Raw genomic sequence first — 55,404 nt, 5'->3', positions numbered from 1 at the left:
ATCGAGACCAGCAGCCCCACGAGCAGCACCAGCCACCCGATCACCTCAGCCATGTCTCCTACCTTCTCACTTCCGCGATCGCGTCCCTCGCCCGGGCGCGCGCCCACGCCTCCGCGCGGTCGACCTGCTCGAGGCTGACCTCCGCGGGGGCGCTGTACTCCTCGACAACGCGCCGGACCGTGTCCACGATCCCGAGGAACGGCAGCACGCCGTCGACGAACGCCTGCACGCACTCCTCGTTCGCGGCGTTGAACACGGCGGGGTGGAGCGCGGACGCCGCCACCGCGTCGCGCATGAGGCGGATCGCGGGGAACGCGTCCTCGTCGAGCGGCTCGAACGTCCAAGACTGCGCGTGGGTCCAGTCGAGCCGCGGCGCCACGTCCGCGAGGCGGTCGGGCCAGCTCAGCCCCAGCGCGATGGGCAGGCGCATGTCGGGCGGCGAGGCCTGGGCGATGGTCGCGCCATCGACGAACTCGACCATCGAGTGCACGATCGACTGCGGGTGGACCACCACGTCGATCCGGTCCATCGCGATCCCGAACAGCAGGTGCGCCTCCGCGACCTCGAGCGCCTTGTTCACCATCGACGCCGAGTTGATGGTGACCACCGGGCCCATGTCCCAGTTCGGGTGCGCGAGGGCGTCCGCAGGGGTGACCCGCGCGAGCGACGCGCGCGAGCGTCCCCGGAAGGCGCCGCCCGACGCGGTCACCACCAGCCGCCGCACCTCGCCGTGCGCGCCGGAACGCAGCGACTGCGCGAGCGCGGAATGCTCGGAGTCGACGGGCACGATCTGGTCCTCGCGCTGCTTCGCCGCCAGCACCAGGGCGCCGCCGGCGACCAGCGACTCCTTGTTGGCGAGCGCGAGCGTCGAGCCGGACTCGAGAGCCGCGAGCGTGGGACGCAGGCCCACCGAGCCGGTCATCCCGTTGAGCACCACGTCGGCGCCCATCCGCGCGGCCTCGACCACCGCATCGTCCCCTCCCCTGACCTCGACGCCCGGAAGGGCGTCGGCGATCTCGGCGGCGACGGACTCGCGTGCCACGGCCACGTAGCGGGGACGATGCGCGCGCGCCTGGGCGACGATCGCACCCGGGTCGGAGCCGCCGGCGGCGAGCGCGACCACCTCGAGGCGGTCGGGGTGGCGCGCGACCACGTCGAGGGCCTGGGTGCCGATCGAACCGGTCGACCCCAGCAGGGAGACGGTGCGGGTCATCCCTCGGAGACGCCGAGCAAGATGTCGACCATGCGCGCGAGGAACGCGTCCACGGTGGCCTCGTCGTAGGCGCGGCTGCCGAGAGCGGAGCGGAACGTCGCGCCGCGCACCTCGTCGGCGGTCAGCGGGGCGCCGCGGTCGAAGAACGCGGTGATGCGCGTGAGCAGGTCGTCGACGTCGCTCGCGCGGTAGCCGGTGCCCACGGCGGACGGGTGGCCGAAGCGCTCGCCGGCGGGGCGGCGCAGGCGCGGGTACAGGGTCTGCGCGCGCTGCGCGAGGTCCTGCATCCACGCGTCCTGGCCGTTGGTGCGCACGAAGGACTCGCGCTGGCGGCCGATGAACGCGGCCTCGAGGCGGTCGAGCGCCGAGTCGACGGCGCCCGTGTCGTAGCCGCCGTGCTTGAGGTCGAACGCGGTGCGGCGCACGTCCAGCGAGACGAGCGAGGAGTCGGGCTGGCCGGGGCGCTCGTACGCGGAGCGGGCCTTGTCGAAGAACTCGTCGACCTGGGTCGGGTGGTAGCCGAGCTTGAGCGAGCCCACCTTCGGGAACAGGGCAGTCATCACCTCTCCTTGATGGCCAGCTGGCCGCACGCGCCGTCGATATCGCTGCCACGAGTATCCCTGATGGTGGTGGGAATCCCGTGCATGCGGAGGATGCGGACGAACTCCTGCTCGACCTTGGGGTCGGACGCGGTCCACTTCGAGCCCGGCGTGGGGTTGAGCGGGATGGGGTTGACGTGGACCCAGCCGTCGCCGCGCGCGTTGAGCTTCTTCGCGAGCAGCTCGGCGCGGTGCGCGTGGTCGTTGATGTCGCGGATCAGCGCGTACTCGATGGACACGCGGCGGCCGGTGGCGTCGAAGTAGCGGCGCGCGGCGTCGAGCGCCTCGTCGACCTTCCAGCGGGCGTTGATGGGCACCAGCGAGTCGCGCAGCTCGTCGTCCGGGGCGTGCAGGCTCAGCGCGAGCGTGACAGGGATGCCCTCCCCCGCGAGGCGGTCGATGCCGGTGACCAGGCCCACCGTGGAGACGGTGACGTGGCGGGCGGACAGCCCGAAGCCCTCGGGCGGCGGGCTGGTGAGCGCGCGCACCGCCGTCATCACGGCCGCGTAGTTGGCGAGCGGCTCGCCCATGCCCATGAACACCACGTTCGACAGGCGCACCGGGTCGCCGCCGAGCTCGCCGTCGCGCGCCTGCTTGGCCGCGAGGCGCACCTGCTCGATGATCTCGCCGGCGGACAGGTTGCGGGTGAGGCCCATCTGGCCCGTCGCGCAGAACGGGCACGCCATGCCGCAGCCGGCCTGGCTGGTGACGCACAGCGTCGCGCGCTCGGGGTACTTCATCAGCACCGACTCGACCTTGGCGTTGTCGATGAGGTTCCACAGCGTCTTGACGGTCGCGCCCTCGTCGGCGGACAGCTGGGTGACGTGGGTGAGCAGGGGCGGGAACAGCTCGGTGGTGAGCGTGTCGCGCGCGCCCGCGGGCAGGTCCGTCATGTCCTCGGGGTCGACCGTGAGGTGGTCGTAGTAGTGCGTGGCGAGCTGCTTGGCGCGGAACGCGGGCTGGCCCAGCTGCTTGAGCGCGTCCACGCGCTCCGCGGGGTCGAGGTCCGCGAAGTGGCGCGGCGGCTTGCCCCGACGGGGCGCGAGCATGGGCAGGGTCGGAAGCGTCATGAGGTCCCCAGGAGCAGAGCGAAGACGATGTAGGCGACCGCGGCCGCCGGGAGCATCGAGTCGAGGCGGTCGAGCACGCCGCCATGACCCGGGATGGCGCTGGACATGTCCTTGACGGACAGGTCGCGCTTGAGGACGGACTCGGCGAGGTCGCCGAGCACCGCCGCGACCACCGCGGCGGCACCCACCGCGGCGCCGACCCACCACTGGCCGTCGAGCAGCACGAGGGCGAAGATGGCCGCGCCCGCGATGCCGAACACGGCGCCGCCGATCGCGCCCTCCCACGTCTTCTTGGGGCTCACACGCGGCGCGAGCGGGCGCCGGCCGATGAGCATGCCGGTGAAGAGGGCGAACGTGTCGTTGAGCACCACCGCCGCGATGACGATGAGGATCCGCTTCCAGCCGTCGTCCGCCATCTCCATGAGGAGCATGAAGGATGCGAGGAACGGGATCCAGGTGAGCGTGAGGATGCCGACGAGCGAGTCGGACAGGGTGTTCTCGACGCGGTCGTCGACGATGCGCCACGCGGTCACGCCCGCGCTGGCGACCAGCAGCGCGACCACGAGCCCCTCGCGGCCGCCGAACCACGTCGCGACGCCCATGCCGACGGTCGCCATCAGCACCGGCGCGAGCGAGATGTGCATGCCGTGGCGGGCGAGCGCGTTGCGCCACTCGATCACGGCGGCCGTGCAGAAGCCGTAGATCGCGACCGCGAACGCGAGCGGGTGCCACCACGCGGCGACGAGCGCGCCCACCGCGAGCACCACGCCCACCGCGGTCGCGAGACCCAGGTTGCGACCGGCCCGCGACGCGGGGGCCGGGACCACCTCCCCCAGCGGGACGGTCACGTCCACCGGGTCCACCGCATCGTCCTCCCCCGCGGTGTGGGGGACGGCGAGCGACTCCGCCGGCGCGACCGCGCGGGCGATCTGCTCGGCGGCGTGCGGCTCCGGGGCGGTCTCGGGGACGTGCTCGACCGCGGCGTCGGCCGGGCCGGGCAGCTCGACCTCGCCGTCGGGCAGGCCGGGGGGCCACACGGTGGGCTCCGCCGGCGCGGCGGTGTCCGCGGGGTGCACGGGCGCGAAGACCGTGGGGCCGGGCGTCGCGGCGCGCTCCGAGGTGTCGGGGTCCGCCTGCTGGCGGCGCCCCCACCTCATGAGACGCCCTGTCGCGCGGTCGCGTCAGGCATCAGACCGCGAGCAGCTCGCTCTCCTTGTGCGAGAGGAGAGCATCGATGGCGTCGACGTGCTTCTTGGTGAGCGCGTCGAGCTCCTTCTCGGCCCGCTGGCCCTCGTCCTCGCCGAACTCGCCGTCCTTGACGCCGGAGTCGATCGCGTCCTTGGCCTTGCGGCGCATGTTGCGGATGGTGACGCGGGACTCCTCGGCCTTGGTCTTGGCGAGCTTGACGTAGTCGCGACGGCGCTCCTCCGTGAGCTGCGGGAGCACCACCCGCAGCACGGTGCCGTCGTCCGACGGGTTGACGCCGAGGTCCGAGTTCCGCAGCGCGGTCTCGATCTCCTTCTTGGCGCTCGCGTCGTAGGGGGCGATCACCACGGTGCGCGCCTCGGTCACGTTGATCGACGCGAGCTGCTGCAGCGGCGTGGGTGCGCCGTAGTAGTCCACGGCGATGCTCGCGAACATCGCGGAGCTCGCCTGGCCGGTGCGGATCTTCGCGAAGTTGTCCTTCGCGACGGCCACCGCGTTGTCCATGTTCTCCTCGGCCTCGAGGAGGATCATCTCAGTCACGCTTGTCTCCTTACGGTGCGACGTCAGGCCGTCACCAGGGTTCCGATTCTCTCACCGAGCAGGGCACGAGTCACATTTCCAGGCGTGTCGAGTCCGAACACCTGCATGGGCATGCGGTTGTCCATCGCGAGGGAGAACGCGGCGGCGTCCATCACCGCGAGGCGCTTCTGCAGCGCCTCCGCGTAGGTGACGGTCTCCAGGCGCTCGGCGTCGGGGTCCTTGCGCGGGTCCGCGGTGTAGACCGCGTCGACGCCGTTCTTGCCCATGAGCACCTCGGAGCAGCGGGTCTCGAGCGCACGCTGGAGCGACACGGTGTCCGTGGAGAAGTACGGCATGCCGGCGCCCGCGCCGAAGATGACGACGCGGCCCTTCTCCATGTGGCGGATGGCACGCAGCGGCAGGTAGGACTCGGCGACCTGGCCCATGGTGATGGCGGTCTGGACGCGCGTGGTGACGCCGGCCTGCTCCAGGAAGTCCTGCAGCGCGAGGGCGTTCATCACGGTGCCGAGCATGCCCATGTAGTCGGCGCGCGAGCGCTCCATGCCGCGCTCGGACAGCTCCGCGCCGCGGAAGAAGTTGCCTCCACCGACGACGACGGCGACCTGGACGCCCTGGCGGACCGCGTCGGCGATCTCGCGGGCGACGCGGCTCACCACGTCGGGGTCGAGGCCCAGCTGGCCTCCGCCGAACATCTCGCCGGAGAGCTTGAGAAGCACGCGGCGCGCCGCCGGGGCTTCCTTGCCTTTGATCAGATCGCTGGTCTCGGACAAGGAAGAACCTCCTGACGGCGCGCCGCGCCTTGCTCGTTTATGGGGTGGTGCTGATGCCTCGAGGCTTAGGCTCCCACACGGAAGCGGGCGAAGGCGACCACGTCGCCACCCGTCTCCGCGACGACCTTGCCGACCGTGGTCTTCGGGTCCTTGGCGAACGCCTGCTCGAGCAGCACGTTCTCCTTGAACCAGCCGTTGAGGCGGCCCTCGATGATCTTCGGCAGCGCGGCCTCGGGCTTGCCCTCGGCGCGCGACACCTCCTCGGCGACGCGACGCTCGTTGGCGACGGTCTCCTCCGGCGCGTCCTCACGGGTGAGGTACGCGGGCGAGTACGCCGCGGTGTGCATCGCGACGTCCTTGGCCACCGGGGCGGCCGCGGCGTCGGTGCCCACGAGGACGCCGACCTGGGCCGGGAGGTCCTTGTTGGTGCGGTGGAGGTACTCGGTCACGACCGGGGCCTCGACACGCGCCACGCGACGCAGCACGATCTTCTCGCCGAGCACGCCCGCGTTGGCGTCGATGACGTCCTTGACGGTCTCGCCGTCGAGGTCGGCCGCGAGGGCCTCCTCGGCGTTCGACGCGCCGGCCGCGACCACGGCGTCCAGGACCTTCTCCGCGAGCGCGATGAACTTCTCGTTCTTCGCAACGAAGTCGGTCTCGGAGTTGAGCTCGAGCAGCGTGCCGACCTGGCCGCCGTCGGCGTCCGTGATCGACGCGAGGACGAGGCCCTCGGAGGCCGAGCGGCCCTCACGCTTGGTGACGCCCTTGAGGCCCTTCACGCGAAGGATCTCGACGGCCTTGTCGACGTTGCCGTCCGCCTCGTCGAGCGCCTTCTTCACGTCGAGCATGCCGGCACCCGTGCGCTCGCGGAGCGCCTGGATGTCCGCAACGGTGTAGTTCGCCATGTGATGCGTCCTTACTTCTCGTCCGCCGCGGCCTCGGGGGCCTCGGCGGCGGGGGTGGTCTCAGCGGCGGGGGTGGTCTCAGCGGCGGGGGCCTCCTCGGCCTTCTCCTCCGCCTTCGCGCCGTCGAGGAGCTCCTGCTCCCACTCGGCGAGGGGCTCGGCGTCGGCCTCGGCACCGGCGCCGGCGTTGCCGCCGCCCGCACGGAGGCGCAGGCCCTCGGCGACCGCGTCCGCGATCACGCGGGTGAGCAGGCCCACCGAGCGGATGGCGTCGTCGTTGCCGGGGATGCCGTAGGCGACCGAGTCGGGGTCGCAGTTGGAGTCGAGGATGCCGACGACGGGGACGCCGAGCTTCTTCGCCTCGTCGACCGCGAGGTGCTCCTTGTTGGTGTCGACGATCCACACGACCGAGGGGACCTTGCCCATGTCGCGGATGCCGCCGAGGGTCTTGTCGAGCTTCTCCTTCTCGCGACGGAGGTTGAGCAGCTCCTTCTTGGTGCGGCCCGAACCGGCGACGTCGTCGAAGTCGATCTCCTCAAGCTCCTTGAGGCGCGCGACGCGCTTGCTCACCGTCTGGAAGTTGGTGAGCATGCCGCCCAGCCAGCGCTCGTTGACGAAGGGCATGCCCACGCGCTTGGCCTGCTCGGCGATCTGCTCCTGCGCCTGGCGCTTGGTGCCGACGAAGAGCACGGTGCCGCCGTGCTGGACGGTGTCACGCACGAACGAGTAGGCGTCATCGATCTTCGACAGCGACTGCTGGAGGTCGATGATGTAGATACCGTTGCGCTCGGTGAAGATGAAGCGCTTCATCTTGGGGTTCCAACGGCTGGTCTGGTGACCGAAGTGGACACCCGAGTCGAGCAGCTGGCGCATGGTCACGACGGCCATGGCACTTCCTTTCGCACGCGCGCGGCGCGTGCCTTCATTCGTGGCACCCTGGCGGGTGCCGGTTTCGGTTGACGATGCGGGCCGGACGGCTCACATCCCTGGCGCCACCGCGGTCGGGCACCGATTGCTCGGACCTCGCCCTTCCGGCGTCTCCCTCGCGGGAGCCGTGTGACGCGCGACGTCATCCGGGCATGCCGGATGCGGGGTCAATCGTACCGGAGGGAGGGGCCCGGCGCGAACCATCGTGATGTCCCCAGCCCCACACGTCGAGCCGGCCGTCCACAGGAGGCCCGGCGGGGCTCGCGCGGGGACGCGTGCGGGACCAGGATCGACCGCATGACACGGTACCTGCGGGCCCTCGCGACGCTCGCGGCGGCGTGCGCGTTGATGGGCGCCGCGGGAGCCTCCGCGGCCACGCCTGACGGTCAGGCGCCGGTGCTTACGGCGCCCGTCGCGCCCCTGCGCGCGGACGCGCTGTTCGTGGCCCCGGCGGCGCCGTGGGCGTCGGGGCATCGCGGCGTCGACCTGCTCGCGGCCGTGGGCCAGGTGGTGGTCGCGCCCGGCGACGGGGTGGTGGCGTTCTCGGGGCGCGTGGTGGATCGCGGCGTGGTCACCGTGGACCACGGCGGCGGGGTGGTGACGTCCCTGGAGCCGGTCTCCGACGCTCCCCCGGCGGGCACGGCGGTGGCGCGCGGCGAGGCGTTCGCGGTGGTGGGCGAGGATCCGGGCCACTGCGCACCCGCGACGTGCCTGCACTGGGGCGTGCGCGTCGACGGTGTCTACGTGGACCCGCTCGACCTACTCGAGGGCTTCGGGCCGGTGGTGCTGCTGCCGCTGGCGGAGGCCGTCAGTTGAATGCGCCGGTCCGGATCAGCGACTCGCGGAGCTTCTTCACCGCCGCCGAGTGGATCTGCGAGACCCGGGACTCGGTGACGCCCAGGATCTCGCCGATCTGCGCGAGGGTGAGGTTCTCGTAGTAGTACAGGCGCAGGACCTCCTGTTCGCGGTCGCGCACCCCCTGCACCGCGGCCGCGAGCAGGGCTGAGGTCTCGCGCGCCTCGAGGCGCGTGGAGGCCTGCATCATGGCGGGCGAGCCGAGCGTCGGGATGGGCTGCGTGTCGGGCTCGGCGGGCATGCCGTCGAGGGCCGCGACGTGCGACAGCGCGACCTGGGCGCGCACCGTGCGCACCTCCGCGGTGTCCCAGCCGAGGTGAGCGGCGACGCGCTCGTCGCTCACGGGTCCCAGGAGCTCCTGCTCGAGCTGGCGGGTCGCGTGCTCGAGCGTGCGCGCCTTCGAGCGCACGGAGCGGGGTACCCAGTCGGCGGCGCGGAGCTCGTCGATGATGGCTCCGCGGATGCGGGTCGACGCGTAGGTCTCGAACTTGAAGCCGCGCGCGGGCTCGAAGCGCTCCACCGCGTCGATGAGGCCGAACATGCCGTACGAGACGAGGTCGGCGAGCTCGACGGTGTCGGGCAGCTTTGCGATGACGCGGGTCGCGACCTGGGTCACGAGCGGCGCGTAATGCGTGATGAGCGCGTCGCGGGCGGCGGCGCGGTCGGGGCCGTCGGCGGCGTACATCTCCCACCACACGGCGGTCGCGCCGGCGGGCCCCCGCACGGCGACGGGTGCCTCGGGTTCGGTCTCGGAGAGCAGGGCGTTGAGCTCGGACATGATGGCGTCTCCCTCTAGGCGCGCGGATGTGCGAGGTGGTAGGCGGCGCGAAGCCGTTCTGCGGATACGTGGGTGTAGCGCTGGGTGGTGGCGAGGCTCGCGTGACCCAGGACCTCCTGGACGCTGCGCAGGTCGGACCCGCCCGTGAGCAGGTGCGTGGCGGCGGTGTGGCGTAGCGCGTGCGGCGCGACCTCGTCGACCCCGGCGAGCCGGCACAGCTCGTGGACGGCCTCGCGCACCTGGCGCTGGTCGACGCGCTGGCCGCGGCGCCCGAGCAGGAGCGCGGCGTCGGTCTGCGGGGCCACGAGCGTGGGCCGGCCGCGCTCGAGCCACTCGATGACGGCGCGCTGCGCGGGGATGCCGAACGGCACCACCCGCTCCTTGTCGCCCTTGCCGACCACGCGGACGAGCCGCTCGTCGAGGTCGACGTCGCGCAGGTCCACCCCCGCGAGCTCGCCCACGCGCATGCCGGTCGCGTAGAGCAGCTCGACGGCGGCCCAGTCGCGCAGGTGGATGGGGTCGCCGTCGTCGGCGCGGGTGCGCGCCACGTCGAGGAGCGTCTCGACGTCGCCCGCGGAGAGCACGGTGGGCAGCACCGACGCCGGCCGCGCGGATGCGAGGCGCAGCGCGGGGTTCGGGAGGATCCGGTCCGCATCCGCGGCCCACGCGTAGAACGCGCGCGCCGCCGCGCCGCGACGCGCGAGCGTGGTGCGGCTCAGCCCGTCGCCGTCCATCGCGGCGAGCCAGGCGCGCAGGTCGGCGAGGGTGACGGCGGTCAGCGCCGCGTCGAGGTCCCCGCCCTGATCGACCCCCAGGTGGGTGCCGAGGTTGACCAGGTCGCCCAGGTAGGCGCGCACCGTGTTGCCCGAGAGGCCGCGCTCATGGCGCAGGTGCCCCTCGAAGGCGGCGAGCAGCTCGCTCGCGGCGGCGTCCGTGCTGGTCATGGCGACACCATGGCACCGTCTCACACGTCAAATCAATACCTTCAGTCACATTTGTCACATCACCCACTTGCATCACGCCAGGTATGTACGGGAATGTCCGATTGATCAGGCCGCTCCGGCCTCCGCGGTCCTGGTCCACACCCCGCGCACGGCGCGGACGAGCCCACGGCCCGCCAACCCGGCGAGCGCCTCCTTCGCCTCCTTGTCGGTGAGTCCCGCGGCGATCGCGAGCACGGGCACGGGCGCGCCACGTCGCGGGATCGCGCCGTACGCCTGACGCTCGGCGCGCGAGGCGAACTCGGGCCCGCCGGCCGCGGGCACCTCCTCCTCGACCTCCTCGCCGATGGGCACCGCGAGGTCGAGCGCGTCCACGGGAGAGACCACGATCTCCGCCTCGTGGCTCTTGATGAGCCTCAGGCACCCGGCGGACGAGGCGGACGTCACCGGCCCGGGGACCGCACCCACGGTCCGGACCATCGCGCCCGCATGCCGTGCGGTGCTGAGCGCCCCCGAGCGGTGCGCGGCCTCCACCACGATGGTCGCCCGCGCGGCCGCGATCAGGCGGTTGCGGCTGAGGAAGCGCTGGCGGTGCGGCGCGAAGCCCGGCGGCTGCTCACTGATCACCGCGCCCGTCGCGATCACGCGCTCGAGCAGCGCGGCGTTGCCCGCCGGGTAGAGCCGGTCGACGCCGCCGGCGAGCACCGCGAGCGTGGTGCCGCCGGCCGCGAGCGCGCCCCGATGGGCGGCCACGTCGATGCCGTACGCGCCGCCGCTGATCACCGTGACCCCCCGGTCCGCGGCGACGGCGGCGATCTCCGCGGCCACATGCTCGCCGTAGGCCGTCGCGGCCCGTGCGCCCACCACCGCGACAGACCGCCGCCACGCGGCGTCGAGGTCCGCCTCGCCCCTCACCCAGAGCGCGTGCGGGGCGTCGCCGGCGAGGTCGTCCATGGCGGCGGGCCAACCAGGGTCCTCGGCGGTGAGGATCCGCGCGCCCGTGCGTGCGGCGAGCTCGCGCAGGCGCTCGGGGGTCGCGGCGGCGAGCCGGGGTGTCCACCGGCCCAGCGCCGCGATGACGCGGTCGACGTCGCTCGGGACTGCGGCCAGCGCGACGGTGGCGCTCACGGCGTCCTCCGCCGCGGCCTGCACCCACGCGAGCGCCTCCTCGTGGCCGAGCAGCGCGACCAGCCACCGTGCCTGGGCGTCGTCGGGCTCCGCGATGGCGCTCCACACGAGCGCGGCGTCGGATGTCATGCCTCGAACCCCTGGCGGAGAGCGAGCGCCTCGGCGACGTGCCCGGCGTTCGGAGAGGTGACGCCCTCGAGGTCGGCGAGGGTCCACGCGAGGCGTAGCGCGCGGTCGAAGCCGCGCGCGGACAGCGCTCCCCTGTCCACCGCCGCCCAGAGCCCGGCGCACGCGGATCGCGACGTGACGGCGCGCAGCCACGCCCCGGAGGCCTCCGAGGAGACGGACCATCCATGGGGCGCGAGCCGCTCCCGCGCCGCGGCGCGCGCCTGCGCGACCCGCGCGGCGACGGTAGCGCTCGGCTCCCCGGGGCGGTCCGACCGCGCTGCCGCCCCCACGTGCACGCGGATGTCGATGCGGTCCAGCAGCGGCCCGGACAGCCTGCCGAGGTACCGTCGCCGCGCGATCGACGTGCAGGAGCACGCCTCCCCCGACCCGGCGAACCTCCCGCACGGGCATGGGTTGGCGGCGAGGATGAGCTGGAAGCGCGCCGGGTAGCGGGCCGCGCCGTGCGCGCGATGGAGCACGATCTCCCCGCGCTCGAGCGGCTGGCGGAGGGTGTCGAGCACGCGCGTGGGGAACTCCGGCGCCTCGTCGAGCAGCAGGACCCCCGCGTGCGCGAGCGACACCGCGCCGGGCCGAGCGATCCCCGAGCCGCCTCCGACGATCGCGGCGGAGGACGCGGTGTGGTGCGGCGCCTCGAAGGGCGGCCGCCTGATGAGGCCCTCGGATGCGTCGAACGTGCCCGCGAGCGAGTGGACCGCCGTGACCCGCACGGCCTCCCGGTCCTCGAGGTCGGGCAGGATCCCCGGCAGCCGCTCCGCGAGCATGGTCTTCCCCGCCCCTGGCGGGCCGACCATGAGCAGGTGATGCCCGCCCGCCGCGGCCACCTCGACCGCCACCCGGGCGGCCGCCTGCCCGCGCACGTCGGCGAGGTCGGGCGGATCGCCGCGCGTGACCCGCGTGAGCGGCGCCCGCACGGGCTGGAGCGAGGTGGGACGCGCGTCCGCGCCCAGCCGCTGCAGCACCGTCGCCAGCGCGATCGCGCCGTCGATGCGGGCGCCCTTGACCAGCCGCGCCTCCGCGGCGTTCCCCGCCGGCACCACCACCTCGGTGCTGCCCGCCTCGACCGCGGCGGCGACCGCGGGCAGCACTCCCCGCACGGGCCGCACCCGGCCGTCGAGCCCCAGCTCGCCCAGGAACACCGCCTCGCGCACGCGGCCCGGCTCGACGGTCCGCGCCGCCGCCAGCACCGCGATCGCGATGGCTAGATCGGTGGCCGGACCCGACTTGGGCAGCGACGCGGGCGACAGGTTCACCGTGATGCGCCGGCGCGGCCACTCCACGCCGGACGAGGCGACGGCGGCGCGCACCCGGTCCTTCGCCTCCGCGAGCGACGCGTCGGGCAGCCCCACGATGGTGAACGCGGGCAGCCCCTGCGCCACGTGCGCCTCGACGTCGATCACGTGCCCGGCGAGGCCCGTGAGGACCACGGACCGGCACCGCCCGATCACCCGATCCCCCTCACGTGCTCGAGCACCGCCGCTCCCGCACGCGGCAGCGTCACCGCCACCACGTCGATGCGCGCCCCCGCCCACCCGCGCGACTGCTCCGCGAGCCACTCCCCCGCGAGCAGCCGCAGCCGGCGCACCTTGCGCACGGTCACGGCCGCGAGCGCGCCCCCGAACGCGTCGGACCGGCGCGTCTTCACCTCGACGAACACCACCTCGTCGCCGTCGCGCGCCACGATGTCGACCTCGCCGTGCGCGCACCGCCAGTTCCGCGCCAGCACCTCCCAGCCGTCCGCGACCAGCCGCCGCGCGACCAGCTCCTCGCCGTACCGGCCCACCTCGTCCTTGACCGCCATCGCCCACCTCCGCGATCCACGGTGGACGATGCGCGGGTCGGCCGCCCCTGCCGGGCCGGGATCTGTGGAGGGAGGCCAGGTACGGAGGTCCTGTGCGCATCGTCCCCGGGGACGACGAAGGGCGGGGAGGATCTGTCCTCCCCGCCCCTGAAGTCGCGATGCGTGCCGTCAGGCGCGCGCCGTGTCCTCTGCGCCCGCATCACGCCGGGGCTCGAGGTAGTCACGGGTCTCGCCGTCGATCTCGAGCGACTCCGCGACCGCATCCCGCGCGACGGTGGTGCGCAGCGGCACCTCCTTCACGAACGCGAGCAGGATCACGCCGACCGCGGCGAGCGGCGCCATCAGCAGGAACGCGGGTGTGAGCGCGTCGTTGTACGCGCTCACCACGATGTCGTGGATCTGCGGCGGCAGCTCCGCGATGACCGCGGGCGACAGCGAGTTCGTGCCGCCCCCGGCGGCGAGCGCCTCCGCCGGCATCCGCTCGGCGAGGAGGCTGATCAGGTGCGTGGTGAAGATCGAGCCCACGATCGCGGTGCCGAGCGACGCCCCCACCTGACGGAAGTAGTTGTTGCCTGCGGTCGCGGTGCCGACCATGGTCAACGGGAACGCGTTCTGCACCATCAGCACGATGGTCTGCATCGACATGCCCAGACCCAGACCGAGCACGCCGAGGTACGCGCACGTCACCCACACGGCGGTGTCCGAGGTCAGCGTCGACAGCAGGTAGAGCGACGCGCTGAGCACGGCCGCGCCGATCACCGGATACCACTTGTAGCGGCCGGTCCTCGACACGATGAAGCCGGTCGCGGTCGACGCCACGAGCATCACCATCATCATCGGAGCGAGCAGCAGGCCCGCCTCGGTGGCGCTGACGGACGCGACCATCTGGAGGTAGGTGGGCATGTAGCCCAGCACGCCGAACATGCCGACGCCGATGAACATGCCGGCGACCGTGGTGAGGTTGAACGTGCGGGACCGGAACAGGTGGAGCGGCATCACGGGCTCGGCGGCGCGGCGCTCGACGAGCACGAACGCGACGGCGGAGACCACCGCGACGGCGATCAGACCGACGATCTGGGGCGACGCCCAGTCGTACGTGCGTCCGCCGAGCGAGGTCACCAGCACGATGCCCGAGGTCGCGAGCGCCAGCAGCGCCATGCCGGCGACGTCGAGGCGCGGCTTGACGCGCTCCGCGGGCGCCGGGTGGAGGAAGATCGCCGCCATCGCGATCGCCGCGATGCCCAGCGGGACGTTGATCCACAGGCCCCATCGCCAGCTGAGGCTCTCCGTGAACCACCCTCCGAGCAGCGGTCCCGCGACCGACGACACGGCGAACGCCGAGCCCATGATCCCCATGTACTTGCCACGCTCGCGCGCGGGGACGATGTCCGCGATGATCGCCTGCGACAGGATCATGAGGCCGCCGGCGCCGAGGCCCTGGATCGCGCGCGCCGCGATCAGCACGCCCATCGTTCCGGCGAGGCCGCCGACGATCGAGCCGGCGACGAAGATCGAGATCGCCGCGATGAAGAGCCCCTTGCGGCCGATGAGGTCGCCGAGCTTGCCGTACACGGGGATGACGACCGTCGACGCGAGGATGAACGCCGTGGTCACCCACAGCATGTGGTCCACGCCGTCGAGCTCGCCCACGATGGTCGGCAGCGCGGTCGAGAAGATGGTCTGGCTGAGCGACGACAACAGCATCGCGGTCATCAGCCCGATGAACACGGGCAGGACGGTGCGGGTCGCGGGCGTGGTCGCCGCGGGCCGGTCCAGGGTGGCGGTCATGAGTTCCTTCCGCAGGGGGGACGGGACGCGCGTAGGGCATCCGAGGGAGTGGCGCACCGCCGGCGCGAGTCGCGCGGCCGCATGGTGCATCGTCCGCATTCTTGCAGACTCTGCATTTTTGCGTCAAGTGCACGCGCAAGGGCCGAAGGTCATGGGGACGATGCGGTGGCTCGGGCGCGCGACGACGTCGCCCGGGCGCGCGGCAACAGGCGACGCGGTCGCCCACGGGACCGGCGCATCGTCTCCTGACGCGTCAGGCCCGCGTCGGCTCCCGTCCGTCGCCGGCGTCCTGGTCGGCATGCCGCTCGAGGTAGGCGCTCGACCCGCCGTCGACCTCGTACGACTCGGGCACCGCGTCCTCGCTCACCGAGCCACGCAGCGGCACCTCCCGCACGAACAGCAGCAGCACCAGTGCGAGCAGCGACAGCGGGACCAGGTACAGGAACACCGGGGTCAGGGCGTCGTTGTAGGACCCGATGATGATGTCCTGGGCCTCCTGCGGGAGCGTGCCCACGAGCTCCGGCGTGAGGCTGTTCGCCCCGTCGATCCCGCCCGCGGCGACGTCGGGCGGGATGCGCTCGGTGAGCATCGCGATGAGGTTGCTCGTGAAGATCGAGCCGACCACCGCCGCCCCGAGCGACGCGCCGATCTGGCGGAAGAAGTTGTTGCCCGCCGTCGCCGTGCCGACCATGGTGATCGGGAAGGTGTTCTGCACGATCAGCACCAGGGTCTGCATCTGCATGCCGAGGCCCAAGCCGAAGACCGCGAGGTACAGGCAGACATGCCACAGGGTCTGGTCGGGCGTCAGCGTGGACAGCAGGAACAGCCCGAGCGCCACCACCGCCGCGCCCACGATGGGGTAGATCTTGTACCGCCCGGTGCGCGACACCGCGTTGCCGACAAGGATCGACGTGGGCAGCATCGCTCCCATCATCGGGATCATGAGGAGCCCCGCCTCGGTCGCGCCGACCTGCTCGACCATCTGCAGGTAGGTCGGCATGTACGCGAGCGTGCCGAACATCGCCACCCCGGTGAGCAGGCCCGCCGCGGTGGTGAGGTTGAAGTTCGCCTGGCCGAACAGCGTGAGCGGCATCACCGGCTCCGCCGCGCGCCGCTCGACGAGAACGAACACGACCGCGGCCACCACGGTGAGCGCGATGAGCCCGATGATGATCGGGTCCGACCACTCGTACTGGCCGCCACCCCACGACGTGAAGAGCACGAGCGCCGATGCCCCGATCGCGAGCAGCACCATGCCGGCGACGTCGAGCGTGGGTCGGCCCCGGTCACGCGGGTTCGGGTGAAGGAAGAAGATGGCCGAGAGGATCGCGACGGCGCCCAGCGGCACGTTGATCCACAGGCACCATTCCCACCCGATCGAGTCCGTGAACCAGCCGCCCAGCAACGGCCCGATCACCGAGGCGACGGCGAACGAGGCGCCCATGAGCCCCATGTACTTCGCCCGCTCACGCGCGGGCACGATGTCCGCGATGATCGCCTGCGCGAGGATCATGAGGCCGCCGCCGCCGAGACCCTGGATCGCGCGGCCCACGATCAGCTCGGTCATGCCGGTGGCGAGCGCGCCGACGACCGATCCCGCGATGAAGATCGCGATCGCGCCGATGAAGATCGACTTGCGGCCGATGAGGTCGCCGATCTTCCCGTAGACGGGCATCATGATCGTCGCCGCCAGGATGTAGGCGGTGGTGACCCACAGCATGTGGTCGACGCCGTCGAGCTCGCCGACGATGGTCGGCAGCGCCGTCGAGAAGATCGTCTGGTCGAGCGCGGAGAGGAGCATGGCGGTCATGAGACCGACCATGACGAGCAGGATCTCCCTGCGGCTGGCCGGTGCGGCCGTGGCGTGATCGGACGTCATGACTGCCATCGTGCCTGGATCGGGCGAGAAGCGCGCGCCGAGCCGGCCGCGCGACCGACCGGCGGCTACGGGGACGCGATCCGGCGGACCCGCGCCATCACCTCGGAGATGGCCGCGTCGATCTCCGCCCCGGGATCCTCGAGCTCGAGCCACACCCGACCCGCGATGGGGAACGCGCCGGTGACGACCGCGACCACCAGCTGGGCCTCGTCGCCGCGTTCGACCTCGGTCAGCTCGGGACGCTCCACGGCAAGCCTCTCCTCGACGATGCGTGTCATGGCCTGGCGCCGGCCCGCGATGCGCGCGAGCTGCAGGCCCTGGAGCTCCGGCTCCTTCGCGAACAGGCGCCTGCGCATGACGTAGACCTCGCGATCGGGGTCGCTGGCGAGGAAGCTGCGCGCGACCATGTGCAGGAGGTCCTCGACGATGTGCCCGCGTGCGGCGACGAACGTGTCGACGTCCGCCTGCGCGTGAGGCGCGTTGCCCATGCCGAGCAGAGCGCCCTCCTTGCTGCCGAAGTAGTTGAAGTAGGTGCGCGGCGAGATGTCGCTCGCCTCGCAGATCATGTCCACGGTCACGTGGTCGACGCCGCGGTCGAGAGCGAGCTCGAGCGCGGCGCGCTCGACGCGGCGCATGCGGCGCACCCGGTTGCGCTCGCGCAGGCCGGGTGCGGGATCGGTGGAGGACACGGCCGCATTCTTGCAGTATCTGCAAGTTCTCGCCAGGCGTCGCCGCACGGACGATGCCGGGGTCACCCGACCCGGGCATCGTCCCGTCGCGCGGGCGGTCGGGACGCGACGTGGCTGCCGGCCCGCGCGCGCGGGCCGGCTGGGGTACGGGCGGCTCAGCGGCCGCGGAGCTGGCGGACGTCGGGGAGGTCGTCGTCGCGGGCGAGCTCCTCGATGTTGACGTCCTTGAACGTCACGACGCGCACGTTCTTCACCAGGCGTGCACTGCGGTAGACGTCCCAGACCCAGGCGTCGGCCATGGTGACCTCGAAGTAGATGTCGCCGCCGGACGCCTTGACCTGGAGGTCCACCTTGTTGCAGAGATAGAAGCGGCGCTCGGTCTCCACGACGTACTGGAACAGCCCCACGACGTCGCGGTACTCGCGGTAGAGCGCGAGCTCGGCTTCGGTCTCGTAGTTCTCGAGGTCTTCGTGGCTCACCCGTCAATGATGGACCGGACGGGGGGTCGAGCGCGAATGCCGCGCCGGATCGCCGGATCGCCGGCCCGGCGGGCCCGCAGTCACACGGCGCGGAAGGGCAGCTTCCAGGACACCCGGTGCAGCGGCGACGGCCCGTGCACGCGCAGCGCCTCGAGGTGGGAGTTCGCGCCGTAGCCCTTGTTGGAGTCCCAGCTGTACTCGGGGTGCTCGAGATGGGCGGCGGCCATGAGGGCGTCGCGCTCGACCTTCGCGAGCACGGACGCGGCTGCGATCGACGCGCACGCGCGGTCGCCCTTGACCACCATGGTGACGGGCGGCGCCTGCCAGTCCTCGCCGGGGCCCTCCAGCGAGAACAGGTCCGCGGGGGGCGGGGTGAGCCAGTCGTGGGTGCCGTCGAGCAGCACCGCGTCCACGGGCGCGTCGACGGCGTCGAGCGCGCGGCGCGCGGCCAGGCGCAGCGCGGCGACGATCCCGACCGCGTCGATCTCCGCGGAGGACGCGTGTCCCACCGCGCGAGCGATGCCGAAGGTCGTGAGCGGCTCGATCATCGCCTCGCGGCGCGCGGCGCTCAGCAGCTTGGAGTCGGTGAGGCCCTCGGGCCAGGTGTCGCAGCGGGTCACCACGGACACGCCCACGGAGACGGGGCCGGCGAGCGCGCCGCGGCCCACCTCGTCGATGCCCGCGACGGCGGCGAAGCCTGCGTCCCAGAGCGCGGCCTCATGAACGAGCGAGACCGTCACATCACTCCTGCGCGGCCGCGGCCTGGTCCTCGAACGGGTTGCCGACGCCGCCGAGGCGGTCGAGCGGCCACACCACGGCGAAGGTGGTGCCCACCACGTTGTCGACGGGGACGGTGCCGCCGCCGGGGTCGCCCATGTGGGCGCGGGAGTCCGCGGAGTCGTCGCGGTTGTCGCCCATGACCCAGAGGTAGCCCTCGGGGACCTCGACGCGGAACTCGGTGCCGCACGGGCGTGCGCCCTCGGCGATGAAGTCCTCGTCGAGCGCCTCGCCGTTGACCATGACCTCCGCGTCGGGGTCGGTGCACTCGACCACGTCGCCGGGCAGGCCGATGACGCGCTTGACCAGGTGCTCGCCCGCGTCCTCGGGGAGCAGTCCGGTCCAGGTGAGGACGTCCTTGACGACGAGCCTCAGCCCGCTCTCCTCCTCATCCGAGTGCCCGAGCCAGTTGGCCGGGTCCTTGAAGACCACCACGTCGCCGCGGCGCAGGGGCAGCGGGTCCGGGCGCCACTTGGTGACGAGGATGCGGTCGCCCTCGAGGAGCGTGGGCTCCATCGAGGGCGAGGGGATGTAGAACGACTGGAAGAAGAAGGTCTTGATGAGCAGCGAGAGCAGCAGCGCGCTCACCACGACGAGGACGAGCTCCTTCGCCCAGCCCCATGCCCGACGGCCGGCGGACGGTTTCCCGCCCGCCGGCACGTCGGCATCGGTCGCGATGGTCAGTTCTCGCGCTTCTCGCGGATGCGCGCCGCCTTGCCGCGGAGGCCGCGCAGGTAGTACAGCTTCGCGCGGCGCACGTCGCCGCGACGCTCCAGCTCGATCTTCTCGATCGTGGGGGCGTGCAGCGGGAACACGCGCTCGACACCCACGCCGAACGAGATCTTGCGGACCGTGAAGGTCTCGCCCACACCCTGGCCCTGACGCGCGATGACGACGCCCTGGAACACCTGGACACGCGAGCGGTTGCCCTCGATGACCTTGACGTGGACCTTCACGGTGTCGCCGGCGCGGAACGCCGGGATGTCGTCACGGAGCTGGTCCGCAACCACGTTGTCAAGCTTCTGCATGACTCTCTCTCCTCGCACATGCCACAGGTCACGCACGGTATCCGCCCGAGGGCGATCGGTGTTGATCAGCTGCGTCGCGGATGGAGCCGGATCCCCTGTGGCGGATCCCGGCGCCGCGCGCACCGAGGATCTATTCTGCCACACCGTGTCCGGACGATGCGAGGGCCGGGTGGTCGCGGCGCGTCACCAGGCGCCGGCGTCCTCGGGAGGCAGCAGGTCGGGGCGTCGCTCGCGGGTGCGCGACAGCTGCTGCTCGTGCCGCCACTCCGCGATGCGCGCGTGGTGGCCGCTGAGCAGCACGTCGGGCACGTCGAGGCCGCGCCAGGACGCGGGCCGCGTGTACGACGGGTACTCGAGCAGCCCGTCGGAGTGCGACTCCTCGACTATCGAGTGGGCGTTGCCCATGAACCCGGGGATGAGCCGCGTGACGGCCTCGATCATCGCGAAGGTCGCGACCTCTCCCCCGTTGAGCACGTAGTCGCCCAGGCTGACCTCGAGGACCCGATACCCGGCGTCCGCGTAGTGCTGCGCGACGCGCGCGTCGATGCCCTCGTAGCGTCCACACGCGAACACCAGCTGCGGCGCGGTCGACAGCTCCTGCGCGAGCGCCTGCGTGAAGGGCATGCCGGCCGGCGAGGGGATGACCAGCACGCCGGTGGGCTTCAGGACGTCGTCGAGCGCCTTGCCCCACACGTCGGGCTTCATCACCATGCCGGCGCCGCCGCCGAAGGGCGCGTCGTCGACCGTGCGGTGCACGTCGGGCGTGCCGTCGGCCTTGAACGCGGCGTAGTCGCGGAGGTCGTGGACGTGCGTCTCGACCAGCTCCGCCTCGCGGGCCTTGCCCAGCAGGGACACGTCGAGCACCCCGAAGAACTCCGGGAAGATCGTGACCACGTCGATGCGCATCCTCATGCGGACGTCTCCCCCGTCGCCTCGGGCTGCTCGCCGGCGAGCAGCCCGTACGGCGGCGTGAGCACCACGCGCCCCGCGTCGATGTCCACCTCGGGCACGAACTCCTCGACGAACGGGATCATCGCGCGGTGCCCGCCCGGCTGCCTCACCACCAGCAGGTCCTGCGCGGGCATGGTCACCAGGTCCACCACCTCGCCCAGCGCGGACCCGTCGGGCCGCACGGCCGCGAGCCCGACCAGCTGGTGGACGAACCAGGCGTCGTCCTCGTCCGACTCGGCGCCGTCGATGGTGAGCTCGACGCCGCGCGCGGCCTCGGCCGCCTCGCGGGAGCGGAGCTCCTCGAACTGGACGTACCAGCGCCCCGCCTGGACGCGCACGCGCCCGACGGTGAGCGGGCCGGCGGACGCGGGCTCGGTGTCGAACACCTCGCCAGGGACCAGGCGGTCCTCGGGGATGTCGGTGCGCAGCTCGACCGACACCTCCCCCTTGAGCCCGTGGGCACGGCCGATGCGGGCGACGGTCAATCTCATGACACCAGGGTACTTTCCGCTGGATCGGGTCCCGCCCGCGCTAGCGTGGAGCCGACGTCGGCAGGTTGCCGACAGGGGGAGGGTCGATGGCCGCGACCGCAGGGCGTCCGCCGGGCGTGACGTTCGGCGTGATCCTCACGTGGGCGGCCGCGCTCGGCGACCTGGTGACCGGAGCGGCGTTGCTGTGGCTGAGCCTCAACATGGCCGGAGTCGACCTCGCGCTCACCGAGAGCGAGCTGCGCGCCTACGCGTTCATCCTGCTCGCGGTCGGGCTGGTGACCGCCGCCCTCGCGCTCGGCCTGTCCGCCGGCTCCCAGCTGTCCCGCATCCTGGTGATGCTGGTCATGGCGGGACGCATCGCGGGCGGCGTCTACTCGTTCGCCGTGCTGGGCGAGCTGGTGAAGTGGCAGGCATTCGGGCAGGTGATCGGCTCGACGCTGATCATCCTCGCGCTCGCCACGCCGCGCGCTTTCGCGTACTTCCGAGCATCCTGAGAGGGAGCGCACCCGCGCCCCTACCGAGGAGGCCCTCATGGCCAGCGACCGGCCCGGCTCCGTCACGCTCGTCTCCGCGCTCACGTGGATCGTCGCGATCCTCGACCTCATCGGCGGAGCGGCGATGCTGTGGCTCTACTACAACCCCGACTCCGTGGGCGGCGACATCGACTCGGGCGACCTGCTCTGGTACGGCCTCACCACGCTGGTGGTCGGCGCGCTGACCGCGGCCGTCGCCGCGGGCCTCGCGATGGGGTCCCAGGGCGCGCGCGTGCTCGTGATCATCGTGATGGTGGTGCGGATCGCCGCAGCCGCGTACGCGCTCGGGCAGGTCGGCGGCGCTGTGGTGTGGCAGGCGGCCTTCGAGATCGTCCTGGCGATCCTCGTGATCGCGCTGCTGTCCACCCGGCGGGCCTCCGCCTGGTTCCGCGGCACGCGCGTCTGAACCCCCGCATCGTCCCCACGCCGCCCCCACGCCCGTGCCAAGGCCCGGACACGCGGCAGGCCCCCGCCCTCCCGAGGGAGTGCGGGGGCCTGCCGTTCGCTGAGCCTGAGGCTAGGCGACGTCCACGATGTTGACGCGGACGTCGTCACGCGCGATGGCCTCGACGACCGTCCGGATCGCCGTCGCGGTGCGACCGCGGCGGCCGATGACCCGGGGGAGGTCGTCGGGGTGCACCACCACGTTGAGGGTGGTGCCGCGACGCCCGGAGCGCTCGGTCACGCGCACGTCGTCCGGGTTGCGGACGATGCTGCGGACCAGGAACTCGAGAGCGTCGACGACCATCGTCAGTTCTCCTCGGCGGGGGCCTCGACGGCCTCGTCGGCGACCTCGGCGTCGGCGGCCGGGGCCTCCTCAGCCTTCGCGGCCTCCTTCTTGGCGGCGGCGTCGGCCTTCGCCTTCTCGGCGGCGTCCGCGTGCGCCTTGATGGCGTCGGCGGCGTCGGCCTTGGCGGAGGCACCCTTGACGGTGCTCACGCCCTTCTCACCCTTGAAGGTGGCCCAGTCGCCGGTCAGCTTGAGCAGCGCGGTGACCTGCTCCGAGGGCTGCGCGCCCACGGACAGCCAGTACTGCGCGCGGTCCGAGTCGATCTCGATGACCGAGGGCTCCTCGGTGGGGTGGTACTTGCCGATCTCCTCGATCGCACGGCCGTCGCGCTTGGTGCGCGAGTCCATGACGACGACGCGGTAGAACGGGGCGCGCTTCTTGCCGAAGCGCTTGAGGCGGATCTTCACAGCCATGGCTGTCTCCTTCTGAATTCGGTGTGAGCCGGATCGCGTCCGCCGGGGAATCACGGCGGGGCAACCTGGCAAGACGAATCGGCGTGCCCGGGTAGAGGGCCGGACGCGCCAGCGACCCATTGTGCCAGACGGGACGATGCGCGACCAACCAGGCGCCCCGCGTCACCTCACGCTGGGCCACCCGGGTGACGTCTGGGCATCGTACGCGCCGTCGAAGCGGCCGCCGGAGACCAGCAGCACCTCGAGCCCGCGCTCGAGCGCGCCGGCCACCACGCGCGGCCCTCCGCCGCAGATCGCGGTGGCCCACGCGTCGCACTCGGTGAGGTCGCGGCCCGCCACGGACACCTGCATGTAGTGGCGCGCCACCTCGCCGGTGAGCGGGTCCCAGATGTGGTCCACCACCTGCGCCCCGCCGGAGGTCGCGAGGGCCGTGAACGCGCCGCCGAGCTCCACCACGTCGATCACGGGCGTGCCCGTCGGGTCGCCCGTCACGCGCGGGTCCGCGATGCCGACGCGACGCGCGCGCCCGCCGCCCACGAGCACGTCGCCCGACGCGCCGACCATCCAATCCGAGGCCCGGGCAGCGCGCAGGTGGCGGCTCGCGCGCGCCACCGCCCAGCCCTTGACCAGGCCGGTGGGGTCGAGCACGCCGTCCTTGCGGCGCGCGTCGAAGCCGCCGAGCGTCGCCTCGCGGTACCACTCGCACGCCTCGAGCACCTCGCGCAGCTCGCGCGGCGACTCGTCGAGCGTGAGGTCGCCGCGCAGGTAGCCGCTGAGGTAGGAGTCGTCGCGCCACAGCGAGAACACCTCGTCCGCCCACACCAGCTCGGAGTGGAACGCCGCGACCGCGCCGTCCGTCTCGAGCGGGTCGGGCGCGTCGAGCTCGACCGTGAAGGGCATCGCCATGGCGTGCACCGTGGTGCGGAACGGCTCCGTCACAGGCCGGCGTCCTCGAACGCGCCGCGCAGCGACTCGGTGAACGCGGGCGACGTGAAGGACGCGCCGCTCACGGCCTCGACGTCCCACGTCTGCGCGGCGAGGACCTTGTCGCGCAGCTCGGGGATCGCACGCGCGTTGATGGTGATGGACTCCGCGTCCTGCGTCCCGGCGACGATCGCCTGGACGTCCGTGACCTCGCCGTCGACCACGGTGATGCGGGCCTGGTAGTCGCCGCGGGCGTTCGTCACGACGGGGCCGTCGTGGGTGGACGATGCGGGCGCCGGGTCGGGCGCGGCGGTCGCCGTGGCGCTCGGGGCCGGGTCCGCCGCGGTCTCGGATGCCGCAGGCTCGGGGGTGGAGATCGCGCAGTCGTCGTCCTCGGAGAGGTCCTTGTCGTCGTCCTCGTCGTCGCCGCTGTCGTCGGGCTCGCACGTGATCGACGGGGTGGGCTCCGGCTCCGCGGTGGCGGACGGAGCCGCGCTCCCGCTCGCGGTGACGCTCGGCTCGGGGCTCGAGGGGGCGACCAGGTCGAGCGTGGGCAGCTCCTTGGGCGCGACGGACCAGCCCGCGCCGAGGATCGCGGCGCAGCCGCCGGCGACCACCACGGCCCGGGAGGTGCGCATGGCCTACTCCGCCGCCGCGGCCGCGTCGTCGAGCGCGCCCTGGATGGACTCGGTGAACGCCGGAGACGTGTACGAGGAACCGGAGACGGCCTCGACGTCCGCGCTCTGCGCCTCGATGACCTTGTCCCGCAGCTCGGGGATCGCGCGGGCGTTGATCGACACGGACTCCGCATCCTGCGTGCCCGCCTCGATGGCCTGGACGTCCGTGATGGTGCCGTCCTCGATGGTGACCTGCGCCTGGTAGCCGCCGCGGATGTTGGTGACCCGCGGGCCGTCGTAGACGCCGTCCGCGTACACGGGGTCCACGGTGGTGGCCGCCGCCTCGGGCTCGGCCGCCTCCGCTCCGCCGCACGCGCTCAGCGCGGTCGCGGCGGCGCCGGCGAACGCGAGCGCCCCGGCCGTCCTGGTCATGGTCCTCATCCGCTCTCCCTCTACCAGCCGAATCGTTCGCGATGGATGGCGGCCGCCGGCACGCCCGCGGCGCGGGCGTCCAGGACCACCGCATCGGCCCACGGGACGGGGCCGCACACGTAGATGTCGCGCGTCGCGACGTCGGGCACCAGCGCGCCGAGGCTCTCGCCCGCGGCGGTGCCCCAGCCGGAGCCGCGCGGGCCGGCGACCACGATCACGTCGGCGCCGCGCTGCACGGCCAGCTCCTCGACCTCGTCGATGAGGGGCGCCTCCTCGCGGGACCGGACCCGCAGCACCACGGTGCACGGCGCCTGCGCCTCGTCGAGCAGCGCGCGGATGGGCGTGACGCCGATCCCGGAGGCGACCAGCACCGCGCCGGGCGCCGTGCGGGTCGCGTCGGTGAAGATCCCGAGCGGCCCCTCGGCCAGCACGCGGGTGCCCACCCGCAGGTGGGCGAGCCGCGCGGACGCGTCGCCCGAGGGCTTGACGGTGATGCGCAGCGAGTCGGACCGCGGCGCGCGCGACAGCGACCACGGGTGCGCCTGCGTCCACCGCTCGCGGTCGAGGAAGCGCCACAGCAGGAACTGCCCGGGGCGCGCGCCCAGGCGGTCGAGGTCGCGGCCGCTCATCACCACGGACACGGAGCCGTCCGGCTCGGGCTCGACGGCGGCGACGCGGAGGTCGTGACGCGCGAGCAGCACCAGCGGGCGGACGATGCGGTAGGCCAGGAAGGAGCCGACGGCCAGCACGTACAGGACCAGCCAGAACCACCAGGCCGCTCCCCCGTCGCGGAACGTGGAGCCCTCGAGGAACTGGTGCGGCACCACCGCGGCGATCGCGAGGTACACGAGCAGGTGGACGGCGTGCCAGCGTTCGTAGCGCCACCGCGACCGGATCGCGACCAGGGACGTCGCGACCACGATGGTGAACAGGCCCAGCCCCACCTGCGCGGCGACCATGAACCAGCCGAGGTCCCACAGCGCCACCGCCTCGCTGAGGATGGACCGGCCGTCGTAGCGGGCGTTCATCACCAGGATGAGGCCCACGTGGACCAGCATGAGGATGAAGGCGACCTTGCCCAGCCGGGTGTGGGTGGCGGCGGCGCGGTCGTGCCCGATCGCGCGCTCGACGTACGGCGCGCGGGAGATCAGCGTGATCTGAGCGAGCACCAGCACCGCGGCGACGATCCCGGCGACGCGGCCCAGCCCGTACAGGTGGTCGATGGGCGCGGTCACCAGCAGCCCGCCCGACGCGACGAACAGCGCCACGCCCACGGCCGCGACCAGGTAGATCGACGCCTCGAGCCCGTCCCGCCACCACTCCCGGCGCGCGGATCGCCGCGCGTACGCCTCGAGCGTGCTCACGGGACCTCCGGGGGTTCGGGGACGGACCTGACGGGGCAACGCGCGCGGGCCGTGGGGTGTTCCGGCGCGTACCCGCATCGTACGGGGTGCTACCAGGCGAACTCCTCCGCGTGCCGGCGGCGCGCGGGCACCCCGGCGACCGCCGCATCGTCCATCACCGCCCGCACCCACGGGACGGGGCCGCACGCGAACACGTCCGCGCCGGCGATCGCGGGCACCAGCCGCGCGAGCGTGACGGGGGACGATGCGGGGGCCCAGCCGTCCCCGCGGTGCCCGGTGAGGACATGCAGGGTCGCGCCGCGCGCGGCGGCGAGCTCGCGGAACTCCTCGAGGTGCGGGATCTCGGCCTCGGTGCTGGCGCGCACGACGACGGTGCAGCCGCCGGGCCGGAATGCCGCGTCCTCGAGCAGCGCGAGGATGGGCGTGATGCCGACGCCCGCGCCGGCGAGGACCAGGTGGTCCCCCGAGCGTGACGCGTCGGTGAAGACCCCCAAGGGGCCCTCGACCATGACGCGCGTGCCCGGGCGCAGGGTGCGCAGGGCTGCGGATCCGTCGCCGAGCGGCTTCACCGTGATGCGCATCCATCCGTCGCGGACGGTGCGCGAGAGCGAGTACGGGTGCGCCTGGCCCCACATGTCGCGCTGGAGGAAGCGGAAGAGCAGGAACTGCCCGCCCCTCGCGCCCAGGCGGGTGAGGCGGCGGCCGTGCAGCGCGATGACGGTCGAGCCGTCCGGCAGCGTGCCCACGGCGGTCACACGGATGCGGTGGCGCCGGAAGCGCACGAGCGGCCGCACCACGCGGTACGCGAGCAGCCCGCCCACGGCGACGGTCCACAGGATCACCCAGTACCACCAGGCGGGTCCCATGGTCGCGAAGGTCTGGCCGTCGGTGAGCTGGTGCGGGATGGACAGCCCGACCGCGAGGTAGCTGAAGACGTGGACGGCGTGCCAGGTCTCGTACCGCCAGCGCCGGCGCACGATCGCGTAGGACGTCACCACCACGGCGCACAGCACCACGAACCCGACGCTCGCCATGAACATGGGACCGCCGTAGCCGACCGCGAAGGCCCACGCCTGCGCGAGCAGCCCCGTCTGCGTCGGCAGGGCGTAGCCGCCGATCAGGAGCACGATGTGCGCGATGATCACCACGAAGCCGAGGCGTCCCAGCTGCCCGTGAAGGCGGGCGCCGCGGTCGTGGCCGAGGGCGCGCTCGACCAGCGGGATCCGCGCGATCAGGATGAGCTGCGCCATGATCATGGTCGACGCGGCGATCCCCGCGATGCGCCCGAGCGTGGTGAGCAGGCCGCCGACCGTGGTGACGTCGACGGTGCCCGAGGCGAGCATGAACGCGAGGCCGCCCACGCCCGCGAGCCACGCGGCCGCCTCGATCGTGTCGCGGCGGCGGCTGCGGCGCGCGGCGCGTGCGCGGCGCTCGGCGGCCGCGGGAGCCGCGTGGCTCGGGACCACGGCGGTGCGGTGCTGGACGGCGGTCATGCGAGACCCGCCGCCTGCATCGCGCTGGCGACGGCCTCCTCGACGGCGTCCGAGGTGTAGCTCGCGCCGGAGACGTAGCCGACGTCGACGCTCTGGGCCTCGAGGATCGCCTGCTCGAGCACGGGGATCGCGTAGTCGTTGATCTGCTGCGAGTGCTGGTCGGCCTCGCCGGACTGGAGCCAGTCGATCGCGGTGACCTGCCCGTCCTCGACGGTGATCTCCGCCTGGAACGTCCCGTAGCGGCTCGAGACGGCCTCGCCGTCGTACGTCGTGGCGCCGGAGGCGTCGGTCGTGGCGTCGGTGGTGGCGTCGGTGGTGGCGTCGGTGGTGGCGGTGTCGGTCGTGGAGTCCGTGGTCGTGTCGGTGGTGGTGCCGGTGGCGGCGCCCGTCGCGGAGGTGTCGGCAGTGGTCGCCTCGGCGCTGGCGGCGCCCTCCTCAGGGGAGAGGAATCCGGTGCCTAGGACGGCGCCCGTGGACAGCAGCGTGGCGGAGAGGCCGGTGACGATGATGCCGGAGGAGCGCTTCATGCCTCCCATCACACCCATCACCCCTGGGAGCGGGCCTCGCCGGGGCTGGGAGTTCGCTGGGAACGATGCGTCAGACCAGGGCCCCGCGCAGCACCACGTGGCGCGGGGAGGCGAGGGCGCGGATGCCGGCGCGCGGGTCCTCGCCGTAGATCACCAGGTCCGCAGGCGCGCCCTCCTCGAGGCCGGGTGCACCCAGGAACGCTCGTGCGCGCCAGGACGCCATCGCGACCACCTCGGCGTCGGGGATGCCCGCGGCGACCATGAGCGCCGCCTCCGCCGGCAGCCCGCCGTGTCCGAGCGTGCCGCCCGCGTCGGTGCCCACCAGCAGCGGGACGCCCGCCTCGTACAGCGCGCGGACGTGCGCGAAGCGGCGCTCGTGCATGGCCCGCATGCGGGCGGCGTACGCCGGGAACCGCTCCTCCGCCTGGGCGGCGAAGCCCTCGAAGTTCGCGACCTGCATCATCGTGGGCACCACGGGAAGGCCGCGGCGCGCGGCCTCCGCCATATGGTCGGCGGTCATGCCGGTGCCGTGCTCGATGCAGTCGACGCCGGCGTCGAGCAGCCCGTCGATGGTCTCCGTCGCGAAGGTGTGCGCCGTCACCCTCGCCCCGGCCTCGTGGGCCGCCGCGATGCCCTCGGCCAGCGCATCGTCCGGCCACAGGGGGGTGAGGTCGCCGTGGTCCCTGTCGATCCAGTCGGCGATGAGCTTGACCCAGCCGTCGCCCTTGCGGGCCTCCTGCGCCATCACGGCCGGGAGGTCCACCACCTCGATCTCGCGCGCGTAGTGGCGCAGGTAGCGCTTGGGGCGCGCGATGAACCGGCCCGCGCGGATCACCCGCGGCGCGGTGGTGACGCCGTCGAGGAAGCGGGTGTCGGACGGCGAGCCGGCGTCGCGGATGAGCAGCGTGCCCGCGTCACGGTCGACCAGGGCCTGCTTGAGCGCGAGGTCGGCGTCCACCGCTCCCCCGCTGTCGAGGCCCACGTGGCAGTGGACGTCGACCAGCCCCGGCAGCACCCAGCCGTCGAGCGCGTGGCGCACGGCGGCCTCGGGCCGCTCGTACGTGACGAACCCGTCCACCACCCAGGCCTCCGCGCGGACGTCGTCATCGCCGACGACCACGGGGCCCGTGAGGTGGAGGGCCATGTCAGCGTCCCAGGTACTTCGACAGGTCCGCGCTCAGCGCGTCCCTGTCGACCTCCTGCGGCTGCTGCCCGATCCCGAACGCCGAGCCCTGCGCGGCGGGTGCGGCCGTGCCGCGGGTGCGGGCCTCGGCCTCCTGCTGCGCGCGCTTCGCGGGGTTGCCCGACTTGCCCTTGACCTTGCGCTGCGGCGCCTGCTTGCCCTTGGACTTCTTGCCGCCGGGCAGCCCGCCGAACGCGCCGGGCGCGCCGCCCATGCCTGGCATCTGCGGCATGCCGCCGCCGCGCGACATCGCGCGCATCATCTGCTGCGCCTGCTCGAAGCGCTTGATGAGCGAGTTGATCTGGGCGACCGAGGTGCCCGAGCCGGCCGCGATGCGGGAGCGGCGCGAGCCGTTGAGGACCTTGGGGTTCTCGCGCTCGAGCGGCGTCATGGACTGGATGATGGCCTCGGTGCGCACCAGCTCGCGCTCGTCGAAGTTCTCGATCTGGTCGCGGACCTGACCCATGCCGGGAAGCATGGTCAGCATCTTCTTCATCGAGCCCATGTTCTTGAGCTGCTGCATCTGGCTGAGGAAGTCCGCCAGGGTGAAGTCCTCGCCCTTCGAGACCTTCTCCGCCATGCGCTCGGCCTCGGCCTGGTCGAACGTGCGCTCGGCCTGCTCGATGAGGGTGAGGATGTCGCCCATGTCGAGGATGCGCGACGCCATGCGGTCGGGGTGGAACACCTCGAAGTCGTCGAGCTTCTCGCCCGTGGACGCGAACATGATCGGCCGGCCGGTGACCTCGGCGACGGACAGCGCGGCACCGCCGCGCGCGTCGCCGTCGAGCTTGGTGAGGACCACGCCGGTGAAGTCGACGCCCTCCTGGAACGCGGTCGCGGTGGCGACGGCGTCCTGACCGATCATCGCGTCGATGACGAAGAGCACCTCGTCGGGCTCGAGCGCCTCGCGGATGTCCGCGGCCTGGCGCATGAGCTCGGCGTCGATGCCCAGACGGCCGGCGGTGTCGACGATCACCACGCTGTGCTGACGCTGCTGCGCCTCCGCGAGGCCGCGGCGCGCGACCTCGACGGGGTCGCCGCGCGGGACCTCGTCCTCGCGGGTGACGCCGGGCTCGGGCGCGAACACGGGCACGCCCGCGCGCTCGCCGACCACGGTGAGCTGCGTGACGGCGTTGGGGCGCTGGAGGTCCGCGGCGACCAGCAGCGGGGTCTGGCCCTGCTGCTTGAGGTGGTGCGCGAGCTTGCCCGCGAGGGTGGTCTTTCCCGCACCCTGGAGGCCCGCCAGCATGATGATGGTGGGGCCGGTCTTGGCGAGACGCAGCGACCGCGTCTGACCGCCGAGGATCGCGATGAGCTCCTCGTTGACGATCTTGACGACCTGCTGGCCCGGGTTGAGCGCGCCGGACACCTCCGCGCCGAGCGCGCGCTCGCGGATGTTCGAGGTGAAGGTGCGGACCACGGGCACCGCGACGTCGGCGTCGAGGAGGGCCCGACGGATCTCGCGGATGGTGCCGTCGATGTCCGCCTCGGTGAGGCGGCCCTTGCCCCGCAGGTTGCGGAACGTCTCTGTCAGGCGATCGGAGAGGTTGGCGAACACACTTATCCCTTCACAACGTGCCCACCAGACTACCGCCCGGCGGCGCCCTCCTCGGCGGCCAGGGCCGCGCGGGCGCGCTCCGTGAGCGTGTCGACCAGCTGCGCGCGCCACGCCGTCCATACCTTCGGGCCCGCGGCCTTCGAGTCCGCCTCGGTGAGCGCCCGCAGCACGTCGAGCAGGTCGGTGCGGTGCTCGACCGCCTCCAGCAGCCGCTCCACCGTCGCGGGGTCCTCCGGGTCGCGCGTGGTCGCGAGGATCGACAGCGTGAGGTGCTCGCGCACCAGCAGCTCGAGGTCGTGCGCCGTCTCCGGGGACAGCCCCATGCGCGCCGCGATCGCCGGGATGAGCGCCGCGCCGTCGACCGAATGGTCGGTGGCGCCCGCCCGCTTGCCGATGTCGTGCAGCAGCGCCGTGAGGTGGAGCAGGTCGGAACGGTGCGTGCCCCGGCGGTGCTTCGACGCGATGGTGACGGCCTCGAGCATGTGCCGGTCCACCGTGAACACGTGGACCGGGCTGCGCTGCGGGCGGTTGCGGACGCCCTCCCACTCGGGGATCCAGCGCACCACCAACCCGTGGACGTCCACGGCCTCCCACACGGGGATGAGGTGCGCGCTCGCGCGCAGCAGGTCGCGCAGGTGCACGCGCGCCTCCTCCGGCCACGGCTCGGGCAGGTCGGGGGCGCGCTGCATCGAGTCGAGCAGCGTCGGGGTGAACGTGAGGCCCGTGGTCGCGGCCGTCGCGGCCGCGCGCAGCGGCAGCAGCGCGTCCGTGGTCGCGTCGTAGCCCGGGGCGAGCGCGAGCTCGCCGTCGACGTCGATCAGCCCCTCGGCGACCTTGACGTGGCGGGGCGCGGCGGCGCGGCGGCGCGCGAGGAACGCGCGCGAGCCCACGCCGGAGCGCTCGAGCGCGCGCCGGGCGCCCCGCTCCGTGGCGTCGAGCGCGAACGCGACCGTGCGGCCCGCGTCCGCGATCGCCGCGAGCAGGTCGTCGGGATCGTCGTAGCCCAGCCGCTCGGCGACCTCGGGCGCGACGTGGCGGCCCAGCACGTTGACGCCGCGGCCCGTCTCGAGCTGCAGCGCGTCGCGGACATCGAGCAGCAGCTGGCCCGCCTCGTCCACCGCGCCGTGCGGGCGGTCGGTGAGCCACGTCGCGGACAGCGCGGTGAGGCTGACGTAGTCGCGCAGGCCGCCGCGAGCCTCCTTAAGGTGCGGCTCGATGAGGTACGCGAGCTCGCCGTGGCGCTCCGACCGCGCGCGCGAGGCGCTCAGCAGGTCGGGCAGGCGCTTGCGAGCGGCCGCGCGCCAGTCCTGGTAGATGTGCGTGCGGGCCTGCAGCAGCAGCTGCTCGTCGCCCGCGATGAGGTGGAGGTCCAGCAGCCCCGCCGCGGCGGCCAGGTCCTTGGAGGCCACCTGGCGGCACTCCGTGAGGGTGCGCGTCGAGTGGTCGAGCTCGAGACCGGCGTCCCAGATCGGGTACCAGAGGCTCTGCGACAGCTCGGCGATCGCCTCCTTCTTGTAGGTCGACCCGTCGTGCAGGATCACCAGGTCCAGGTCGGACGCCGGTCCCGCGTCGCCGCGGCCCACGGATCCCACCGCGCCGAACGCGATGCCGTCCCGCATGCCGTCCGCATGGTCGTCCCAGTGCTCCTTCAGGTGCGCGAACACCAGGTCGGACATCGCCTGTCGACGCTCTCGGCCCCCCAGGCCGCTGTGCGCGAGCTCCTCGGCCCGCTCTCTCCTCAGACGCTTGAGGTCCCGCACCCCACGGGGGTGCGGGACCTCAGCGCGGGAGCCTTCACGGCTCTCCATGTGTCTGGCGGTCTCCCTGCTTAGAGGGCGTCCGCGCCGTGCTCGCCGGTGCGGACCCGGGCCACGTCGTCCACCGGGACGACCCAGACCTTGCCGTCACCGATCTTGCCGGTCTGCGCGGCCGAGACGATCGCCTCGGTCACGGTCGCGGCGTCGGCGTCGTCCACGAGGACCTCGAGACGCGTCTTGGGGACCAGGTCCACCGTGTACTCCGCACCGCGGTAGACCTCGGTGTGGCCCTTCTGGCGGCCGTAGCCGGCAGCCTCGGACACGGTGACGCCCTTGACGCCCGCGGCCTCGAGGGCCGCACGGACCTCGTCGACGCGGTGGGGCTGGATGATTGCGGTGACCAGCTTCATTACTTCGCCTCCTCGTAAGCGGTCTCGCCGTGCTCGGCGAGGTCGATACCCGACACCTCGACATCCTCGCTGACGCGCAGACCCACGGTCGCCTTGATGGCGAGACCGATGAGGTAGGTCACCACGAAGGAGAACACCACGGCGATGAGCGCGACCACGGTCTGCGTGACCAGCTGGGTCACACCACCACCGTAGAACAGGCCGTTCATCGGCGAGAGCTCCTCGCCCGCACCGGCCCACGTGGTGCCCTCGTCGAGGTTCGCGAAGAGGCCGATGAGGATGGTGCCGACGAGGCCGCCGACCAGGTGGACGCCCACGACGTCGAGCGAGTCGTCGTAGCCGAACTTGTACTTGAGGCCCACGGCGAGCGCGCAGAGCACACCGGCGATGAAGCCGATCGCGATGGCGCCCCAGCTGTCGACCGACGCGGCGGCCGGCGTGATGGCGACCAGACCGGCGACGACACCGGAGGCGGCACCCAGCGAGGTGGGCTTGCCGTCGCGGATCTTCTCCACGAGCAGCCAGCCGAGGATCGCGACGGCCGGGGCCACCACGGTGTTGAGGAACGCACGGCCGGCGGTCGCGTCGGCAGCGAACTCGGAACCGGCGTTGAAGCCGAACCAGCCGAACCACAGGACGGCGGCACCGAGCATGACGAACGGCAGGTTGTGCGGCTTGAACGGCTCCTTGCCGAAGCCCTTGCGGGTGCCCAGCAGCAGCGCGAGGGCGAGACCGGCGGCACCGGCGTTGATGTGGACCACGGTTCCACCGGCGAAGTCGATCGGCGACGAGCTGGTGAGCGGGCTGTCCCACCCGAGGATGCCGCCGCCCCAGACCGCGTGAGCGACCGGGAAGTAGACGATGGTGACCCACACCGCGACGAAGATGCTCCAGGCGAGGAACTTCATGCGGTCGGCGACCGAGCCCGAGATGAGGGCGACGGTGATGATCGCGAAGGTGGCCTGGAAGCCTGCCATGACGATGAACGGCACACCCGAGCCTGCGGCGAGCGACGAGTCGTCAGACACGCCGTTGAGGCCGAAGAACCCGGACGGGTTGCCGATGAGGTCGCCACTGCCGAAGGTGAGGCCGTAGCCGTAGAGCACCCAGATGACAGCGACGATGGCCATGCTGATGAAGCTCATCATCATCATGTTGAGCACGGACTTCGCGCGGACCATGCCTCCGTAGAAGAACGCCAGAGCGGGCGTCATCAGGAGGACAAGAGCGGTCGCAACGATCATCCACGCGGTATTGCCGGAGTCCAGCGTGAATTCCATTGTTTCTCTCCCTCCGCTGACCCCTTGGCCAGCGATGGGCCCAATCTTCCGGACGTCTGTTACCCCTGGACGACCCCCATGTTTCGGGACGGTTACATCGGGCGCGCTCAGGTAAAAGGTAGGTTGCACAGACGCACGAAACGGAACGATGCGCGCGCGCCGCGCGTACCCGACGCACGTTTCGCGCGCGTCCCGCGGGTACGGGTCAGTCGCCCAGCAGGGAGTCGACGAAGCCCTCGGGGTCGAACGGCGCGAGGTCGTCGGCGCCCTCGCCGAGACCGACGAACTTCACCGGCACGCCCAGCTCGCGCTGCACCGCGAGCACGATCCCGCCCTTCGCGGTGCCATCGAGCTTGGTGAGCACGATCCCGGTGAGGGGCGCCACCTGCCCGAACACGCGGGCCTGGGTGAGGCCGTTCTGGCCGGTGGTGGCGTCGAGCACCAGCAGCACCTCCTTGGGGGCGCTCACCTTCGACACGACGCGGACGATCTTCCCGAGCTCGTCCATGAGCCCCTGCTTGTTCTGCAGGCGGCCGGCGGTGTCGACCAGCAGCACCTCGGCGGCGTCCGCGCGGGCGCGGTCGGCGGCCTCGTACGCGACGGACGCCGGGTCCGCGCCGTCGACGTGGGCGCGCACCACGGGCACTCCCACGCGCGAGCCCCAGGTCTCGAGCTGGTCGGCGGCGGCCGCGCGGAACGTGTCCGCCGCGCCCAGGACCACGGTGCGGTCCTCCGCGACCAGGACGCGCGCGAGCTTGCCCACCGTGGTGGTCTTGCCCACGCCGTTCACGCCCACCACGATCGCGCTGTGGAGCTCGCCGTCGCCGGCGGCGCCGAGCGCGAGGGACCGGTCGAGCGCCGGGTCCACCACGTCGAGCAGGGCCGCACGGAGCAGCTCCCTGGGGTTGCCGTCGGGCTCCGCCTTGAGGCGGGTGCGCAGGTCCTCGAGGAGCGCGTCGGTCGCGCCGGCGCCCACGTCGGCCATGAGGAGGGTCTCCTCGAGCTCGTCCCAGTCGTCCTCGGTGAGCGAGCCGCGGCGGAAGATCGCGAGCAGGTTCTGGCCGAACGTCGCGCCCACGCGGCGGCGCAGGCGGCCGAAGCGGTGGTCGACGGCCTCGGGCGTCTCGACCGAGGGCGTCTCGATGGCGGGCGCCGTCTCCTCGACGGGGGCGGGCGCCTCCGGCGCCTCCACCTCGCCCGCGGCCTCCTCGACCGGGGCGGGGGCCGCGACCGGCGCATCGTCCCGTCGCGGGGGCGCCTCGCGCGGAGGCGCCTGGCGCGCCTTGCCGAGCACCGCGGCGCCCACGCCGCCAAGCACCACGAGCCCCGCGACGATCGCCACGAGGAGGTCACTGTCACCTGGGATCCATGCAACGTCCACGGGCACAGTCTGTCAGGTCGGGGCGCGCCTCGCGGCGCGCGGGGTCACGCGCGGTGGCGGACGGGCGCCGGGGCGGCCTTGGCCGTCACCGTCGGCAGGGAGGCCGTCTCGCGGCCCAGCTCGCCCACGACGTCGAGGGTCGCGTCGGGGCGGTCGACCTCGTCGAACAGGTGCTCGCGCACGGGCCGCCGCTCCTCGACGCCGAGCGCCAGCCGCACCAGGCGGCGCCCACGACCCTCGCTCGCGAAGGCCGCGACGAAGACGATCGCGGCGATGAGGCCGCCGACCACCAGGGTCTGCATCATGTAGCTGAACATCCACCGCTCCCCACGCCGAGGCCGCTCCGGCCTCGGGCATCCTCGCCCGGCATCGCGCACCGGACAAGCCCCGACAATTGGGGGCATACGCCCCGCATGGAGAACGTGCCGGGCCCGGGGATGTTCCCGCGACGGCCAGGATCGGCGGTCTGCCAGGCCCCTCAGGCGGCGTCGTCGTCGCGCAGGCGCTGGCTGATGACCGTGGTGACGCCGTCGCCGCGCATGGTGACGCCGTAGAGGGCGTCGGCGATCTCCATGGTGCGCTTCTGGTGCGTGATGACGATCAGCTGCGAGTCCTCCTGGAGCTCGCGGAAGATCTCGAGCAGGCGGCCCAGGTTGACGTCGTCGAGGGCGGCCTCGACCTCGTCCATCACGTAGAACGGGCTGGGGCGGGCCTTGAAGATCGACACGAGCAGCGCGACCGCGGTGAGCGAGCGCTCGCCGCCGGACAGGAGCGAGAGGCGCTTGACCTTCTTGCCCGCGGGCCGGGCCTCGACCTCGATGCCGGTGGTGAGCATGTGCTCGGGGTCGGTGAGCACCAGGCGGCCCTCGCCGCCGGGGAACAGCCGCGGGAACACGCGGTCGAACTGCGCGGCGGTGTCCGCGAACGCCTCCGCGAAGATCACCTCGACGCGCTCGTCGATCTCCTTGACGATGGTGAGGAGGTCCTCGCGCGAGCGCTTGATGTCCGCCAGCTGGTCGGTGAGGAACTTGTGGCGCTCCTCGAGCGCGGCGAACTCCTCGAGCGCGAGCGGGTTGACGCGGCCCAGCTGGTTCATCGCGCGCTCGGCCTTGCGCAGGCGCGCCTCCTGCTGCTGGCGGACGTAGGGCACGGTCGCGGGCTCCGCGTCCTCGTCCTCGCCGTCCTCGCGCGCGGGCGCCTCGGAATCGACCACGGGCACGCCCAGGTGCGGGCCGAACTCCTCGACCAGCCGGTCGGGGTCCATGCCCAGGTCGTCGACCGCGCGCTGGCGCAGCTGCTCGAGGCGGACGTTCTGCTGGGCGCGGGCGACCTCGTCGCGGTGCGCGTCGTCGGTGAGTCGGGCGTGCTCGGTCGAGAGCTCGTCGACGCTGCGGCGCACCTCCGCGAGCCGGCCCGTGCGCTCGGCGCGCTCGGCCTCGACGGCCGCGCGCGCATCGTCCGCCTGCTGGACGGAGACGTCGATCAGCGCGATCGCATCGCGGCTGCCCGCGATGACCTCGCGCGCGGCCTGCGCCTGACGCTCGCGGCGTGCGGCGGCGGCCTCCGCTCGGACGCGGGCCTCGCGCTCCGCGACGGCGGCCCTCTCCAGGCTCTCGGCGCGGGCCGCGAGGGCACGGGCACGCTCCTCGGCGGTGCGCAGCGCGAGGCGGGCCTCGGTCTCCTTGGCGCGCGCGGTGCGGGCGTCGGCCTCGTCGTCGTCGCGGCGCTCCTGCGCCGCGCGCGTATCCGCCTCGAACTGCTCGGGCTCGGCCTGCGCGGCGGCCAGGCGGTCGGTGAGGCTCGCGAGCTCGTCCTCGTCGGCCTTCATGCGGCCGTGGGCCTGCTCGAGCTGCTCGGTGAAGCGCTCGGCCTCGGCCTTGGCGCCGCGGGCCTGCGCGCCCAGGCGGCCCAACTTCTCGGCGGCGGCGGCCATCCGGGCGTCGGCCTCGGTGAGGCGCGCGAGGGTGCGCTCGTGGTGGCCGCGGGTCTCGGACTCGGTCTCCTCCGCCGCGCGCAGGCGCTGCTCGGTCTGCTCGACGCGGGTCGCGGCGGCGTCGCGCTTCTCGCGGGCGTCGTCGAACGCGGCCTGGACGTGGAGCACGCTCGGGGCGTCGCCCGCGCCGCCGGAGGCGTTGCGGCTGCCCAGCAGGTCGCCGCGGCGGGTGACGGCGACCACGTCGCGGTGCGCGGCGACCAGCGCGCGGGCGGCGGCGAGGTCCTCGACCACGGCGACGCCGGACACGAACGCGCGGACGGTGTCGACGATCCCGGCGGGGCCGGACACCAGCGTGGAGGCCCACGCGGCACCCTCGGGCAGCGCGACGTCGGGGTTCTCGGGGGACGCGGTCGCGTCCGCGACCATGAACCAGGAGCGGCCCGCGTCCTCGTCGCGCAGCCAGCGGATCGCGTCGACGGCGTCCTCGACCGTGCCCACGGCAAGCGCGTCGGCGAGCCCGCCGAGCGCGGCGGCGATCGCGTCCTCCGCGCCGGGCGCGATCTCGATCAGCGAGGCAACCGAGCCGGTCACGGCGCGGGTCCCGCTCGCGAGCAGCGCGCCGGCGCCGTCCTTGCGCACCAGCGACAGCTCGAGGGCCTCGCCGCGGGCGGCCCAGGTGTCACGCTCGCGCATCGCCGTGTGGAGGGCGTCCTTGAGCTCGGAGACGGCGGCCTTCGCGGCCTCCCACGCCTCGGTCGCGGACTCGTGCTGGACGTCGAGGTCCTCCTCCCCCGGGTCCACCGTGGCGACGGAGGTCTCGACGTGCTGGAACTCGACGTTGGCCTCGTGGGCGCGTTTCTCCGCGGCCGCGAGCTGCTCCTGGAGGCGGCCGATCTCGGCCTCCGTGGACTCGACGCGCGAGCGCTTCGCGGCGACCTGGCCCGCGAGGCGGGCCACGCCCTCGCGGCGGTCGGCCACGGACCTCAGCAGGTTGGCGTGGTGGCGGTCGGACTGGAAGGCCGCCTCCTCGGCGTCCTTGCGCGCCTCGATGGCGGCCTCGAGCTCCTCGGCCGCGGCGGCCACCTCCGCGTCGAGCTCCTTACGGGCCGCCTGCGCGCGCTCCACCTGCTCGTCGAGGTCCACCAGGTCGGTGGGAGGCGCGTCGCTGTGGGCGGTGCCCAGCATCCGCACCCGCTCCTCCGCGAGAGTGGAGAGGTTGCGCAGCCGCTCGCGGATCGCGCTCAGCCGGTAGTACGTGTCGTTCGCCTTGGTGAGGGCGGGCGCGGCCTCCGCGGAGAGGCGCTCGAGCTCGGCAAGGGTCGCGCGCGCCTCCGCGAGCGCCTTCTCGACGGCGTCGCGACGCTCGAGCAGCGCCGACTCGTCGGCCTTGTCCTGCGACATGGACTCGGTGAGGGTCGCGATGTCGTCCGCGAGCAGCCGCGAGCGAGCGTCGCGCACGTCCACCTGGATGCGCTGCGCCTGGCGGGCGACCTCGGCCTGCTTGCCCAGCGGGCCCAGCTGGCGGCGGATCTCCGCCGTGAGGTCCTGCACGCGCGTGAGGTTGGCCTGCATCGAGTCGAGCTTGCGCAGCGCCTTGTCCTTGCGGCGGCGGTGCTTGAGGATGCCGGCGGCCTCCTCGATGAAGTGGCGGCGGTCCTCAGGCGTCGCGCGGAGCACCGCGTCGAGCTGGCCCTGGCCCACGATCACGTGCATCTCGCGCCCGAGGCCCGAGTCGGACAGCAGGTCCTGGATGTCGAGCAGGCGGCACGCGGACCCGTTGATCGCGTACTCCGAGCCGCCGCTGCGGAACAGCGTGCGGCTGATGGTCACCTCGGTGTAGTCGATCGGCAGCGCGCCGTCGGTGTTGTCGATGGTGAGGGACACCTCGGCGCGGCCCAAGGGCGCGCGGCCGGACGTGCCGGCGAAGATGACGTCCGCCATCTGCCCGCCGCGCAGCGTCTTCGCGCCCTGCTCGCCCATCACCCACGCGAGGGCGTCCACCACGTTGGACTTGCCCGAGCCGTTCGGCCCCACCACGCACGTGACGCCGGGCTCGAACTCGAGGGTGGTCGCCGACGCGAAGCTCTTGAAGCCGCGCAGCGTCAGCGTCTTGAGATGCATGGCTGGCAGTGTAGGGGAACCCCTCGCCCGCCCGACGGAGGCGCGAGGCCCGCCCGCGCATCGTCCCTCGGCAGGCCCCTACGGGGTGATGCGGTCCAGCTCCGCGTCCTCGACATCGTCGTGCCGCGAGTGCGCGTCGGCGAGAAGCACCTGGCGCTTCGCGCCCCAGTAGTCCATCAGCGCGAACAGCACGCCGGACAGCACGAACGTGAAGTGGAGGCCGATCCGCCAGGCGATGGCCTCGTAGTCGTCGGCCGTGCCGCCCTTCTCGATGGCGACGAAGTCCTTGAGCAGCAGGATCGCGGAGATCGCGACCAGCGAGCCGATGAGCTTCATCTTGAGGCCGGAGAAGTCGACGTGGCCCATCCACGAGGGCTGGTCCTCGGACGCGTGGGCGACGTGCATGCGCGACACGAAGTTCTCGTAGCCCGCGAAGATCACGATGATGATGAGGTTGCCCACCAGCGCGATGTCGATGAGCGACAGGATCGCGACCGTGATCTGGTCCGCCTCCATGCGCAGCGCCTCGCCCGACAGCAGGTGCCACAGCTCCTGGAAGAACTTGGCGAGCACCACCAGCAGGCCGCCCAGCAGGCCCACGTACATGGGCGCGAGCAGCCAGCGGCTCGCGAACAGCGTCTTCTCGAGCCCGTGCTCGACCGTGTCGCGCATCATCCCTCCCCGGATGTCCGCCTGGCGTGCCGGCCTAGAGGCCGGGGAACCAGATCCCGATCTCGCGCTCGGCGGACTCGGGCGCGTCCGAGCCGTGCACGATGTTGTGGATCACCGGCAGGTCCCACTGGCGCGCGAGGTCGCCGCGGATCGAGCCGGGCGCCGCGGTGGTGGGGTCGGTGGGGCCGGCGAGGGTGCGGAAGCCCTCGATGACGCGCTCGCCCTCGGCGACCACCGCGAGGACGGGGCCGGACAGCATGAACTCGACCAGGGGGTCGTAGAACGGCTTGCCCACGTGCTCGGCGTAGTGCTCGGCGAGCAGCTCGGGGGTGGCCTTGCGCAGCTCGACGGCCGCGAGCGTGTAGCCCTTGGCCTCGACGCGGCGCAGGACCTCGCCCGCGAGGCCGCGCTTGACGCCGTCGGGCTTGACCAGGATGAGGGTGCGTTCACTCATGGTGGGGAGCCTAGCGGGCCGCGGGCGCGGGCAGCCCGCGCGCACCATGCCAGGATGGTGCCGTGATCACGATCGACGACTTCGACACGTATCCCGACTTCCCCATCGAGGGGATCCTCTTCTACGACATCGCGCCCATCCTCGCGAGCCCCGAGCGCTTCCGCGAGGCCTGCATCCAGTTGATGCCCCCGACCGGCGCCCCGGTCGACGTGGTGGCGGGCGTGGACGCGCGCGGCTTCATCTTCGCGCCCGTGGTGGCGCAGACCCTCGACGTGGGCATGACGATGGTGCGCAAGAAGGGCAAGATGCCCGGCGTCGACCTGCTCGAGTCCTCCGCGGAGATCGAGTACGGCGCGCGCGACCTCGCGGTGAGCGCCGGCTCGGTGGAGGGCAAGCACGTCCTGGTGATCGACGACGTCCTCGCGACGGGCGGCACCGCCCGCGCGGTCGCGGAGATGCTCGAGCGCGGCGGCGCGGCGTCGGTGCGCTTCAGCTTCCTCATCGAGATCGGCGAACTGCCCGGGCGCGACGCCCTCCACGGCTACGACGTCAGCTCCGTGGTGGTCGTCTAGCGGGGACGATGCGGCGGCTGAGGGCCGTTCAGCGGTTCCGGTAGCCGCCGGACCAGCGCACGGCGAGCAGGACGAGCGGCACCAGCACGAGGGCCGCGAAGGACACCTCGAACGCCACGAAGCCCTGGCTGATGGTCATGGGCAGCGGGTCGAGCGAGCGCAGGTAGCCGGCGTGCACCGCGATGCCGGTCACCAGGATCGCGCCGGAGACCACGATGATCCCCACGAGGAACCACGGCGGCAGCTGCCGGGTCTCCGGGTGCTCGTGGAGGAACCTTCCCCACCGGTTGAGCGCGTAGAACACCGCGACGTTCACCAGCAGCAGGCCCGCGAACAGCAGCGCGTACACGCCGGCCGAGGGCCGGCCGAGGCCCGCGAACGCGTACAGCGACGCGTGCTCGAGCTGCCAGAACACCAGGGTGAGGCCGAGCACGCCGAGCGCCGCAGCGCCGCCCATGCGCCAGAGGAACCGCTTCACGCGGGCTCGCCGCCGGACGCGGGCTCCGACGAAGCCCCCGCTGCCTCCGCGGCGGCGTCGCGCTCGGCCCGCTCGCGGTCGATCCGCGTGCCGAGCCGCACGCCCACGATCCAGGTGAGCAGGAAGCACGCGCCGATGATCGCGATGGTGGGCTCGATGAACCCGGCGACCAGCATGGGCACCTGGAGCGCCCAGCCGAGCCAGCGGCCCCACGGCTTGGCCTGCTGGCCCGCCGCGTAGCCGAAGGCCACCACGAGCCCGAGGCCGCCGCCCCACAGGAGCGCGCCGGGCAGCGAGACCTCGCCCGCGCGGTCGAGGCCCCACAGGACCAGCACCGCGAACAGCGCGGCGAACGCCTGCAGCGCGAGGACGGCCTGGCAGAAGATCAGCGCCGCGGAGCGCTGGGGACGCGCGCTCACCGGGCGCGTCCCTGGCCCTTGCGGCGGTCCGCGCCGGTGAGGATGCGGGTCTCCGCGACCAGCGTGATGGAGCCGACCACCAGCACGCCCGCGCCCAGGTCGTTGTCGCGCTCCGCGCGCTGGACGGCGGCGTCGATCGCGTCGGGCACGGAGCCTGTCGCGGTGACGCGGTCCTCGCCGAACACCTCGATCGCGAGCCGCTCGAGCTCCTCGACCGGGATCGCGCGCGGCGACGGGGACGCCGTCACCACGACGTGCGCGAGCGCGGGCTCGAGCGCCGCGAGGATGCCCTCGGCGTCCTTGTCGCTGAGGATGCCCACCACGCCCACGAGCGTCTCGAACGCGAACGACTCCTCGAGCGCGTCGACCATCGCGTCGATGCCGTGCGGGTTGTGCGCCGCGTCGACCAGGATGAGCGGCGACGTGCGGACCGCCTCGAGGCGGCCGGGCGAGCTCACGTGCGCGAAGCCCGCCTCGACGGCCTCGGCCGTGAGCGCGACGGGCTCGCCGCCGGAGGCGAGCAGGAGCTCGACCGCCGTGAGCGCGAGCAGCGCGTTGTGCGCCTGGTGCGCGCCGTACAGCGGCACGAAGATCTCGGCGTACGTCGCGGCGGGCGTGCGCAGGGTGACCAGCTGGCCGCCCACGCCGGGCTGGCGGTCGAGCACCTCGAGCTGGGCGCCCTCGGCGCCCTCCTCGGCCTCCCAGTAGCCGCGCGCCCCGCGCTCGGCGAGCGCGCTCTCGAGCACGGGCACCACGGCGTCGGACTGGAGCGCGATCACGGTCGCGGCGCCGTCCTTGATGATGGCGGACTTCTCCGCCGCGATGTCGACCACGGAGTCGCCCAGCCACTGCTGGTGGTCCAGGCCGATCGGCGTGATGACGGACACCTCGCCGTCGACCACGTTGGTGGCGTCCCACACGCCGCCCATGCCCACCTCGACGATCGCCACGTCGACGGGCGCGTCCGCGAAGGCCGCGAGGGCGAGCACGGTGAGCACCTCGAAGAAGCTCATCCGGGGGCCGCCGGACTCGAGCGAGCGCGCGTCGACCATGTGGATGATGGGCGCGACGTCGAGCCACAGGCGCACGAAGTCCTCGGACCCGATGGGCTCGCCGTCGATCTGGATGCGCTCGCGCACGCTGGTGAGGTGCGGCGAGGTGAACAGCCCGGTGCGCAGGCCCAGCTCGCGCACCAGCGACTCGGTCATCCGTGCGGTCGAGGTCTTGCCGTTGGTGCCGGTGAGGTGCACCACGCGGTAGGACTGCTGAGGGCTGCCCAGGAGGTCGCACGCGTCGCGGACGCGGTCGATCGTGGGTTCGAAGTCGTGCTCGGGGTTGCGGGAGACGATGTGCGCGTAGATCTCGCGCTCGGCCTCCTCGAGGCTGAGGCCGCCGAGGTCAAGGTCGGTCATGTCCCAAGTCTGTCACGCCGGGGGCGAGGGACGATGCGGCGGCGACCGCCGCATCGTCCCTCCTGACCGCTCAGGCCGGGACGGCGCCCTGCTCCCCCGCGTCCTCGGCGGGGCGGGGGGCCTCCTCGGCCGCGGCGACGACGGTACGGGCGTCGACGGTGACGGGCATGTGGGTGGCCTGGAGGTGGCGGCGCGCCTCGGCGACGAGGGTGATGGAGCCGGCGACCAGCACGCCGGCCTCGCCCTCGGCCTCGGTCGCGAGGGCGGTCGCCATCTGGACGGCGTCGGGCACGGACGCGGCGACGCGGACGCGGTCGGAGCCGAAGATGAGGCGGGCGCGCTCGGCGAGCACCTCCGCCTCGGCGGCGCGGTGCGAGCGGGTCTGCGTGATGACCACCTCGTCGATGAGCGGCGCGAGGCCCGTGAGGATGCCCTCGGCGTCCTTGTCGGCGAGCACCGCGACCACGCCGATGAGGCGGTCGAAGGCGAACGTCTCGCGGAGCGTGTCGGCGAGCGCGGCGATCCCGTGCGGGTTGTGCGCGGCGTCGACGATGACGGTGGGCTCGGCGGAGACCACCTCCATGCGGCCGGGCGACGTGGCGCCGGCGAAGCCGCGGGCGACGGCGGGCAGGCTGAGCGCGCGCGGGACGCCCGAGCCCATGAACGCCTCGCATGCGGCGAGCGCGATGAGGGCGTTCTGGGCCTGGAACTCGCCGTGCAGCGGCACGAACACGTCGACGTAGTTGCGCGCGGCGGTGCGGAGGGTGACCACCTGGCCGCCGGGGACCACGCGGCGGGTCGCGACCGACATGTGCGCGCCCTCCCAGAACACGGAGGCCTGACGCTGCGCGGCGGCGGCGACGATGATCTGCGCCGCCTCGTCCTTCTGCAGCGCGCTCACCACGGTGGCGCCGGGCTTGATGATGCCGGACTTCTCGTGCGCGACGCCGGGCAGGCCGCCCACGAAGTACTTGTCGTGGTCGCGGGCCATGGGCGTGAGGACGGCGACCCGGCCGTCGGCGACGTTGGTCGCGTCGCGCAGGCCGCCGATGCCGACCTCGAGCACGAGCGCGTCCACGCCGGCGTCCGCGTAGGCGACGAACCCGAGGACCGTGAGGACCTCGAAGAAGCTCATGCGGGGGCCGCCGCGCTGGATCGATGCCTGGTCGACCGCGTGGATCGCGGGCGAGACCTGCTGCCACAGGCGCACCAGCGCGTCCTGCGCGAGGGGGGCGCCGTCGATCATGATCCGCTCGCGCAGGGTGGTGAGGTGCGGCGAGGTGAACAGGCCGGTGCTGAGGCCGTGGGCGCGCAGCAGCGACTCGATCATGCGGCTGGTCGAGGTCTTCCCGTTGGTGCCGGTGACATGGATGATGTCGAGCGAACGGTGGGGGTCGCCGAGCAGCGAGAGCGCCTGCGTGACGCGCAGGAGCTTGGCCTCATGGTCGGCCTCGGGGGTGCGGGCGAAGATGTGCGCGTCGATCTCGCGCTCGGCCTCGGAGAGGCTCAGTTCCGGGAAGACATCCGTTGTCACGAGGGTCAATTGTGCGGCACGTTCCGGGGTGCTCGTGACACGTTTTCGGAGGTGTTCCCGTGAGCCCCGTCACATGCGGGGATAGCAGGCATTTCACATGCCGGGCGGGGACCTCGCCGGGGTGTCCGCGACACGCCGGCCGTCGACACGCCGCGCCGGGTCCGAGAGCGCTCTCCCGCGCGGGGACGCGCGGCGGCCCGCGCCGCCCTTTCCCCACCAATCGGCCATTCCGTCACGTACCAGGCGACACGCACTTTTCCGTACGTGTGAGATATCCCCGTGACACGCATCGTCACTCGCTGTATGTTGTCCCGACGGTTGCCGCACATGCTGAGGGGGATTGCGTGACCGAGTCGATGAAGCCTGCGCGCGTCCAGCCGGTCCCCGGCTGGTACGTCGACCCGCTTGACGCGGGGGTGATGCGCTACTGGGACGGGACGGGCTGGACCGCGCACGCGCGCCCGGTGGAAACGGAGCCCGAGCCCGCACCCGCCCAGCGCCACCGCCTGGGCCTGGCCGCCGTGCTCGGCGTCCTCGCGTCCACGCTGCTGCTGGGCATCGCGCTGGTCACCATCGCGGCGATCGCGCAGACGGACCGCATGAATGACCCCGAGCAGAACGACCCGGGTTCCCTGGCGTCGCCGTCCGCGCAGGCCGCGACGGAGGGCGCGCGCGACGGCGCGAAGGCGCTCGCCTCGCGGGCCCGCATCGACCTCGACGCGCTCGGCGTGACCATCGTCGCGGCGCTGGTCGAGGACCCCGAAGCCGCGGTCGAGGTGGCCGAGGTCGCCGGCGACTACCTGGTCCTCACCGACGGCACCCCGTACGCGACCATCCCCGCGTCCGAGGGCGTCGAGCTCGGCGGCTACGTCGCGGGCGGCGCGGACGCGTTCTGCGTGTGGGTGTCCACGCCGGCGAGCGGGCGCACGGCCCACTGGTCGCCGCTGGACGTGCCCGGTCCGGCCGGGTTCGTGAACCGCTCGGGGGACTGCGCGGCCGTCACCGGGTGACGGGGGCGTCCGCCTCGAACAGCGTGGTCGACAGGTAGCGGTCCCCGCGGTCGCACGCGATGAACACCACGGTCGCGGTCGGGTCCTCGGCGGCGATCTCGAGGGCCACCGCCGCCGCTCCCCCGCTGCTCATCCCCACCAGCAGTCCTTCGCGGCGGGCCAGCGCGCGCGTGGTCTCGACCGCGGCCTCCTGCGTGACGGTGCGCACCTCGGCTATGTGGGTGGGGTCGAACACCGCGGGCAGGTACTCGGGCGACCACGCCCGGATGCCGGGGATCGCGGCACCCGGCGCGGGCTGCACGCCGATCACCTTGACGTGAGGCGCCAGCGCGTGGAGCGCGCGCGACAGCCCGGTGACCGTGCCGGTGGTGCCCATCGAGGACACCACGTGCGTCACGGTGCCTCGGGTCTGCTCCCAGATCTCGGGTCCGGTGCCCCGCTCGTGCGCGATGGGGTTGGCGGGGTTGGCGAACTGGTCCAGCCGGATGGCGCCGGTGTCGAGGGCGATCTGCTCGGCCACGTCGCGGGCCAACTCCATGCCGCCCTCGCGGTGCGTCTCCACCACCTCCGCGCCGTACGCCGTCATCGACAGCGAACGCTCCCGCGACGACCCCTCCGGCATCACCAGGATCATCCGGTAGCCCTTGACGGCGGCCGCCGCGGCGAGCGCGATGCCGGTGTTGCCGCTGGTCGCCTCGACCAGCGTGGAGCCGGGCGCGATGCGGCCGTCGCGCTCCGCGGCGTCGATCATCGAGAACGCCGGGCGGTCCTTGACCGACCCGGCCGGGTTGTCGCCCTCGAGCTTCGCGAGCACCATGCCCGAGCCCGGCGCGGGGAGCCGCTGGAGCCGCACCACCGGGGTGTGTCCCACCAGGTCGGCGATGGTCGGGGGCGTGTACGGCGCGGTCATGACCCCATGATGCCCGCCCCACGCCCTCCCGCGCCCGCGCGGCGTGGGCGCGCTACGGTGAACACGGAGGTAGCCATGCCCGCTCTCGTCCTGTGCGGCGGCCCCGCGGCCGGCCAGCCCGGCACCGGCAGCCGCCTGCTCGACCCGTCCACCCCGATCGCCACCGCCACGGATGCCGGCCTGCAGCGCGGCGACGGCGTCTTCGAGACCGTCGGCGTCCACCACGGCCGGATGCACGACCTGGAGCCGCACCTCGAGCGCCTCGCGCAGTCCGCCGCGATGCTCGAGCTGCCCGCACCGGACCTGGGGTGCCTGCGCGACGCGATCGTGCTCGCGGTGCGCGCCCTGCTCGAGCAGGAGGCGACCACTCCCCCGACCGCGCTCGCCAAGGTCATCTACACGCGCGGTCCCGAGCACGGCCCCGGCGCGGGACGGCCCACCGGGTTCGTGTACGCGGACGTGTTCCCCGACGTCACCCGCCAGCGCACCGAGGGCGTGAGCGTCATGACGCTCTCCCGCGGCTACGCGCGCGGCGTGGGCGAGGGGGCGCCGTGGCTGCTCGCCGGCGCCAAGACGCTGTCCTACGCCGTCAACATGGCCGCCGAGCGCCACGCGAAGGTCCGCGGCTTCGAGGACGCGATCCTCACCACCACCGACGGCTACGTGCTCGAGGCCCCACGCGCGAGCGTCCTGGTCCGGGTGGACGATGCGGTGGTCACCCCCGCCGCCGAGGGCGGGCTTCTCCACGGCACGGCGCAGCGCGCGGCGTTCGCGTCGCTCGAGGCGCGCGGTTTCGCGTGCGCGTACCGGGACGTCACCGTGGCGGAGCTCGAGGCGGCGGAGCAGGTGTGGCTCACCGACTCAGTGCAGCTGCTGCGGCCGGTGCGCGCGCTCGACGGGCGCGCGCTGACCGTGGACCGCGAGCTCACCGACGGGATCAACGCGGACCTGCTCGCGACGCCCTGACCCGCGTGCACCTATCCACGCGGATGTGGCACTGATCCACCACAACGCCCGATGTGAACGTACACATGCGCGCGCGGGAGCAGCGTGGGCGCGAGTGGCGTGGAGAGGTGCTCGGGGGCGCGGGGTCAGGCTCCCGTCGCGACCTCGCGGCCCTGGTTGGCCCACTCCGACCACGAGCCCGGGTACAGCGCCGCCCGCACGCCCGCGATCTCGAGCGCCGCGATCTGGTGCGCGGCGGTCACGCCCGAGCCGCAGTACACGGCCACGTCGGCATCCGCGGTCACGCCCAGCCCCGCGAAGCGCTCCTCGAGCTCCGCACCGGACAGGAACAGTCCCGAGGCCGCGACGTTCTCGCTGGTAGGCGCGTTGATCGCGCCGGGGATGTGGCCGGCGACGGGGTCCATCGGCTCGACCTCGCCCCGGAACCTCTCCCCCGCCCGCGCGTCGAGAAGGAGGCCGTGCGCGGGCCAGGCCGCCGCATCGTCCGCCTCGATCACGGGCATCCCGCCCCAGCCGAGCGTCGCGCTCCCTGGTGCCGGGGTCACCTCGCCGGTCTCGACCGGCAGGCCCGCGAGCACCCACGCCGCGTAGCCGCCGTCGAGGATCCGGACCTCGACGCCCGCGTGCCGCAGCAGCCACCACGCGCGCGCGGCGCCGAAGCCGTGGCCCGCGTCGTAGACCGCCACGGAGTCGCCGTCCTCGAGGCCCCACCGTCGCGCGGCGGCCTCGAACGCCTCCCGCGACGGCAGCGGGTGCCGGCCGCGCACCGGGTCGCCGATGTCCGCGAGCTCGGTGTCGAGGTCCACGTACACCGCGCCCGGGAGGTGGCCCGCGGCGTGCTCGGCGAGGCTGTTCGGCTGCGCGAGCGACCAGCGCACGTCGAGCAGTCGCGGCGGGGTGGACGATGCGCGGGCCGCGTCGAGCGCGGCGGAGGAGATGAGCACGGGCATGGGTTCCTCCTCAACTCGATTCGCTGCGCACGGTTCGAGATCCGACACCCCGACCGATCGAGGCGGACTGCCTGCGATCGCCGGGGTGTCGCGCGCGAAACCGTGCGGAGCGAATTCTCGGGGGTGGTCAGGCCTTGGCCACCCCGATGGACTGGTCGCCCTCGGTCACGTGAAGCTCGACCGCGAGCACCTCGCCCGAGATCAGCTCGCGGTGGGTCGCCACGGCCTCCAGGCGCGAGCTTGGCACGGTGAGCGTGAGCACGATCCTGTCGGACACGTTGAGGCCCGCGGACTTGCGCTCGTCCTGGATGGCGCGGATGAGGTCGCGCGCGAAGCCCTCGGCCTCGAGCTCGGGCGTGATGTCCGTGTGCAGCAGCACGAACCCGCCGCCGGGCAGCACCGCCGCCGTGACGTCCGCGGACCCGATCACGGTCTCGAGCTCGTACTCGCCCTCGACCAGCGCGATGCCGCCGGAGACCACCTGGCCCGACGCGTCCGACCAGTCGCCGGTCTTGGAGCCCTTGATGGCGGCCTGGACGTCCTTGCCGATGCGCGGTCCGGCCGCACGCGCGTTGACCGTGAGGCGACGCTCGACGGGGTTCGCCTCGGTGAACGCCTCCACGGTGACCAGCGAGACGGCCTTGACGTTGAGCTCCGACGCGATCAGGCCCGCGTACTCCTCGAGCGCGGCGGGCGCGGCCACGGCCACCTCGAGCGAGGTGAGCGGCTGGCGCACGCGGATCTGGCGTGCCTTGCGCAGGGCATGCGCCGAGGACACCACCTCGCGCACCTGGTCCATCACGCCGCCGAGCGACGAGTCGGCCCAGGCGGCGGGCGCGACCGGGTAGTCGGTGAGGTGCACCGACCGCTCGCCGGTGAGGCCGCGGTAGATCTCCTCGGAGATCAGCGGCAGCAGCGGCGCCGCGAGACGCGTGAGCGTCACCAGCACCGTGTAGAGCGTGTCGAACGCGTCCTGGTCCTCGTCCCAGAAGCGGTCGCGCTGCGTGCGGACGTACCAGTTGGTGAGCAGGTCCATGTAGACGCGCAGCGACTCGGACGCGCCCGGCACGTCGAACGCCTCCATCTGCGCGGTGACCTCGGTCACCAGGTCCGCCGTCTTGGCCAGCACGTACCTGTCCATCACGGGCAGCGAGGCGACCCGCGCATCGTCCACCTCCACGCCCAGGACCCCGGTGCCGCCCTGCGCGGCCCCCGCGTACAGCGTGAAGAAGTAGTACGTGGACCACAGCGGCAGCAGCACCTGGCGGACGCCCTCGCGGATGCCCTCCTCGGTGACGATGAGGTTGCCGCCGCGCAGGATCGGCGAGGACATGAGGAACCAGCGCATCGCGTCGGAGCCGTCGCGGTGGAACACCTCGTTGACGTCCGGGTAGTTGCGCAGCGACTTCGACATCTTGCGGCCGTCGGAGCCGAGAACGATGCCGTGCGAGACGCACGTCTTGAACGCCGGGCGGTCGAACAGCGCCGTCGCGAGGACGTGCATGACGTAGAACCAGCCGCGGGTCTGGCCGATGTACTCGACGATGAAGTCCGCCGGGTTGTGCCCGTCGAACCAGTCGCGGTTCTCGAACGGGTAGTGCACCTGCGCGAACGGCATCGAGCCGGAGTCGAACCACACGTCGAACACGTCGGGGATGCGGCGCATGGTGGCCTTGCCGGACGGGTCGTCCGGGTTGGGGCGGGTGAGGTCGTCGATGAAGGGACGATGCAGGTTCGGCTCTCCCCGCTCGTCCAGCGGGACGCGGCCGAAGTCGCGCTCGAGCTCCTCGAGCGAGCCGTAGACGTCGGTGCGCGGGAACGCCGGGTCGTCGGAGACCCACACGGGGATGGGCGTGCCGAAGTAGCGGTTGCGCGAGATCGACCAGTCGCGCGCACCCTCGAGCCACTTGCCGAACTGGCCGTGCTTGATGTGCTCGGGGACCCAGGTGATGTCCTCGTTGAGCTCGACCATGCGGTCGCGGAACTGCGTCACGCCGATGAACCACGAGCCCACTGCGCGGTAGATCAGCGGGTTGCGGCAGCGCCAGCAGTGCGGGTAGCTGTGGTCGTACGTCTCGTGGCGGAGGACGATGCCCGCCTCCTTGAGGTCCGCGATCACCAGCGGGTTCGCGTCGAAGACCTGCTGGCCCTCGTAGCGCGGGAACTCGGAGGTGAAGCGGCCCTTCGAGTCGATCGGGATGACGGGCTCGATGCCTGCCTCCTGGCAGGCGATCATGTCGTCCTCACCGAAGGCGGGCGCCAGGTGGACGATGCCGGTGCCGTCCTCGGTCGACACGTAGTCGGCGGTGAGGACCTGGTGGACGTTGTCGCGGTCCGCGTACGTGTCGAACGGCGCCTGGTAGCGGCGGCCGGCGAGGTCGCGGCCCAGCACGGTGCCGACGATCTGGGCGTGCTCGGGAGCGGGGACCTCGCCCTCGGGCGCGAGCGCGCCCAGCTCGCGGGCGTACGCGCCCACGCGAGCCTTGGCCAGCACGATGCGCGAGCCGGCGAACGCGGACTCCGAGCCGGGCTCGACCACGGCGTACTCGATCTCGGGGCCCACCGCGGCGGCCAGGTTCGAGGGCAGCGTCCACGGCGTGGTGGTCCACACGATGAGGTTCTCGCCGGACGGGCGGCCGAACTCGTCGAGCAGCGGGAACAGCACGGTGAGCGCGGGGTCCTGGCGCATCGCGTAGACGTCGTCGTCCATGCGGAGCTCGTGGTTGGACAGCGGGGTCTCGTCGCGCCAGCAGTACGGCAGCACGCGGAAGCCCTCGTACGCGAGGCCCTTGTCGTACAGCGACTTGAAGGCCCAGATGACGGACTCCATGAAGGTGACGTCGAGCGTCTTGTAGTCGTTCTCGAAGTCCACCCAGCGGGCCTGACGGGTGACGTACTGCTCCCACTCCTTGGTGTACTTCAGCACCGACTGCTGGCATGCGTCGTTGAACGCCGCGATGCCCATCTCCTCGATCTGCGACTTGTCGGTGATGCCCAGCACGCGCTCGGCCTCGAGCTCCGCGGGCAGGCCGTGGGTGTCCCACCCGAAGCGGCGCTCGACGCGCTTGCCGCGCATGGTCTCGAAGCGCGGCACCACGTCCTTGGCGTAGCCGGTGAGCAGGTGGCCGTAGTGCGGCAGGCCGTTGGCGAACGGAGGGCCGTCGTAGAAGACGAACTCGTTGTTGCCGTCCTCGGTCCGCGCGGGACGGTTGTCGATCGACGCCTGGAACGTCCTGTCCGCCTCCCAGTACGCGAGCACGTCCGTCTCGATGGACGGGAGGTGCGGCGACGGCGGCACCTCGGCGTGCGTGTCGCGGTCGGAGCTGCGGTGAAGGGGATAGCGCGCGGCGGTCATGCGGTCCTCTGCGGTGGTCCAGTGTCTCGACTGCGAGGACGCCCCGCCCCGAGGGACGATGCGCGGTACCACCCCGCTTGCCGCTCACCCGGGTGGGTGGACGACCGCTCGTAGTCGCTGTGACGGGCTGCCCGTGCGGTTCTACTGGGGCCGAGACCTGTTCTTCCGCAAGCTCACCGGTGATGGCCGGGTCGACGCTGCTGCGTGCCAGTGTACCGGGGCCTCCCCCGGACGGGCACCCTCCCGGCCGCCGCCGGCGACCCGACCGCCCGACCTGCGCCCCGCATCGTCCCGGCGCAGACTGGAAGCGACGCCGGCGACGAGGCCGAGCGGAGACGGAGCGGACCATGCCCAAGTACGTGTTCATCTATCACGCGCCCCCGATGCCGGCGGATGCCGAGCCGCCCGAGCCCGAGCAGGTCCAGGAGATGATGGACGCCTGGTACGGGTGGGCGAGGAGCGTGGGCGACGGGATGATCGACCTCGGCACGCCGCTCGCGGGAGGGGTCCGCGTGACGCCCGACGGGGTCGCGATGTCGGATCTCCAGGTCGCCGGCTACTCGATCCTCGAGGCTGACAACCGGGACGCCGCGGTCGCGCTCGCGCAGTCGCATCCGCACCTCGGGATGGGCGACGGCTGCCTCATCGAGGTGCACGAGGCGGAGCCGCTGCCCGGCAGCTGACGGCGTCCTCGCCGCCGCCCAGCGGACGCGTGCGGGCGGGCGCACACTGAGATGTGCGGCGCTGCGCAGCGCGCCCGGCGCCGCGCGTCTCCCCAGGCGCGCCGGAGGCCATCATGCTCAAGGACAACGTCGCGACCGCGTGCTTCTCCACGGACTCGATCGCGAAGACCAAGGAGTTCTACGTCGACACGCTCGGCATCCCGATCTTCATGGAGCAGGAGGACACAGTGGTCCTCCAGTTCGCGGACGGCACGCGCGTGCTGATCTACCTCAAGGAGGACCACGTCCCCGCCGCGCACACCGTGCTGGTGCTGTCGGGCAAGGACGTCGCGGCCGAGGTCGCGGAGCTCAAGGCGAAGGGCATCACGTTCGCCGACCTGCCCTACACCGATGCGGACGGGATCGCTCGCGAGGAGAACATGCCGCCCACCGCGTGGTTCCAGGATCCGGCGGGCAACTGGATCGCCGTCGGCGAGATGCCGGCCTGAGGGCGAGGGGCGCACCAGCATGCTGAGCGACGCGACCACCTTCGCCAGCTTCTCGACCGACTCGGTGGAGAAGGCCCGCGACTTCTACGGCGACACCCTGGGCCTCGACGTGAGGTTCTACGACGACGAGGGCATGGGACCCATGCTGCGCCTCATGTACCCCGGCGGCGGCTCGACGCTGGTCTACGAGAAGGCCGACCACGCGCCCGCCTCGCACACGGTCCTCAACTTCGCGGTCGACGACTTCGAGTCGACCGTCGAGCAGCTCAAGGGCAAGGGCGTGAGGTTCGAGCGGCTCGAGTGGACCGACGAGGACGGGATCGCGCGCGACCCCGAGGGTCGCATGCCGCTGACCGCATGGTTCCGCGATCCCGCCGAGAACTGGATCTGCCTGATGGAGGCCGACGGCGCCGACGAGTGACCATCCAGGGACGATGCGCGGGTAGCGTCGGACCATGACCGACCTGACCGCGCTCGCCGACGAGTACTACGCCTACGCGATGTCCCTCAGCCCGCTCGACCTCATGTGGGACGGGCGGCTCGAGCACCTCGCCGAGTGGAACGACGTGTCCGTGGAGGGTCGCGCCGCCGCCCACGAGCGGCTCGTGGGCTTCGCGCGCGCCGCCGAGGCGATCGACGTGGGCGACGACCTGCAGGCGCTCGCGCTGCGCGACTCGGTCGCATCGCATGCGCGCTCCGCGGCGCTGCACCTCGCGTGGGAGCCCGAGCTGCTCCACCTCAACCCCACCATGGGCGCGTGGGAGAACGTGCTGTCCTTCATCGACGCGTTCCCCCTGCGCACCGCCGCGCACGGCGAGGACTACCTCACCAAGCTGCGCCGCCTCCCCCGCTTCCTCGACGACCTCATGGACGTCGCGGAGGACGCCGCCGCCGAGGGCCGGGTCGCGCTCGAGCGCCACCTGCTCGACACGGCCCGCTCCGCGGAGGGCTACCTGCGCGACGCGCATGCCGGCGACGACCGCCTGCTCGCGCAGGCACCCCCGAGCGAGATGGACGATGCGGGGCGTGCGGGCTGGGTCGCGGCACGTGATCGCGTGGTCGCCGAGGCGGTGCACCCGGGCGTGGCGCGCTTCGCGGACCGGCTCCGGTCCCTCGCGGACCGCGGCCTGCCGGACTCCACGCCCGGGCTGGTGCACCTCGCGGGCGGCGCCGCCGTGTACCGCGACCGCATGTGGGCGCACCTGCAGCTCGACATCACTCCCGAGGAGGTCCACCAGCTCGGGCTCGACACCGTCGCGCGTCTCGAGGACGAGTACCGGTCCATCGCGGGTCCGCTGCTCGGGACGGAGGACATCGCGGAGATCTACGCGCGGCTGCGGGACGACGAGGCCCTGCGCTACACGCGCGCCGAGGACGTGATCCGCGACGCCGAGGCGGCACTGGCGAACGCCGAGGAGGCGGCGCCCGCGTGGTTCGCCCGGCTGCCGCGGTCGCGCTGCGTGGGCCACGCGACCGACTTCGGGGCGATGGCGTACTACTCGGCACCCGTGCCCGAGACGGGCAAGGAGGGCGACTTCTTCTTCAAGACCTCCGACCCGCACGCCTGGGCGACCTACGAGCTCGAGGCGATCGCGTACCACGAGGCCGTCCCCGGCCACCATCTGCAGTGCGCGCTCCACGCCGAGGACGAGTCGCTGCACCGCGTGCAGCGCGAGTTCGGCTCGACCGCGTACGGCGAGGGCTGGGGGCTCTACACCGAGCGCCACGCGGACGAGATGGGCCTGTACACGTCCGAGCTGTCGCGCGTGGGGATGCTCAGCG

Annotated in this window: 58 protein-coding genes (2 of these 58 only partly in view); 10 read left to right on the top strand and 48 right to left on the bottom strand. The window is 72.7% G+C overall.

The genetic code is table 11. The features are described 5' to 3' along the window. From AOM05_RS13015 to rpsB, 9 genes are all read right to left on the bottom strand, one after another. Positions 1-53, bottom strand: the 5' end (the start) of a protein-coding gene (locus AOM05_RS13015; RefSeq protein ID WP_062522926.1) for a M50 family metallopeptidase. The gene continues 1,261 nt to the left of window position 1, outside the view; 53 of the gene's 1,314 nt are visible here — the first part of the coding sequence; it begins with the start codon at positions 51-53; the stop codon falls past the left edge of the window. A 5-nt stretch (positions 54-58) separates the two neighbouring features. Then, a complete protein-coding gene (gene dxr / locus AOM05_RS13010; protein WP_062522924.1) occupies positions 59-1,213 on the bottom strand; it encodes a 1-deoxy-D-xylulose-5-phosphate reductoisomerase in 1,155 nt (384 codons plus the stop codon). Then, positions 1,210-1,773, bottom strand: a complete 564-nt coding sequence (locus AOM05_RS13005) for a DivIVA domain-containing protein (RefSeq protein ID WP_062522922.1) — start codon at positions 1,771-1,773, stop codon at positions 1,210-1,212. Before AOM05_RS13005 ends, dxr begins: the two co-directional genes overlap by 4 nt. Beyond that, positions 1,773-2,882 carry a dual-specificity RNA methyltransferase RlmN gene (gene rlmN / locus AOM05_RS13000; RefSeq protein WP_062522921.1) on the bottom strand — a complete coding sequence of 370 codons (1,110 nt, stop codon included), beginning with the start codon at positions 2,880-2,882 and terminating at the stop codon, positions 1,773-1,775. The genes AOM05_RS13005 and rlmN overlap by 1 nt, the downstream gene beginning before the upstream one ends. Further along, positions 2,879-4,039: a phosphatidate cytidylyltransferase gene (locus AOM05_RS12995; RefSeq protein WP_062522919.1), complete on the bottom strand. Its 1,161-nt coding sequence runs from the start codon at positions 4,037-4,039 to the stop codon at positions 2,879-2,881. Before AOM05_RS12995 ends, rlmN begins: the two co-directional genes overlap by 4 nt. A 31-nt stretch (positions 4,040-4,070) precedes the next feature. Further along, positions 4,071-4,619 carry a ribosome recycling factor gene (gene frr, locus AOM05_RS12990; protein ID WP_439644565.1) on the bottom strand — a complete coding sequence of 183 codons (549 nt, stop codon included), beginning with the start codon at positions 4,617-4,619 and terminating at the stop codon, positions 4,071-4,073. Positions 4,620-4,651: 32 nt separating this feature from the next. Next, positions 4,652-5,320 carry a UMP kinase gene (gene pyrH, locus AOM05_RS12985; RefSeq protein WP_439644564.1) on the bottom strand — a complete coding sequence of 223 codons (669 nt, stop codon included), beginning with the start codon at positions 5,318-5,320 and terminating at the stop codon, positions 4,652-4,654. Positions 5,321-5,463: 143 nt separating this feature from the next. Continuing rightward, positions 5,464-6,303, bottom strand: coding sequence for a translation elongation factor Ts (tsf, locus tag AOM05_RS12980; protein WP_062522913.1), 840 nt, complete (start codon positions 6,301-6,303; stop codon positions 5,464-5,466). A gap of 11 nt (positions 6,304-6,314) precedes the next feature. Further along, positions 6,315-7,190, bottom strand: coding sequence for a 30S ribosomal protein S2 (gene rpsB / locus AOM05_RS12975; RefSeq protein ID WP_062522912.1), 876 nt, complete (start codon positions 7,188-7,190; stop codon positions 6,315-6,317). Between the two features lie 336 nt (positions 7,191-7,526). Between rpsB and AOM05_RS12970 the strand changes: the two genes are divergently transcribed. After that, entirely contained in the window at positions 7,527-8,045 is a 519-nt protein-coding gene (locus tag AOM05_RS12970; RefSeq protein ID WP_169746762.1) for a M23 family metallopeptidase, read from the top strand. Here the strand turns inward: AOM05_RS12970 and AOM05_RS12965 are convergent. From AOM05_RS12965 to rimM, 14 genes are all read right to left on the bottom strand, one after another. Next, positions 8,038-8,862, bottom strand: a complete 825-nt coding sequence (locus tag AOM05_RS12965; protein ID WP_062522910.1) for a FliA/WhiG family RNA polymerase sigma factor — start codon at positions 8,860-8,862, stop codon at positions 8,038-8,040. The two genes, AOM05_RS12970 and AOM05_RS12965, sit on opposite strands and share 8 nt — an antisense overlap. A 14-nt stretch (positions 8,863-8,876) precedes the next feature. Then, positions 8,877-9,806, bottom strand: a complete 930-nt coding sequence (locus AOM05_RS12960) for a tyrosine-type recombinase/integrase (protein ID WP_062522908.1) — start codon at positions 9,804-9,806, stop codon at positions 8,877-8,879. 105 nt (positions 9,807-9,911) lie between these two features. Further along, a complete protein-coding gene (gene dprA, locus AOM05_RS12955) occupies positions 9,912-11,060 on the bottom strand; it encodes a DNA-processing protein DprA (RefSeq protein WP_062522906.1) in 1,149 nt (382 codons plus the stop codon). Next, a complete protein-coding gene (locus AOM05_RS12950; RefSeq protein ID WP_062522904.1) occupies positions 11,057-12,565 on the bottom strand; it encodes a YifB family Mg chelatase-like AAA ATPase in 1,509 nt (502 codons plus the stop codon). Before AOM05_RS12950 ends, dprA begins: the two co-directional genes overlap by 4 nt. Next, positions 12,562-12,918, bottom strand: a complete 357-nt coding sequence (locus AOM05_RS12945; RefSeq protein ID WP_062522902.1) for a YraN family protein — start codon at positions 12,916-12,918, stop codon at positions 12,562-12,564. The genes AOM05_RS12950 and AOM05_RS12945 overlap by 4 nt, the downstream gene beginning before the upstream one ends. Before the next feature lie 168 nt (positions 12,919-13,086). After that, positions 13,087-14,706 carry an MDR family MFS transporter gene (locus tag AOM05_RS12940; RefSeq protein ID WP_082097531.1) on the bottom strand — a complete coding sequence of 540 codons (1,620 nt, stop codon included), beginning with the start codon at positions 14,704-14,706 and terminating at the stop codon, positions 13,087-13,089. 253 nt (positions 14,707-14,959) lie between these two features. Continuing rightward, entirely contained in the window at positions 14,960-16,585 is a 1,626-nt protein-coding gene (locus AOM05_RS12935; protein ID WP_082097530.1) for an MDR family MFS transporter, read from the bottom strand. Between the two features lie 65 nt (positions 16,586-16,650). Then, a complete protein-coding gene (locus AOM05_RS12930; RefSeq protein ID WP_062522900.1) occupies positions 16,651-17,274 on the bottom strand; it encodes a TetR/AcrR family transcriptional regulator in 624 nt (207 codons plus the stop codon). Between the two features lie 155 nt (positions 17,275-17,429). Continuing rightward, entirely contained in the window at positions 17,430-17,753 is a 324-nt protein-coding gene (locus AOM05_RS12925; protein WP_062522898.1) for a DUF2469 domain-containing protein, read from the bottom strand. 80 nt (positions 17,754-17,833) lie between these two features. Further along, a complete protein-coding gene (gene rnhB / locus AOM05_RS12920) occupies positions 17,834-18,493 on the bottom strand; it encodes a ribonuclease HII (RefSeq protein ID WP_082097529.1) in 660 nt (219 codons plus the stop codon). Position 18,494: 1 nt separating this feature from the next. Then, positions 18,495-19,121 carry a signal peptidase I gene (lepB, locus tag AOM05_RS12915; protein ID WP_169746761.1) on the bottom strand — a complete coding sequence of 209 codons (627 nt, stop codon included), beginning with the start codon at positions 19,119-19,121 and terminating at the stop codon, positions 18,495-18,497. Positions 19,122-19,210: 89 nt separating this feature from the next. Beyond that, positions 19,211-19,558 (bottom strand): 50S ribosomal protein L19, encoded by a 348-nt coding sequence (rplS, locus tag AOM05_RS12910; RefSeq protein ID WP_062522894.1) that lies wholly within the window; start codon positions 19,556-19,558, stop codon positions 19,211-19,213. Positions 19,559-19,741: 183 nt separating this feature from the next. Continuing rightward, complete coding sequence (trmD, locus tag AOM05_RS12905; RefSeq protein ID WP_062522892.1) at positions 19,742-20,464, bottom strand: tRNA (guanosine(37)-N1)-methyltransferase TrmD; 723 nt, start codon at positions 20,462-20,464, stop codon at positions 19,742-19,744. Positions 20,465-20,466: 2 nt separating this feature from the next. Further along, complete coding sequence (gene rimM, locus AOM05_RS12900) at positions 20,467-21,000, bottom strand: ribosome maturation factor RimM (protein WP_062522890.1); 534 nt, start codon at positions 20,998-21,000, stop codon at positions 20,467-20,469. An 86-nt stretch (positions 21,001-21,086) separates the two neighbouring features. Here rimM and AOM05_RS12895 point away from each other — a divergent pair, with 86 nt between their 5' ends. Further along, positions 21,087-21,494 carry a hypothetical protein gene (locus AOM05_RS12895; RefSeq protein ID WP_062522888.1) on the top strand — a complete coding sequence of 136 codons (408 nt, stop codon included), beginning with the start codon at positions 21,087-21,089 and terminating at the stop codon, positions 21,492-21,494. Positions 21,495-21,531: 37 nt separating this feature from the next. Further along, positions 21,532-21,939, top strand: coding sequence for a hypothetical protein (locus AOM05_RS12890; RefSeq protein WP_062522886.1), 408 nt, complete (start codon positions 21,532-21,534; stop codon positions 21,937-21,939). A 111-nt stretch (positions 21,940-22,050) separates the two neighbouring features. On the opposite strand, the gene AOM05_RS12885 is transcribed toward AOM05_RS12890, so the two are convergent. The 18 genes from AOM05_RS12885 to ndk form a co-directional block, all read right to left on the bottom strand. Beyond that, positions 22,051-22,281: a KH domain-containing protein gene (locus tag AOM05_RS12885; protein ID WP_062287270.1), complete on the bottom strand. Its 231-nt coding sequence runs from the start codon at positions 22,279-22,281 to the stop codon at positions 22,051-22,053. 2 nt (positions 22,282-22,283) lie between these two features. After that, a complete protein-coding gene (gene rpsP, locus AOM05_RS12880; RefSeq protein WP_062522884.1) occupies positions 22,284-22,736 on the bottom strand; it encodes a 30S ribosomal protein S16 in 453 nt (150 codons plus the stop codon). 162 nt (positions 22,737-22,898) lie between these two features. Continuing rightward, positions 22,899-23,675, bottom strand: coding sequence for an FAD:protein FMN transferase (locus AOM05_RS12875; protein WP_062522882.1), 777 nt, complete (start codon positions 23,673-23,675; stop codon positions 22,899-22,901). Beyond that, positions 23,672-24,298 (bottom strand): FMN-binding protein, encoded by a 627-nt coding sequence (locus tag AOM05_RS12870; RefSeq protein ID WP_062522880.1) that lies wholly within the window; start codon positions 24,296-24,298, stop codon positions 23,672-23,674. Before AOM05_RS12870 ends, AOM05_RS12875 begins: the two co-directional genes overlap by 4 nt. Before the next feature lie 3 nt (positions 24,299-24,301). Further along, complete coding sequence (locus AOM05_RS12865; protein ID WP_228373308.1) at positions 24,302-24,709, bottom strand: FMN-binding protein; 408 nt, start codon at positions 24,707-24,709, stop codon at positions 24,302-24,304. Positions 24,710-24,729: 20 nt separating this feature from the next. Continuing rightward, entirely contained in the window at positions 24,730-26,073 is a 1,344-nt protein-coding gene (locus AOM05_RS12860; RefSeq protein ID WP_062522877.1) for a ferredoxin reductase family protein, read from the bottom strand. Between the two features lie 89 nt (positions 26,074-26,162). Further along, the gene (locus AOM05_RS12855; RefSeq protein WP_062522875.1) at positions 26,163-27,566 is read right to left on the bottom strand and encodes a ferredoxin reductase family protein; all 1,404 of its coding nucleotides are present in this window, start codon (positions 27,564-27,566) and stop codon (positions 26,163-26,165) included. Beyond that, positions 27,563-28,093: an FMN-binding protein gene (locus AOM05_RS12850; protein ID WP_062522872.1), complete on the bottom strand. Its 531-nt coding sequence runs from the start codon at positions 28,091-28,093 to the stop codon at positions 27,563-27,565. The genes AOM05_RS12855 and AOM05_RS12850 overlap by 4 nt, the downstream gene beginning before the upstream one ends. 70 nt (positions 28,094-28,163) lie before the next feature. Continuing rightward, positions 28,164-29,237 (bottom strand): amidohydrolase family protein, encoded by a 1,074-nt coding sequence (locus tag AOM05_RS12845; RefSeq protein WP_062522871.1) that lies wholly within the window; start codon positions 29,235-29,237, stop codon positions 28,164-28,166. A gap of 1 nt (position 29,238) precedes the next feature. Then, a complete protein-coding gene (ffh, locus tag AOM05_RS12840) occupies positions 29,239-30,834 on the bottom strand; it encodes a signal recognition particle protein (RefSeq protein WP_062522868.1) in 1,596 nt (531 codons plus the stop codon). Positions 30,835-30,863: 29 nt separating this feature from the next. After that, positions 30,864-32,510 carry a [protein-PII] uridylyltransferase family protein gene (locus tag AOM05_RS12835; RefSeq protein WP_228373307.1) on the bottom strand — a complete coding sequence of 549 codons (1,647 nt, stop codon included), beginning with the start codon at positions 32,508-32,510 and terminating at the stop codon, positions 30,864-30,866. Positions 32,511-32,662: 152 nt separating this feature from the next. Continuing rightward, positions 32,663-33,001 carry a P-II family nitrogen regulator gene (locus tag AOM05_RS12830; RefSeq protein WP_042215355.1) on the bottom strand — a complete coding sequence of 113 codons (339 nt, stop codon included), beginning with the start codon at positions 32,999-33,001 and terminating at the stop codon, positions 32,663-32,665. Next, entirely contained in the window at positions 33,001-34,281 is a 1,281-nt protein-coding gene (locus tag AOM05_RS12825) for an ammonium transporter (RefSeq protein ID WP_062522864.1), read from the bottom strand. The genes AOM05_RS12830 and AOM05_RS12825 overlap by 1 nt, the downstream gene beginning before the upstream one ends. Before the next feature lie 205 nt (positions 34,282-34,486). After that, the gene (ftsY, locus tag AOM05_RS12820) at positions 34,487-35,623 is read right to left on the bottom strand and encodes a signal recognition particle-docking protein FtsY (protein ID WP_156165187.1); all 1,137 of its coding nucleotides are present in this window, start codon (positions 35,621-35,623) and stop codon (positions 34,487-34,489) included. Between the two features lie 83 nt (positions 35,624-35,706). Then, on the bottom strand, positions 35,707-35,979 hold the full coding sequence (locus tag AOM05_RS12815; protein ID WP_156165186.1) for a hypothetical protein: 273 nt from the start codon (positions 35,977-35,979) through the stop codon (positions 35,707-35,709). A 161-nt stretch (positions 35,980-36,140) separates the two neighbouring features. Next, complete coding sequence (gene smc / locus AOM05_RS12810; protein ID WP_062522860.1) at positions 36,141-39,719, bottom strand: chromosome segregation protein SMC; 3,579 nt, start codon at positions 39,717-39,719, stop codon at positions 36,141-36,143. A 78-nt stretch (positions 39,720-39,797) separates the two neighbouring features. Continuing rightward, positions 39,798-40,391 (bottom strand): TIGR00645 family protein, encoded by a 594-nt coding sequence (locus AOM05_RS12805; RefSeq protein ID WP_062522858.1) that lies wholly within the window; start codon positions 40,389-40,391, stop codon positions 39,798-39,800. Between the two features lie 34 nt (positions 40,392-40,425). After that, positions 40,426-40,845 (bottom strand): nucleoside-diphosphate kinase, encoded by a 420-nt coding sequence (gene ndk, locus AOM05_RS12800; RefSeq protein ID WP_062522856.1) that lies wholly within the window; start codon positions 40,843-40,845, stop codon positions 40,426-40,428. Positions 40,846-40,907: 62 nt separating this feature from the next. Here ndk and AOM05_RS12795 point away from each other — a divergent pair, with 62 nt between their 5' ends. Further along, positions 40,908-41,417 (top strand): adenine phosphoribosyltransferase, encoded by a 510-nt coding sequence (locus AOM05_RS12795; RefSeq protein ID WP_062522854.1) that lies wholly within the window; start codon positions 40,908-40,910, stop codon positions 41,415-41,417. Between the two features lie 28 nt (positions 41,418-41,445). On the opposite strand, the gene AOM05_RS12790 is transcribed toward AOM05_RS12795, so the two are convergent. The 4 genes from AOM05_RS12790 to AOM05_RS12775 form a co-directional block, all read right to left on the bottom strand. Next, positions 41,446-41,895, bottom strand: coding sequence for a hypothetical protein (locus AOM05_RS12790; protein ID WP_156165185.1), 450 nt, complete (start codon positions 41,893-41,895; stop codon positions 41,446-41,448). Next, positions 41,892-42,314: a DUF4233 domain-containing protein gene (locus tag AOM05_RS12785; RefSeq protein WP_062522850.1), complete on the bottom strand. Its 423-nt coding sequence runs from the start codon at positions 42,312-42,314 to the stop codon at positions 41,892-41,894. Before AOM05_RS12785 ends, AOM05_RS12790 begins: the two co-directional genes overlap by 4 nt. Further along, on the bottom strand, positions 42,311-43,726 hold the full coding sequence (locus tag AOM05_RS12780; protein ID WP_062522848.1) for a bifunctional folylpolyglutamate synthase/dihydrofolate synthase: 1,416 nt from the start codon (positions 43,724-43,726) through the stop codon (positions 42,311-42,313). The genes AOM05_RS12785 and AOM05_RS12780 overlap by 4 nt, the downstream gene beginning before the upstream one ends. A gap of 70 nt (positions 43,727-43,796) precedes the next feature. Then, the gene (locus tag AOM05_RS12775) at positions 43,797-45,260 is read right to left on the bottom strand and encodes a bifunctional folylpolyglutamate synthase/dihydrofolate synthase (RefSeq protein ID WP_169746760.1); all 1,464 of its coding nucleotides are present in this window, start codon (positions 45,258-45,260) and stop codon (positions 43,797-43,799) included. A 344-nt stretch (positions 45,261-45,604) separates the two neighbouring features. Here AOM05_RS12775 and AOM05_RS14665 point away from each other — a divergent pair, with 344 nt between their 5' ends. Continuing rightward, entirely contained in the window at positions 45,605-46,270 is a 666-nt protein-coding gene (locus AOM05_RS14665) for a DUF2510 domain-containing protein (RefSeq protein ID WP_062522846.1), read from the top strand. Here the strand turns inward: AOM05_RS14665 and cysM are convergent. Then, a complete protein-coding gene (gene cysM / locus AOM05_RS12765) occupies positions 46,260-47,180 on the bottom strand; it encodes a cysteine synthase CysM (RefSeq protein WP_062522844.1) in 921 nt (306 codons plus the stop codon). The two genes, AOM05_RS14665 and cysM, sit on opposite strands and share 11 nt — an antisense overlap. Before the next feature lie 75 nt (positions 47,181-47,255). Here cysM and AOM05_RS12760 point away from each other — a divergent pair, with 75 nt between their 5' ends. After that, positions 47,256-48,146 carry an aminotransferase class IV gene (locus AOM05_RS12760; RefSeq protein WP_062522842.1) on the top strand — a complete coding sequence of 297 codons (891 nt, stop codon included), beginning with the start codon at positions 47,256-47,258 and terminating at the stop codon, positions 48,144-48,146. 125 nt (positions 48,147-48,271) lie between these two features. Here the strand turns inward: AOM05_RS12760 and AOM05_RS12755 are convergent, their stop codons facing one another. Then, positions 48,272-49,096, bottom strand: a complete 825-nt coding sequence (locus AOM05_RS12755) for a sulfurtransferase (protein ID WP_062522840.1) — start codon at positions 49,094-49,096, stop codon at positions 48,272-48,274. A 127-nt stretch (positions 49,097-49,223) separates the two neighbouring features. Beyond that, positions 49,224-52,451, bottom strand: coding sequence for an isoleucine--tRNA ligase (gene ileS, locus AOM05_RS12750; protein WP_062522838.1), 3,228 nt, complete (start codon positions 52,449-52,451; stop codon positions 49,224-49,226). A gap of 347 nt (positions 52,452-52,798) precedes the next feature. On the opposite strand from ileS, the gene AOM05_RS12745 reads away from it, so the two are divergent. The 4 genes from AOM05_RS12745 to AOM05_RS12730 form a co-directional block, all read left to right on the top strand. Next, positions 52,799-53,134, top strand: coding sequence for a YciI family protein (locus AOM05_RS12745; RefSeq protein ID WP_062522836.1), 336 nt, complete (start codon positions 52,799-52,801; stop codon positions 53,132-53,134). A gap of 113 nt (positions 53,135-53,247) precedes the next feature. Beyond that, positions 53,248-53,622 (top strand): VOC family protein, encoded by a 375-nt coding sequence (locus AOM05_RS12740; RefSeq protein WP_062522834.1) that lies wholly within the window; start codon positions 53,248-53,250, stop codon positions 53,620-53,622. 19 nt (positions 53,623-53,641) lie between these two features. Then, the gene (locus AOM05_RS12735; RefSeq protein ID WP_062522832.1) at positions 53,642-54,043 is read left to right on the top strand and encodes a VOC family protein; all 402 of its coding nucleotides are present in this window, start codon (positions 53,642-53,644) and stop codon (positions 54,041-54,043) included. A 34-nt stretch (positions 54,044-54,077) separates the two neighbouring features. Then, positions 54,078-55,404 carry the 5' portion of a DUF885 domain-containing protein gene (locus tag AOM05_RS12730; protein ID WP_062522831.1) on the top strand. The gene runs 311 nt beyond the window's last position, so the window shows 1,327 of its 1,638 coding nt (coding positions 1-1,327); the start codon lies at positions 54,078-54,080; its stop codon lies beyond the right edge, outside the window.

It is taken from the genome of Demequina silvatica, assembly GCF_000971215.1.
GTDB lineage: Bacteria > Actinomycetota > Actinomycetes > Actinomycetales > Demequinaceae > Demequina > Demequina silvatica.
This window is presented reverse-complemented; position numbering and strand designations above follow the sequence as displayed.

Bases quoted from the DNA above. Each gene is read 5' to 3' on its own strand.
- AOM05_RS12835 (WP_228373307.1), bottom strand. From the start codon at position 32,510: ATGTCCGACCTGGTGTTCGCGCACCTGAAGGAGCACTGGGACGACCAT.
- AOM05_RS12815 (WP_156165186.1), bottom strand. From the start codon at position 35,979: ATGTTCAGCTACATGATGCAGACCCTGGTGGTCGGCGGCCTCATCGCC.
- AOM05_RS12885 (WP_062287270.1), bottom strand. From the start codon at position 22,281: ATGGTCGTCGACGCTCTCGAGTTCCTGGTCCGCAGCATCGTCCGCAAC.
- AOM05_RS12995 (WP_062522919.1), bottom strand. From the start codon at position 4,039: ATGAGGTGGGGGCGCCGCCAGCAGGCGGACCCCGACACCTCGGAGCGC.
- pyrH (WP_439644564.1), bottom strand. From the start codon at position 5,320: ATGTTCGGCGGAGGCCAGCTGGGCCTCGACCCCGACGTGGTGAGCCGC.
- AOM05_RS12825 (WP_062522864.1), bottom strand. From the start codon at position 34,281: ATGGAATTCACGCTGGACTCCGGCAATACCGCGTGGATGATCGTTGCG.
- AOM05_RS12780 (WP_062522848.1), bottom strand. From the start codon at position 43,726: ATGACCGACCTTGACCTCGGCGGCCTCAGCCTCGAGGAGGCCGAGCGC.
- rpsB (WP_062522912.1), bottom strand. From the start codon at position 7,190: ATGGCCGTCGTGACCATGCGCCAGCTGCTCGACTCGGGTGTCCACTTC.
- AOM05_RS12760 (WP_062522842.1), top strand. From the start codon at position 47,256: ATGCCCGCTCTCGTCCTGTGCGGCGGCCCCGCGGCCGGCCAGCCCGGC.
- AOM05_RS12805 (WP_062522858.1), bottom strand. From the start codon at position 40,391: ATGCGCGACACGGTCGAGCACGGGCTCGAGAAGACGCTGTTCGCGAGC.
- AOM05_RS12940 (WP_082097531.1), bottom strand. From the start codon at position 14,706: ATGACCGCCACCCTGGACCGGCCCGCGGCGACCACGCCCGCGACCCGC.
- AOM05_RS12855 (WP_062522875.1), bottom strand. From the start codon at position 27,566: ATGACCGCCGTCCAGCACCGCACCGCCGTGGTCCCGAGCCACGCGGCT.
- AOM05_RS12895 (WP_062522888.1), top strand. From the start codon at position 21,087: ATGGCCGCGACCGCAGGGCGTCCGCCGGGCGTGACGTTCGGCGTGATC.
- AOM05_RS12735 (WP_062522832.1), top strand. From the start codon at position 53,642: ATGCTGAGCGACGCGACCACCTTCGCCAGCTTCTCGACCGACTCGGTG.
- rlmN (WP_062522921.1), bottom strand. From the start codon at position 2,882: ATGACGCTTCCGACCCTGCCCATGCTCGCGCCCCGTCGGGGCAAGCCG.
- AOM05_RS12870 (WP_062522880.1), bottom strand. From the start codon at position 24,298: ATGCGCACCTCCCGGGCCGTGGTGGTCGCCGGCGGCTGCGCCGCGATC.
- AOM05_RS12865 (WP_228373308.1), bottom strand. From the start codon at position 24,709: ATGACCAGGACGGCCGGGGCGCTCGCGTTCGCCGGCGCCGCCGCGACC.
- AOM05_RS12965 (WP_062522910.1), bottom strand. From the start codon at position 8,862: ATGTCCGAGCTCAACGCCCTGCTCTCCGAGACCGAACCCGAGGCACCC.
- rpsP (WP_062522884.1), bottom strand. From the start codon at position 22,736: ATGGCTGTGAAGATCCGCCTCAAGCGCTTCGGCAAGAAGCGCGCCCCG.
- smc (WP_062522860.1), bottom strand. From the start codon at position 39,719: ATGCATCTCAAGACGCTGACGCTGCGCGGCTTCAAGAGCTTCGCGTCG.
- AOM05_RS13005 (WP_062522922.1), bottom strand. From the start codon at position 1,773: ATGACTGCCCTGTTCCCGAAGGTGGGCTCGCTCAAGCTCGGCTACCAC.
- rplS (WP_062522894.1), bottom strand. From the start codon at position 19,558: ATGCAGAAGCTTGACAACGTGGTTGCGGACCAGCTCCGTGACGACATC.
- AOM05_RS12740 (WP_062522834.1), top strand. From the start codon at position 53,248: ATGCTCAAGGACAACGTCGCGACCGCGTGCTTCTCCACGGACTCGATC.
- cysM (WP_062522844.1), bottom strand. From the start codon at position 47,180: ATGACCGCGCCGTACACGCCCCCGACCATCGCCGACCTGGTGGGACAC.
- tsf (WP_062522913.1), bottom strand. From the start codon at position 6,303: ATGGCGAACTACACCGTTGCGGACATCCAGGCGCTCCGCGAGCGCACG.
- dxr (WP_062522924.1), bottom strand. From the start codon at position 1,213: ATGACCCGCACCGTCTCCCTGCTGGGGTCGACCGGTTCGATCGGCACC.
- ndk (WP_062522856.1), bottom strand. From the start codon at position 40,845: ATGAGTGAACGCACCCTCATCCTGGTCAAGCCCGACGGCGTCAAGCGC.
- AOM05_RS12960 (WP_062522908.1), bottom strand. From the start codon at position 9,806: ATGACCAGCACGGACGCCGCCGCGAGCGAGCTGCTCGCCGCCTTCGAG.
- rimM (WP_062522890.1), bottom strand. From the start codon at position 21,000: ATGAGATTGACCGTCGCCCGCATCGGCCGTGCCCACGGGCTCAAGGGG.
- AOM05_RS12935 (WP_082097530.1), bottom strand. From the start codon at position 16,585: ATGACGTCCGATCACGCCACGGCCGCACCGGCCAGCCGCAGGGAGATC.
- AOM05_RS12970 (WP_169746762.1), top strand. From the start codon at position 7,527: ATGACACGGTACCTGCGGGCCCTCGCGACGCTCGCGGCGGCGTGCGCG.
- AOM05_RS12850 (WP_062522872.1), bottom strand. From the start codon at position 28,093: ATGAAGCGCTCCTCCGGCATCATCGTCACCGGCCTCTCCGCCACGCTG.
- ileS (WP_062522838.1), bottom strand. From the start codon at position 52,451: ATGACCGCCGCGCGCTATCCCCTTCACCGCAGCTCCGACCGCGACACG.
- AOM05_RS12845 (WP_062522871.1), bottom strand. From the start codon at position 29,237: ATGGCCCTCCACCTCACGGGCCCCGTGGTCGTCGGCGATGACGACGTC.
- AOM05_RS12745 (WP_062522836.1), top strand. From the start codon at position 52,799: ATGCCCAAGTACGTGTTCATCTATCACGCGCCCCCGATGCCGGCGGAT.
- AOM05_RS12890 (WP_062522886.1), top strand. From the start codon at position 21,532: ATGGCCAGCGACCGGCCCGGCTCCGTCACGCTCGTCTCCGCGCTCACG.
- frr (WP_439644565.1), bottom strand. From the start codon at position 4,619: ATGATCCTCCTCGAGGCCGAGGAGAACATGGACAACGCGGTGGCCGTC.
- AOM05_RS12830 (WP_042215355.1), bottom strand. From the start codon at position 33,001: ATGAAGCTGGTCACCGCAATCATCCAGCCCCACCGCGTCGACGAGGTC.
- AOM05_RS12945 (WP_062522902.1), bottom strand. From the start codon at position 12,918: ATGGCGGTCAAGGACGAGGTGGGCCGGTACGGCGAGGAGCTGGTCGCG.
- dprA (WP_062522906.1), bottom strand. From the start codon at position 11,060: ATGACATCCGACGCCGCGCTCGTGTGGAGCGCCATCGCGGAGCCCGAC.
- trmD (WP_062522892.1), bottom strand. From the start codon at position 20,464: ATGCGCATCGACGTGGTCACGATCTTCCCGGAGTTCTTCGGGGTGCTC.
- AOM05_RS12755 (WP_062522840.1), bottom strand. From the start codon at position 49,096: ATGCCCGTGCTCATCTCCTCCGCCGCGCTCGACGCGGCCCGCGCATCG.